Consider the following 55814-nt stretch of genomic DNA (forward strand, 5'->3'; position numbering starts at 1 on the left):
CTGGTCGTCGGGGCGTGGCTCGGTCGTGGAGTCGCGCAGCAGGGCGAGGAGTTCGTCGGCGACATCGAGCTGGGCGGGGGACGGGGAGCTCAAGGGCATGGGTGATCACCTGTGGGTTCGTCGTCAGTGGGCCGATACCGGTGCGCGGGCCGGTACCGCTTCGGTCAGCGGGCGAAGGAGTGGCGAGGGCGGGCGCGGTGGTGCTGAGGACGGTCGGGCCCGGGCCTCACACGACCCGGACCCGGGCCGTAGAGGTCCGCTCGGTAGAGCCCGTACGCGATCCGCCGCCGGGCGGCCGACTCCAGTACGTCCCGCAGCGCGCCGTTGCGCAGGGCGGCGCCGGGACCGAGCAGGCCCTCGACGACGGCCAGCGCGCCGGCGGTGTCGCCGTGGTCCAGGCGCTCGCGGACGCCGGTGAGGCAGTCCGGACGCCGGTGGGCCTCGTCGATGGCTTGCAGGCAGGGGAGGGGCGGCCCGCCCAGCGCGACCAGGAGCTCCTCCCGCCGGATCTCGGCGGGGGCGTGGTCGAGCGGGGCGAGTACGCCGTCGGAAAGACCGATCCGATGCCGGACTCCCCGGCAGTTCACCAGACGTGGTTGCCCAGGCGGGTCCGTGACCGGCGCCGGTCCGGCGGGCCGGTGGTCGGGTACGAGCGCCGAGGCGACCAGTGGATGCAGCCGTCCGGCCTCGATCAGCCCGGCGCGCAGCAACTCCAGGTCGGGCAGCACCCAGGTCGCGGCGTCGGGCAGCGTGGGCAGCGCCTGGGATGCCGACGCGGACAAGGCAGCGACGGCCGATGCCGATGGCGGTCCACCGCCCGTCGGCACGTCGAGAACCATCTGCTGCCGCGCTCCGAGCCGTACGCGGACCTGCCCGGAGTCCCGTCCCTCGGCCCGGAGCAGGATCGCGGCCTCCGCCGCCCAACGGTCGACGGCGCAACCGCGCAGCTCCTCGTTCGCCGACGGTGGATCCGCGTCGGCCCCGGAGCGGCTGCGCAGCTCGCCGCTGCGCTGCCCGTCCCAGAGGTGGCGGTGCAGATCCAGGCGGTACCGCCGGCTGGGGCGTGGATGCGGATGTCGGCGCTCACCGGCCGCGGAACGGGATCCGTCCCACAGGGCGAGGCTCATCCGCTGTCCGGAGTCCGCCCACGCGGGCGGGGTCCGCACCACGAGGTACACGGGGTGGGGGTCGTGGTCCCCCGAGAGGTCGTACCGCGCCAGGGGGACGGTCAGTCCCGGGCGCAGCACTCCGTCGGGGGCGATCCGCGGCATGTGCCAGCGCAGCAGGTCGGGAGCGAGGCGACGGAGGTCCGCCCGGACCAGGGCGGCGAGTTCCCGCCCGTACGAGTGGGTGGCGGAACGCAGGTCGAGATCGACGTCGACGCTCGCGGCAGCGCAGGCGCCCGACCAGTCGCCGACGGAGCGGCGGCGAGCAGCGGTCTCGATCATGGAGGGCGGCACGGCGAACTCGCGCACGCGCAGCCAGAGGGAAAGGCGGGATTCGCCGTTCGCGGTGGGAGTGAGCATCAGCACTCACCTTGCGCGGACGGGACCCCCGATCTGATAGCAGAGTAGGTCGTCATCACGATGATCGTATCGAGGCGTGTGCGGCGGGGCCAGCTGTTTTTCGCCGCAAGCGGCAGGCCCCGCGCGGACACTTCGTCGGCCGTTGCGGCTTCGCCGGACCGGCCGGCGAAGCCGCACCCCCTAGCCCGCGCTCATGGCGTCCGGACCGCTCCGCGCGATGATCGCCGCCGTGTCCACGCCCGCGGGGAGCGTGCCGAACGCGAGGCCGCGGTCGCCGTCGAGCCGCGACGCGCAGAACGCGTCCGCCACCGCCGGGTTCCCGTGCCGTACGAGCAGCGAGCCCTGCAGCACCAGAGCCAGCCGCTCCACGAGACGTCGCGCCCCGTACGCCGCCGCGTCGGGGTCGCCGAGCCCCGCCAGGTCCTTGCGGAGGCCGGCGACCGCCGTGTCCAGGCGCCGGTCGGCGCCCGCGCCCCGGTCGACCTCCGCGAAGAAGGCCTCCACCGCCTGTGGCTGACGGGTCATCGCCCGCAGGACGTCGAGCGCGGCGACGTTCCCCGAGCCCTCCCAGATCGACGGCAGCGGCGACTCGCGGTAGAGCCTCGGAAGGCCCGAGTCCTCCACGTAGCCGTTGCCGCCCAGACACTCCAGGGCCTCCGCGGCGTGCGCGGGTGCCCGCTTGCACACCCAGTACTTGGTGACCGCGAGGCCGAGCCGCCGCAGCTGCTCCTCCTCCGCGTCGCCGCGTGTCGCCCGGTCGACCGCGCCTGCCAGGCGCAGCGCCGCGAGCGTGGCCGCTTCCGCCTCCACCGCCAGGTCGGCCAGGACGTTCCGCATCAGCGGCTGGTCGACGAGCCGCGCCCCGAACGCCTCGCGGTGCGTGGCGTGGTGCACGGCCTGGACGAGCCCGAGGCGCATCCCGGACGCCGAACTGATGGCGCAGTCGAGCCGCGTCATGTTCACCATCCGGATGATGGTGGCCACCCCGCGCCCCTCCTCGCCGACCAGCCGGCCGAGGGCGCCCTCGTACTCGATCTCGGAGGAGGCGTTGGACCGGTTGCCCAGCTTGTCCTTGAGGCGCTGGAGGCGGATCGCGTTGCGGCTGCCGTCCGGCAGGACGCGCGGCACCAGGAAGCAGGAGAGACCGCCCGGCGCCTGCGCGAGGGTGAGGAAGACGTCCGACATGGGCGCCGAGGTGAACCACTTGTGGCCGGTCAGCGCGTACAGGCCGGGCTCGCCCGCCGGGACCGCCCGCGTCGTGTTCGCCCGGACGTCGGAGCCGCCCTGCTTCTCGGTCATCGACATTCCGGCGATGATCCCGCGCTTCTCCGTGGGCACCCGGAGCCCGAAGTCGTACGACGAGGAGGCCAGCAGCGGCTCGTACACCTCGGCCAGCTCCGGCTGGGCGCGCAGCGCCGGGACCGCCGCGTACGTCATGGAGACCGGGCAGAGGTGCCCGGCGTCGGCCTGCCCCCACACGAACACCTTCGCCGCGCGGGCCACGTGCGCGCCCGGCCGCTCGTCGCGCCAGGGGGCGCCGTGCAGCCCGTGCCGGACGGCCACGTCCATCAGGTGGTGCCAGTGCGGGTGGAACTCGACCTCGTCGATCCGGTGGCCGTACCGGTCGTGGGTGTGGAGCACGGGGGAGTGGCGCTCGGCGAGCCGCCCCCATTCCTGGGCCTCCTCGCCGCCGGCCCGCGCGCCGAGCTCGCGGACCTCGGCCTCGGCCCAGCCGGCGCCCTCCCGGCGCAGCGCCTCCAGGAGCGCGGGGTCGGCGGAGACGTCGTAACCGGTCAGGGGCGGTACCTGGTTGGTGACCTCATGCGTGGTCGGCATCGGGAACTCCCAGTGCTCGCAGGGTGAAGGTGACGAGTGCGGGTACGGTGCCGGGCCCGACGGACCCCTCCGCCAGCGGGCCGACGAGCGCTTCCGCGCCCGCCCCGACCAGTGCCGAGGCCGTCAGGACCGGGTCCTGGGGCGGCAGCTCGCCCGAGCGCACGCCCTCCTCGACGCGCGCGGCGAACACGTCCCGGAACGCGCGCCGGAAGACCAGCCGCTCGGCGTCCACGGCGGGGTCGACCGGTTCGGCGAGCAGCGCGTAGGCGAGGCGCGGCGACTTCAGGGCGCGCAGGGCGAAGGTCTCGATGACGGCGACGACCCGCTCGGCGGCCGAACGGTGCCCGGGGTGCCCGGCCGCCTCGGAGACGGCCGCGACCTCCCGGCTCACCACGGTCCGGAAGAGCTCCACGGAGAGCTCGGCCTTGCTGGGGAAGTGGCGGTACACGCTGCCCGTGGCGATTCCGGCGCGGGCGGCGACGGCCGCCATCGTGCATCCCGCGTATCCCTGCTCGGCGAGCAGTTCCCGGGCGGCGTCGACGACGGAGGTGCGCTGGGCGTCGAGCCGGGCCTGGACGGCGGGGGTGCGTCGGTAGGGCATGGAAGAAGTGAAGCAGTGATTCATTGCTTCATCAAGGGTCGGGACGCGCCGGTGCGGGAGCGGGCGCGGGAACGGGCGCGGGAACGGCGAACGCCCCCACCCTGTGGGGGTGGGGGCGTTCGCCGTGCGTTCGGGTGGCCGGTGTCAGCCGGTGAACACCTCGGTCAGGGACCAGATCGCGAGGCCCGCCATGCAGATACCGCCGATGCGCTGCACGGTCTTGAGCGGAACACGCTTCGCGATGAACCGGCCCGCGACCAGGGCGAGCGCGGAGACGCTCATCAGGGCGGCGAGGGAGCCGATCGCCGTCGACCAGGTGCCGTTCGTGGCGGCCAGGTTGGCGGTGGTGATCTGGGTGAGGTCGCCCCACTCGCTGATGAACACGGCCATGAAGGCCGTCGAGAAGACGGGCAGGAAGCCGGTGACGGTCTTGCCGCCCTCGTCGGCCTCGTCGTCGCCCCCGCCGCGCAGCAGCATGAACGCGCCGAAACCGAACAGCAGGGCGGAGACGAGCTTCACCGACCAGCCCGGGAGCAGCCCGAGCAGGCTGCCGGCGCCGACCGCGATGGCGACATGCGCGAGGAAGGCGGTCGAGGTGCCGATCCATACGTAGAGAGGACGCATCCGCGTGCCCATGGCGAGGGACGCGAACATCGTCTTGTCGGGAAGCTCGGCGAGGAAGATCAGCCCGAAGGCGGTGAGGATCGCCAAGGGGTCGAGGTGCATACCGGGGCTCTCTGCTCGGTCCGGGCCTGTGGGCTCGGCACGACACCTCGGTGGGCGACGGGAGGACCACTCGGCCCGGCATGACGGACCACGCCCACGGAAACGCGGACGCGGTTGATGCCTGGCCGAAGGTCTCGCCCGTCCGCGTCGAACGCGGACCCGGTCACCGGGAACCCGAGGGCTCCAGTATGTCGACGACCGATTTGCAGGGCTACTCCCCTTCGCTGTCCCCGAGTGTAGCGGACCGGGGCGCGAGGGTGAGTGGACAGGGTCTGCGCGTGAGCGAGTGGACACTGTCTACTCGTTCTTGGTAGACAGTGTCTATGCATGACGAAACCGAAGATCACCAGGTTCCCGCGAGCGATGGCGGCGACCGGAGCGACGGCGGGCTGCGCGAGCGGCTCGTCCGCGTCGGCGTCGAGCTCGTGAACGCCGAAGGCGCCCAGGCCCTCTCGCTGCGCGAGATCGCCCGTCGCGCCGGCGTCTCCCACGGCGCCCCCCGCCGCTACTTCCCGACCCACCTCGAACTCCTGTCGGCCATCGCCCGCCAGGGCTTCACCGAACTGGCCGCCCGCGTCGCCGCCGAGGACCGGGAGACGGCCGCGCCGCGCGAACGGATCGAGCTCCTCGCCCGCGTCTACCTCGACTACGCCGGCACCCGACGCGGCATGTACGAGCTGATGTTCCGGCACGACCTGCTGGAGAGCGGCAGCCTCGGACTCCGGGAGACGAGCCTGCCCCTCTTCGCCCGCCTCACCGAACTCGTCGCCCGCGTCCGCCCCGGCGCCGCCGAGCCCGCCGTCCTCGCCGGCGCGCTCTGGGCCAACCTCCACGGCATCGCCCAGCTCTGGCACTGGGGCAGCCTCCGGCTCGCGACCGGCGGCGACGACCCCGCCCCGCTCCTCGCGGCCGCCCTCGACGCGCACCTCGGTCCCGCAGGGCAGGCCCCGTGACCGCGCGCCGCGCCCCCGTCCTCGCGTGCAGCGTCGTCGGCGCCGCCGTCGTCGCCCTCGACGGCACCGTCCTCACCGTCGCCCAGCCCGCCCTCCAGCGCGATCTGCACGCCGACGTCGGCCAGGTCCAGTGGACCAGCACCGGATACCTCGTCGCCGTCGCGAGCCTCCTGGTCTTCGCCGGACGGCTCGGCGACCGCTACGGCCACCGCCGGGTCTTCGCCGTAGGCGCCCTCGGCTTTGCCGCCGCCTCCACCGGAATCGCCCTGGCCCCCGGCATCGGCTCCGTGATCGTGCTCCGGGTGCTCCAGGGAGTGTTCGGGGCGCTCCTCCAACCCGCCACGCTCGGCATGCTCCGGACCGCCTTCCCGCCGGAGCGGCTCGGCACCCCCATCGCCCTGCGCACCGCCGCCATCGGCCTCGCGGCCGCGGCGGGCCCGCTCGTCGGAGGCGCACTGGTCTCCGCGTACGGCTGGCGCTCGGTCTTCCTCCTCGGCGTCCCCCCGACCCTCGCGATCGGCCTGCTCGCCCTGGCCACCCGCGAACGACCCACCGAGCCGAGCCCTTCCCGCGGAACGGGCCCCGCCCCGCGGCCCGCCGCGACCGGCCTCTCCGTGCTCGACCCCGTCGGCGCCCTGTTGCTCGCCGTGACGCTCGGGTCGCTCGTCCACGGGCTCGTCGAGGCAGCCCGGCCCGGTGGCGCCGCGACCGGCCTGCTCGCCTGCGCCGGGGCCGTCGCCGCCGGGTTCGCCTTCGCCCGCCACGAGCGTCGCGTCGCGCGCCCGCTCCTGCCCCCGGAGCTGCTCCGGAGCGTGCCCGTCGTCGCCGGCCTCGCCGTCCTGCTCGCCGCCTCCGCCGCGCTCTTCGGCTCGCTCTTCGTGGCCACCTACTTCCTCCAGGACGTCCAGGGACTCGACCCCCTCGACTGCGCCCTGCGCGTCCTCCCGCTCGCCGTCCTCATGGTGCTCGGCGCACCGCTCTGCCCACCGCTCCAGCGCCGGTTCGGCCCCCGGCGCACGGCGACCGCCGGCGCCGTCCTGCTCACCCTCGGCGTGCTGCTCCTCTCCCGGCTCGACACGACGGCCGGAGGCGCCGCCGTCGGGATCAGCGCCGCACTCCTGGGCGCCGGGTTCGTCACCCTGATGGTCACCGCGACCTCGGTCGTCGTGCACCGCGCCCCCGAGGCCCACGCGGGGGTCGCCGGCGGTCTCCAGCAGACCGCGATGAACATCGGCCCCGCGCTCGGTGTCGCCGCCGCGACCCTTCTGCTCGCCCTCGTCCCGCACGGCGGCTTCGTACCGGTCCGCGGTGCCGCCCTCCCGGCCCTCGCCGTGATCGCCGCTCTCGCCGTCCCGGCCGCGCTCGCCCTGCCCGGCGGCACGGACCGGCCGCGGACACGCCGAGGGCCGACGTCACCCCGGACCGGACGCGGAGCGTGCGTACGATCATGAAATGCCAGCAGGTCAGCGGGGCCGTCCCGACGCACCGGCGCGCACCCAGATCAACCTCGGTCGCGCGCTGCCGTTCCTGGTCCTGGCCCTGACGTTCGTCGCCGATCTGCTCACCCCCGACCGGGAACGCTTCGACCGGCTCCTCGTCGCCGCGCCCGCGCTCGCCGCCGTCACCTGGAGCGTGCCCGCGACGATCGGCATCGGGCTGCTCGCCATCGGCGCACGGGTGCTGCTCAGCGTCATCAGGGGTGAGTTCCTCGCGACACCCGAACTCGTCGCGAACCTGACCGTGATCGCCGGCGTCACCGCCGCCGCTGCCTGGGTCAGCCACGTCCGCACCCGCTACGAGCAGGACATGCAGGAACTCACCGCCGTCGCCGAGGTGGTCCAGAGGGTCGTGCTGCGCCCCCTCCCCGACTCCCTCGGCCGCTACGACCTCCATCTGCTGTACGTGGCCGCCGCCGCGAAGGCCAGGATCGGCGGCGACTTCTACGAGGCCGTACGGGTCCCCGGCGCCGTGCGGATCATGCTCGGCGACGTCCAGGGCAAGGGCCTCGGCGCCGTCGAGACCGCCTCCGTGCTGCTCGGCTCCTTCCGCGCCGCCGTCAACGACGCTCCCGACCTGGCCGTCCTCGCCGACCGGCTCGACGAGGGCCTCGCCCGCTACGGAGCCTGGGACCCCGACTCCGACGCCGCCGAACGCTTCGCCACCGTCGTCCTGGTGGAACTCCCCGACGGCGAGGACATCGCACGGCTCCTCAGCTGCGGCCACCCCGCCCCGCTGCTCCAGCGCGGCAGCGAGGTCGAGTCCGTGCACTTCGCCGACCCCTCACTGCCCGTCAACCTCGCGGGCCTGGCCGACTCCCGCCACCGCATCGAGGAGGTGGCGTTCGTCCCCGGGGACCGGCTGCTCCTCTACACCGACGGCGTCAGCGAGACCCGCGACAGGACCGGCACCTTCTACCCGCTCGAACTGCGCCTGCGCGGCTGGGCACGGGAACCGGCCAAGGAGCTGCCGGCACTCCTCCACAAGGACCTCGCCCACTACGGTGCCGACGGCCTCGACGACGACGTCGCCGCCCTGCTCGTGGTGTTTCCTCCCGAAGCACGCTGAACCGGAACCCTCCCCGTCGTCCCCAAACATCGAGTTCGGGGCGGCTTGTGTCGTTCCCGTCCGGTTGTGTGACGCATGCGCCGTTCGTGCGCTCTGGTCGCTCCATCCCGCATGGGTGAGGCTGGTGACCGTCCGCATGCGGACAGTCACCAGCCCAGTCGAGAGGAACGGGTGCACGTGCCCCAGGAGAACCCCTTCACCACCGGCTCGTCCGAACACTTCCCCGGCTTCCCGGACGTCACGGCGGCCCTGACCGCCGCCGAGACCTCCCAGATCACCGGACGCGGCCTCTGGGCCGCGGACGGAACGGTGGACCCAGGCGCCGTCCGGCTCGGCCAGACCCTCGCCAACGCACTCCTGAGGGAGACGACCGACAGTCCGGACGGCACCGACGGCGCCGAGGCGCCGCTCCCCGCCGAACTCGCAGCGGTCGTCGAGGAGGTGCGCGGCCTGGCGCTGCCCGCGTACCACCGCATCGAAGGGGCCGCGGAGAGCGAGGGGTCCACGGAGCACGTCCGCCTCTCCGCCTTCAGCCTCCGGCAGCTCGGCCCCGGCCCGCACCCGCTCGTCGTCGTCCCGGCCGGCTGGACCCCCTTCGGCTGGCCGCTGTTCCTCTGGTCGTACCTCGTCCTCGCCCGCAAGGGCTACCACGTCCTCGCCTACACCCCCCGAGGGCTCGGCATCCCCGGCCTGCCCTCCACCTCCAGCGGCCTCATCGACGTCGCCGGACCCCACGACTGGGCCGACGGATCCGCCGTCATCGACTTCGCCGTCGACCACTTCGCCCCGAGCGTCGTCGGCTTCATGGGCGAGTCCTACGGCTCCGGCATCAGTCAGCTCGTCGCCGCCCACGACGACCGGGTCGCCGCCGTCGTCGCCCTCAGCACCTGGGGCAATCTCGCGACCAGCCTGTACGACAACAAGACGCGCCACCTTGCGGCGGTGAAGGCCCTCCTGGCCCTCACCGGCGGGCTGCCGGAGAACAAGTTCGACGAGGAGAACCAGCGGATCCTCGCCGACTTCCAGGCCGACCGGAACCTGGAACCCGACGTCGTCGACTGGGGCCGGCTGCGCGCCCCCGAGTCGTACCTCACGCTCACCAACGACAACGGCACGCCCACCTTCTTCTCCAACACCTGGCACGAGAGCCTCTTCGCGGTCAACCAGACCCTGGAGACCTTCAACGGCCTCGACGTGCCCAAGCGGCTCAACATGTGGATCGGCGACCACGCCGCCCCCGAGGGCTCCGCTCTCCTCGGCCCGCCCACCACCCCGGGTGAGGTCAACCTCCCCATGGCGGAGGCGTACGCCTGGCTCGACCACCACCTCAAGGGCGAACGCAACGGGGTGGAGGACTGGCCCGAGGTCTGCAACCAGGTGATGTTCACGTACGTCACGGAACCGGTCCTGGACCCGGACACCGGCGAACCGACCGGCGACAACAGGATCGTGACGCCCGCCCGCCGCGAGACCAGCCCCGGCTGGAGCGAGGTCACCCGCGGCACCGAGGTGTTCGGTCTCACCGGCGACGGCGCGGCCGGCACCGACGGCAGGCTCGTCCCCGTCGGAGGCGACGATCCCGGAGTGGAGGAGACCGGCTGGCGGCGCGCCTTCCTCGCGGGCGTCGACACCGAGGCCACCGCCATGGACACGATCATGCAGACGGGGCGGAAGGAATGGGCCGGCAACCCCAAGATCTACGACACCCGCAAGATCGACCGCCGTCACGCGGTCGCCTGGACGACCGAACCGCTCGCCTCGCCCGAAGGGGAGGCGGGGACCGGCCGCCGAGTCCGGGGAATTCCGCGGCTGCGCCTCACGGTCCGCTCCACCGCGACCTCCGCGAGCCTCTACGCCCACCTCCTGGACGTCGCCGAGGACGACACGGCCCGGATCATCAGCCATGAGCCGCTCAACGTGTACGGCCTGACGCCCGACCAGGACACCACCGTCACCTGGAACCTCCAGGCCGCCGCGTACGACATCGCCTCCGGGCACCGGCTGATGCTGGTCGTCGACAGCAAGGACCCGCTGTACGGCGACGCCTCCGTCACCTGGACGCAGACCGTCATCGGCTCTCCGGAGGACGAACCGTCCCGCCTGGAACTGCCGCTCGGCTGACCGCCGGAGGCCGTACGGCGGACGGGCACGCGGCTCCACGCGCGCGTGCCCGCCCGTCGTGGGGGTCACACCACCGGGGCGAGCCCCAGATGCTCCCGGAGCGTCGTGCCCGAGTACGCCGACCGGTACACGCCCCGCTCCTGGAGCTCCGGCACCAGCAGCTCGACGATGTCGTCGAGACCGTCCGGAACGAGATACGGCGAGACGTTGAAGCCGTCGACGGCCCCGTGCCGGACGAACCGGGCGAACTTCTCGGCGAGCCCGGTCGGGGTACCGACATGACCGTGCTGTGGACCGAGCTCGATGACCGTCTCGCGCAGCGACCAGCCGTTGGCCCCGGCCTTCGTCCGCCACTCGGCCACCACCGCCCGGGGATCGTCCACCCAGCGCGTCCCGAAGGTCCCCGTGTTTCGGGCGACCACGGGCTCCTCGGCGGGCAGCGGCCCGTCGGCGTCCCGGCCCGACAGGTCGAAGCCCCACAGGCGGCTCGCGATGCCGAGGGCCACCGCCGGAGTGACCTGTTCGAGGCGGACCCAGCGGGCCTTCTCCTCCGCCTCCTTCTCGGTGGCCCCGATGACGATCTCGGTACCCGGCAGGATCCTCAGCGCGTCCTCGGGCCTGCCTGCCGCCCGCAGTCTGCCCCGGATGTCCTCGGCGAAGGCGAGCGCGTCGTCGAAGTCCGTGCCGTGCGCCGAGAACACCACGTCCGCGTGACGGGCCGCGAAGTCCCGGCCCTCCCCGGAGTCCCCCGCCTGGAAGATCACCGGATGGCCCTGGGCGCTGCGCGGCAGCGTCGGGGCAAGGTCGACGTCGAACTGGACCCCCTTGGACCGTACGCGTCCCACCGCGTCCGGCACCGACCAGGAACGCGCGTCGACCGACCCGGCCACCGCGCCCTCCGCCCAGCCGTTCCACACGGCACGCGCCACGGCCAGGAACTCCTCGGCGCGCCGGTAGCGGTCGGCGTGGTCGAGGAAGCCGCCGCGCCGGAAGTTCTCCCCGGTCCAGGCGTTGTGCGTGGTCACCACGTTCCAGCCGGCCCGGCCGCCGGAGAGCAGATCGAGACCGGCGAGCCGACGGGCGAGATCGCCCGGCTCGTTGAAGGTGGTGTTGGAGGTCGAGACGAGCCCGATCCGCTCGGTCGCGGCGGCGAGCGCCGACAGCTGGGTGATCGAGTCGGGTCGGCCGGCGACGTCCAGCTCGTGGATGCCGCCCTCCGACTCGCGCAGCCGCAGGCCGTCCCCGAGGAAGAAGGCGTCGAAGAGCCCGCGTTCGGCGGTCCGCGCCACCCGGAGGAAGGAGGCCGGGTCGATCTGCGAACCGCTCGACGGGTCCGACCAGATCGTCCAGTGGTTGACGCCCTGGAAGAACACCCCGAGGTGCAGCCGCGCGTCCGGGCGGGGGACATCGGTGGGATCGGTGCGGGTCATCGGGTCTCCTCCCGTACGGGCGCGGTGGTGATGTCCGTGGTGAAGCGGCTGAGGGGCCGGGTGAGGCCCAGGGAGGCACGCAGGGTGGTGCCCGGCAGTGGCCGGGACGCGATCCGCCGGACGAAGAGCTCGGGCAGCACGAGCCGGGAGAGCACGGCGAGGTCCTCGTCGAGGGCGAGGGGACGCAGCCGCACCCCGTCGACGCGGCCGCTCAACTCGGCGAGCAGGGACACCAGTCCCGACGCGGGACCGGTGTAGCGCAGCCGGTCCGGGCGGGCCGTCCACGGGGAGTACCGCTCCAGGTCGGCGATCCGCTCCCGCGCCGTCCCGCCCGGGGTGTCGAGGGCCACCTCGATCTCGGCGAAGGCGAGCGGCGGCCCGCTGTCGGACCTCGCGGCAGCGGCGGCGTCGCCGGCCTCGGTGGCGGTGGTACCGCCGACCAGCGCCACATCGGTCAGTTCGGCCGGTACGGTCCCGTGGCGGGCGAGCACCACGGGCCGCCCCTGCGGCGGGCGCGGCACGATCGACGGGCCCCTCACGGAGTACGTCTCCCCGGTGAAGTCGATGGAATGGAGCCGCGACCGGTCCAGATAGCGGCTGGTCGCCACCGACCGGATCACCGCGTCGTCCTCCCAGGAGTCCCACAGGTCCCGTACGACCCGGAGACCGTCGCGGGCCTCGCGGGCCCGCGCGTCGGCTCCTTCGACGGGTGACCGCCCCCACGCGCGGGCGGCGGCGGGGTCCTCCTCGACTCCCACCACCCAGCCGGCCCGGCCGGCCGAGACATGGTCGAGCGTGGCGAGCTGCGAGGAGACGTGGAACGGCTCGGCGTAGGTGGTCGCCAGGACGGGCGCCACCCCGAGGACGCTCGTCGACGCGGCCACGAACGCGGCCCGTTCCACCGCGCCGATCCGTCCCACCGGATCGGCACCGGAACCCGGCGGCAGGATCGAGTCCTCCAGGGTGACCAGGGTGAACCCGGCGTTCTCGGCGACGGCCGCCACCCGGGCCGACCGACGCGGGGTCAGTAGCTCGCCGGGGGAGTGCGCGGCACGGCGCCACGCGGCCGGATGGGCGCCGTCACCGTCGATCTCGACGGCCAGGCGCAGGGCAGGGCGGGGCATGGGAAGTCCTTCCGGGAGACGGGAGCACGCGGCGGCGCCCACGGCGCGCGCGGGCGCGCCGACGTGGGGCCGGGCGGCGGGACGTCAGAGGACGCGCGGACCCACGCGGGGCGGGGTCAGGCGCGGAAGGAAGGACAGATGGCCGAGGCGGTACGACAGAAGTCGACGTGCCGTCGGCAGACGAGCCGCGCCCCCGACCGGCCGGAGGCGTGTGACGCCGCGATCGATGCGCGCACGTCCGCCTCCCCGCAGGTCCGGGCCCCGGGCCCATGTCCCGTCCACGTCCGGAAGGGAACGCCTCAGCTTAGGCAGGCCGCCTTCCGCGCTGTCAAGGCCGTCCCGGGAGCCGGGCGGGTGGACGGACGCGGACGGCGCGGGAGTTCGCCCGGGGCGCCGACAAGCGGGCCGGGCTCGGGGCCACGTCCCCCGGGCCGGGTGCATCCGACCCTGGTACGACGGCACATGGGCCCGGAGTCGGACGCGCCGCGGCCGCCGGGACATCTAGCGTTCCCCTCATGATCCGAATCACCAGGGCGGCCGTCGCCGCTCTCCTCGTCTGCTCCGTCGCCTTACCTGCCGGTGTCGCCACCGCGGCCACCCCTGATGCCCCGCCGCCGCTGTCGGCCGCCCAGCCGGCGAGGGCCGCCGCGCTGCCCGCGCCCACCGGTCCGTACTCCGTCGGAAGCACCGTCCTGCCGCTCGTCGACCGCTCCCGCACCGACCCGTGGGTTCCCACCGCCGACGGACGCGCGCTCATGGTCACCCTCCACTACCCGGCGGCACGCACCGGCGGTGGCCGCCCCGCCCCGTACGCCACCCGGGAGGAGGCGCGACTGCTCGCCAAGCAGCTCGGGTCCGGTGTCTCCGGCGACCTGCTCGCCCGGACGCGCACCCACGGCAGGACCGACGCGTGGCCCGCCCCGGGCCGTCGCCCCCTGGTGCTGCTCTCACCGGGCTTCGGCGTCTCCCGCTGGACCCTCACCGGTCTCGCCGAGGACCTCGCCTCCCGCGGCTACGTCGTCGCCTCCGTCGACCACGCCTACGAGTCCTTCGGGATCAGCCTCCCCGGCGGCCGCACCCTCACCTGCGTCGCCTGCACGGCGCTCGACGAGGGCGGCGTGCACGGCAGCGTGGTCACCTCGACCCGCGCCGCCGACATGCGCTACGTCTTGGACCGCCTCACCGGGCCCCGGCCCGTCTGGAAGCACGCCGACGTGATCGACGACCGTCGGGTCGGCATGGCGGGCCACTCCATCGGCGGGGCGAGCGCGGCCTCGGCCATGGTGGCCGACCGGCGCATCGACGCCGGGATCAACATGGACGGGGCCTTCTGGGAGGACCTGCCGGCGGAGAGCCTGCGAGGCCGGCCGTTCATGATGCTCGGCACCCACGACGCCATGCACCTGCCCGGCGGCACGGACACCACCTGGGACGGGACGTGGACCGCCCTCGACGGGTGGAAGCGCTGGGTCACCGTGGCCGGCTCCGACCACTTCACCTTCTCCGACGGCCCCGTGATCTCCCGCCACTTCGGCCTGCCGCAGCCCGAGCTGCCCACCGACCGCGCCATCGACATCACCCGGACGTACGTCGCCGCCTTCTTCGACCAGCACCTGCGCGGACTCTCCCGCCCGCTGCTCGACGGTCCGTCACCGGCGAACCCGGAGGTCCACTTCCAGCACCGCTGACCCGACCGGGTCCGCTGTGTTCACAGCAGCGGCCACGGGTGTTCAGGAGCGGCACGGAATGCTCAGGCGCGGTACGGGGTGTTCGCCTCCGCCCAGTCGGCAAGAGCCCGCGCGCACTCGGCGACCGATTCGCGCCAGGTGCGCGCGGCGCCGTCACCGGCCTCGTCGCTGACGTGCTTCACGATGCGCAGCGGCACCCCGGCCAGCTCCGCGGCCGCCGCGAGCGCGTACCCCTCCATGTCGACCAGCGGCGCCCGCTCCGCGAGCCGGGCACGGGCGGCCTCGTCGGAGATGAACGTGTCCCCGGTGGCCAGGACCACCTCGCCGCCGTCCGGCAGCGCCAGCGGCGCGCCGTACGTCTCGCCGGTGAGGGTGGCGAGCAGCCGGCTGTCGAGGTCGTGCTGCAGGACCGTGCCGACGACATGCGTCCCGGTCCAGCCCGGGCGCAGCGCCCCGGCCGTTCCCAGGTTCACGATCCCGGACGGCCGGGGGCCCCGGCCGAGGACGGTCGCGAGCGCGGTCGCCGCGTTCACCTTGCCCATGCCGGTCAGCAGCACGGGCAGTGCCGTGTCCAGGAACTGCGCCTCCTCCTTGACGGCGAGGACGAGCAGGGGACGGTCGGCGGTGATCTCTCCCAAGAGTTCCATGGAGGTCACGCTAGTTCGATGGCCCGCTTGTCGTACAACCGAGACCCGAATCCGGTACGCCCGGCGCTCACCCCAGCGACAGGCCGCGCTCCGCGAGCACCTCGCCGAGCACGCGCAGCGCCTTCGGTCCCACGCCGTGCAGGGCGGCGAGCTCGGCAGCGGGGACGCCCGCGAGCTGGTCGAGCCGGGTGTACCCGGCCGCGGCGAGCGCGCGGGTGGCGGGTGCGCCGATGGCGCGGGGGAATTCCGTCTCGGGACGGTCGGATCCGGTGGCCATGAACCGATCGTGCCACGCGGGGGAGCGTTCGCCCCGCTCCCCGTCGTCGAGCCACGCGTGGTCACACGGGCAGCGCAGGCGGCACACGCACGGTCACACCGGCAGCAGGCGGCCGATCAGCGCCCCCAGCTGGCGGGCGTTCCGGCACGGGCGCATGTCGACGAGACCGGCGTAGGCCGGGGCCACCGAGTCGCCCGTGCCCCACAGTGAGGGCTGCTCGGGGTTGAGCCAGTGGACCCGGCGCGCCCGGTCCCCGATCCGCTTCAGCGCCGCGAGGTTCGGATCGGAGCCGTTGGTGCGGGCGTCCCCGAGGACGAAGACCACCGTGCGCGGGCCCAGCGCCTCCACATACCGGTCGGCGAACTCGCCGAGCGCCGTCCCGTAGTCACTCTGCCCGTGCCACCCGGTCAGCTCCGCCTCCGCCAGGATGCGGTCACCGAGCCCCGCCGGGTCGGCCGAGCCCCGGGCGATCAGCCCCGTCACCTCGTCCACCCGGTTGACGAAGGCGAAGACGCGTACCCGGCTGAACTGGTCGTGCAAGGCCTGCACCAGCAACATCGTGAACTGCGCGAAACCGGCCACCGACCCCGATACGTCGCACAACAGGACCAGCTCGGGCCGTCGGGGAGGGCGCCGCCGCAGCACCGGCCGCACCGGCACGCCCCCGGTCGACAGCGAACTGCGCAGCGTGCGCCGCAGATCGATCTCCCCACGCGACGCCCGGCAGCGCCGGGCCGCGAGCCGGGTGGCCAGCTTCCGCGCCAGCGGCCGTACCGTACGCCGCAACTCGTCCAGCTGCGCCCGCCCGGCCAGCAGGAAGTCCACGGAGTCCGCCGTCCCCGCGACCGCGCGGCGCGCGACCAGGTCCCGGCCCTGCCGTTCACTGACGCGCCGCCGGGCCTCGGTCCGCACCCGCTCGCGGAAGGCCTCGATACGGCGCCGGATCTCGTCGTCGAGGAGCCGCTCGGTGAACTCGGGGTCCTCCTGTCCGGGAGCCGCCCTCAGCCGCTCTCGTACGCGGGCGAGCAGCGTCTCGGGGCGCAGCCGGGAGAGGGTCTGATAGGAGGACCACCCGTCCGACTCGGGGCCGGAACCGAAGCCGCCGAAACCGCCCACCGCCTCGGCGGCCAGCCGGTCGAGGGCATTGCCGTCTCCGGCCGTGAGGGCCTCGGCGAGCCGGTCGCGCAGCGTTGCGAGATCGGCCGCGGTGTCCTCGTACGTCTCCGTCGCGGTGGTCCGGCCGAGAGGGAAGTACAGGTCGAAGACGCGATCGAACACCGGGCGCTGGCCCTCGCCGTGGAGCAGGGTCGCCGCGAGAGCCTCCCGGACCCGTTCCCGGTCCGTGAACCCGACCGCTTCGAGGGCGTGCCCGGCGTCCACGGTCTCGCCGGTTCCTATGCCGAAGCCGTGGGCGCGCAGCGCCGTCACGAGACCGGTGAGCCGCGCGGCGGTGGCTGCCGGTGCCGATGCCGGGGCCGTGGAGGCGTCCGTGGCGCTCACACCGCGTCCAGATCGAGCTTGGCCGCGGCCTTCACGATGTCGTCCTGGTGCTTCAGCAGGACGCCCAGGGTCTCTCGTACGACCTGCTCGTCCAGCCGGTCCGCGCCGAGCGCCAGCAGGGTACGGGCCCAGTCGATCGTCTCCGAGACGGACGGCACCTTCCGCAGGTCCATCGCCCGCAGGGCTCCGACGACCCGCACCACGGACGTGGCGAGCGCGGCATCGAGCCCGGGGACCTTGAGGGTGACGATCCGCCGCTCCAGCTCCTCCTCGGGGAAGCCGATGTGCAGGAAGAGGCAGCGCCGGCGCAGCGCCTCGGACAGCTCGCGGCTCGCGTTCGAGGTGAGCACGGTGAAGGGGCGCCGGGTCGCCGTGATCGTGCCGAGTTCGGGAACGGTGATCTGGAAATCGCTCAGGACCTCCAGGAGCAGGCCCTCCACCTCGACGTCGGCCTTGTCGGTCTCGTCGATCAGGAGCACGGTCGGCTGCTCGGAGCGGATCGCGGTGAGCAGCGGCCGGGGGAGCAGGAACTCCTCGCCGAAGATGTCCGTCCGCGTCTCGTCCCAGGACTCGCCCCGCCCGGCCGTGATCCGCAGCAGCTGCTTGGCGTGGTTCCACTCGTACAGCGCGCGGGATTCGTCGACGCCCTCGTAGCACTGCAGCCGGACCAGTCGCGCGCCCGTGACCTCGGTGACGGCCTTGGCGAGCTCCGTCTTGCCGACGCCCGCCGGGCCCTCGACGAGGAGCGGCTTGCCGAGGCGGTCGGCGAGGAAGACGGTGGTGGCGACGGCGGGTGACGCGAGGTAGCCGGTCGTGGCGAGCCGTTCGGCGACGTCGTCGACGGAGCTGAAGAAACCGGTCGTCATGGCTGTCCCCCCGGGGAGCGGAATATCGTACTGGCCAGTAGCCTCTGCTTGTACTTGATCAGATCGCGCACCGCCGCACAACCGCCCGGCGCCAGGTCCGTGCCGCGCGCGGGGCGCCGACCGCTGGTGCAATGGGGGGACCGGGTGGACCGCACGGCCGTGGAGGTGTCGTGGCGGAACGGGACGCGGAGCGGGAAGAGGCCCTCCTGACCAGGGTGCGGGCCATGGAGCAGGCGATCGGCGAGATCGGCACGACGCTCGACGAGACGACCACCTGCCGCGAACTGGCGACCTTCGCCGCCCGACACCTGCGCTCCTCGGCGACGATCGATCTCCGGACGGAACCGGGCGCCCCCGCTCGACGCGCGGCCAGGGCGGACCCCGCCTCCGTGCCGGGTGAGCGCGCCGCGGGCATTCCCGTCACGCCGATCGCCCTCGGTGCCCCCGGCCCGTCCGGCCCCATCCCCGGCGGATCCGCCCCCACCCCTGGCGATCCCGCCGCCGGAGTCACCCACCAGCTCGTCCTCCCCCTCTCCGTCCACGACGAGGAACCGCTCGGGACGGTCACGCTCACCCGTGTCGGCGGTGCGCCCTTCTCCGGCGGCGACGCGGACCTTCTCCGGCATGCCGCCCGTCTCGCGGCCCGGCACCTCGGGCATGCGCGTCGTCTCGCCGCCACCGAGGACACCGCGCTCCACCTCCAGCGCGCCCTCGTCGCCGAGCCGGGCCGGCCGCACCCCAACCTGGAGATCGCGGGCGGATACCTTCCCGCCGGGCCGCGCGCGCTCGTGGGCGGTGACTGGTTCGAGACCGTGCGGCTCCACTTCGGCCGCAGCCTCCTCGTCGTCGGCGACGTCATGGGCCACGGCCTCGACGCCGCCGTCGACATGAACGCCTACCGCACCGCACTGCGCGAGGTCGCCGCGACCGACCTGCCCCCGCACCGGGTCCTGCGGCACCTCGACTCCGTGGTCGCCGAGGACGACGCCCGTCGCCCCGCCACCGTTCTGCTCGTCCGGGTCGATCCGGCCCGGGGCACCGCGACCTTCGCCGGCGCCGGGCACCTGCCGCCCGTGGTGTTCGCCGCGGACGGCTCGGCGGAGCTGGTCGACCTCCTCGTCGGCCCACCCCTCGGCACCGGCGTCGGAGGCTATGAACCGCCCACCCGCCCACTCCGCCCCGGCGACACCCTGCTGCTCTTCACCGACGGACTCGTCGAACGGCGCGGCGAGGACATCGACGTCTCCCTCGCCCGGCTCGCAGCCCTCCGGCTCCCTCCGGACTCCGGTCCCGATCAGGTCGTCGACGAGGTGCTCCGCCGGCTCGGCGCGCACGGCGCGGAGGACGACGTGGCCGTCCTCGCGGCCCGCATCCGTGTGCGCCCACCGCAGTGACACGGGGTCACCTCCTCCCGGCACAGCGTCGTGACGGACGGTCACACCACGCCCGTCTCCGACCTGTTTCGGCCCTGAGCGGGATTCTTCCGGCCGGACGCTTGTGCACGGCCCCCGGGCCCGTCACGCTCCTCGTATGAACACGGCCAGGCATGCCAGTGAACGTCTGATGAGCTGGCCCTCGCTGACCCCCGGCCGCGCCCATTGCGGCGCCGCGCTCGGACTGGGCACCGAGACGCAGGAAATCGTGCATTTCCACGGTGAACACGAAGCCGACGTCCACCTCACCCGCGCCATGATCGCGAAACTGCGCCCGGCCCTCCTCGGGTCGAGCGCCGTCCGCCTCCGCGCCGGATCGGGGTGGGTGACGGTCCGTCTCGACATGGGCTCGGACATCGACCTGCTCGCCACCCTGGTGAGCGCGGCCCTCCAGGCCAACGGCGTCCCCGATGTGGCCCCGGACGGCTGCACCCGCACCCGCCCGGTCACCGGGATCCGCTGAACCGGGCCCACACGGAATCCGGTGCTACGCGCGCGTGCCCCCCGAACCCTCCGCCGGGACCGGGAACAGCATGCACGTGCTGGTCGCGTGGGCGAGCAGTCGGTCCTCCGCGTCGTACAGGCCCGCCTCCGCGAGCGCGGTCCGGCGCCCGCGCGAGATCACCGTGCCGATCGCCCGGATCTTGCCCGTGCCGGTCGTGATCGGCCGGAGGAAGCGGGTCGACAGGTCGAGCGAGGTGTACGCCGTGCCCAGCGGGAGCGTCGAGTGGACCGCGCAGCCGGCCGCCGAGTCGAGGAGGGTCGCGTACACCCCGCCGTGCACACTGCCGATGGGGTTGTAGTGCTCCTCGCCCGGCTCGAAGGCGAACACGGCCCGCCCGTCCTCGACCTCCTCGAGACCGAAGCCGAGGAGCGCCGCGATCGGGGGTCCGGGGAGTCGTCCCGCCACCATCTCCCGCAGGAAGTCGAGGCCCGCCATCGTTCCGGCGGCCCGCGCGGTGGCCCCGGGGTCCTCCCACTCGACCGTGCGCGACCGCCCCATGACCACTCTCCGCCCGACGTGGCCGGCTGACTACCAGCTGGCTCTGTACGGCGAAGCTAGCTGTCCTGAAAGCTGACTGTCAACGGCACAGTCAGGTGGCTACAGTGTGACGATGAAGTGGCTGGAGACGGACACGGAGAACTGCTCGGTCCGCCGCACCCTGGACCTCGTGGGCGAGAAGTGGACCCTGCTGATCCTGCGGGACGCGTTCAACGGCGTCCGCCGCTACGACGACTTCCGCCAGCACCTCGGGCTCTCGGAGGCCGTCCTCGCCGACCGCCTCCGCAAACTGGTCTCGGCCGGCGTGCTGCGGGCGGAGCCGTACCGAGAGCCCGGTGCACGGACCCGGTACGAGTACCGGCTCACCCCCAAGGGTGTCGACCTCTGGCCCGTACTTCTCGCCCTGAAGCAGTGGGGCGACGTCCATGCCGCAGACCCCGAGGGCTCGGCCCTCGACATCCGCCACTCCGGGTGCGGGGCCCCCGTACGCGTCGTCGTCCAGTGCGAGGGCGAGGAACGGGCCACCCTCGGCGCCCGAGACGTCACTGTCCGCCCCGGTCCCGGAGCGCGCCCGCTCCACCCGTGACCTGGATACGTCCGCGGTCGCGGATGCGTTTCCGGCTGCGGATGCGTGACCGGGTAGGGGATGCGTGACCTGATACGGATGTTTGTCCGCCCGGCACCCGTTCGGCCGCACCCCTGCGATGGGCCGCCGCCCGGCGGGTACCGAACGAGGCATGCCCTCCACACCCGGTCCGCCGCGCGACGGTGCCCCCACCGAACACGGCGCCGAACACGGCCACTGGTTCCATCGACTCCACGTCCGCGTCCTCACCTCGCCCGTCGGGATCGCCTGGAACCGCGGCCGCGCCATGGAACTCATGCACCGCGCCATGGGCTTCGCGGCGCTCAGTCTGCTCACCCTCGTGCCGCTGCTCATCGTCGTCGCCGCCGCCGACCTCGCCAGCGGCCAGGGCTTCGCCCGCTGGCTCGTGCAGGGGCTGGGCGTCTCCGAGGTCTCCCAGGAGGAGGTCGAGCGGCTCTTCGGTCAGCCGGGACAAGCGCTGCAGCGCACCACCGCCTTCGGTCTCGCCGCCCTCGCCGCCTTCGGCGTCACCTTCGGATCCGCCGTACAGACCGGGTACGAGCGCGCATGGGACCTCCCCACGGCCCGCTGGCACACCATGTGGCGGCACGTCGTCTGGCTCGCCGTCCTGGTCGCCTGCCTCCTGCTCTTCGTCGCCAACCCCGCACCGGCCGACTCCCCGGCCGCGCTCACCGCTCTCGTCGCCCTCACCGATGTCCTCGGCACGTTCTTCTTCTTCTGGTGGTCGCAGCGCTTCCTGCTCTGCGGACGCATCCGCTGGCGTGCCCTCGCCCCCGGAGCCGTACTGACCGCGCTCGGCCTGCTCGGGCTGCGGATCTTCTCCCAGCTCGTGTTCTCCCCGCTGATCGCCTCGAACGCGGTGACGTACGGCCAGTTCGGCACCGTCCTCGTCCTCCAGTCGTGGCTGGTCGGCGTCGGCTTCGTCGTCTACGGAGGCGCCCTCGTCGGCCGCCTGGTCCACGAGGACCTCGTCCGCCGCCGTCTGTACCGCGACCGAGCGACGGCCGCAGGGCCTCACTGACCGCACGCCCTCGGGCGCCGGCGGGCCGGCGGCACCCGGCCCGGCGCGGCGGGAAAGTGATCACACGATCCGGTGATCCGCCCGTGAGCGGCCCGGTGCCGTCCCCCGGACCGCTTGGATGAAGGTGATCCCATCGGCCCGTCGAAAGAGAGCCGCCCATGGCGAACATCTGGCTGCCGCCCGTCGAGTACGTCGCGACCCTGCCGAGAGCGACGGCGTACGCCTGCCTCTACTTCACCGACACCCGTGGCCGCCCCTTCCAGCTGCGCGCCAGCTACCGCACCGAGCTGTGGCAGTGGCCCGGCGGGAACATGGACCCGGGGGAGACCCCCTGGGAGACGGCCGTCCGCGAGTGTCACGAGGAGACCGGGATCACCTACACCGGCGAACCCCGGCTCCTCGGCACCCACTTCGTCACCGACCGGGGCGATGACTGGCCCGCCAACCACATCGGTTTCGTGTTCGACGGCGGCGAGCTGACGGACGAGCAGATCGCCGGCGTCGTCCTCGACCCGGAGGAGCACAGCGAGTACAGCCTGCGCACGCTCGACGAGTGGGAGCGGGAGATGGAGCCGCGCGAGTTCGCCCGCCTCGCCGAGACCGACCGGGCCCGCAGGACGGGCATCCCGCTGTACCTGGAGACCGGCCCCGAGGGTGACCGGATGTAGCGGTACCGGGGGTGGGGGCCGTCCCTCCGGACGGCCCCCACCCCCGGTTCGGCCCTTCAGGCCCGGCAGCCCACGGGGTGGGCGATGTCGACCACGAAGCGCTCGGGGGAGTGCAACCGGAAGGTCTTGTACGCGGGCTTGGTGTCGAAGGCGGCTCCGATGGAGACCACGCCCTCGAAGTCGCCGGTGAGCGCGACCCCCTTGAGCGTGGGCAGAGAGATCTTCAGCAGCCGGGGTCCCTGGTAGACGGACTTTCCGGCGTCGTCGTGGGCGGCCGCGGGCGAGAGGCGGATCTCCAGGAAGTACTTCCCCGCCAGTGGGACCTTCTGTCCCGAGCCGTCGTAGTACAGCGCGCCGGCCTGGTGCACGGTGACCGGGGGCACGGCACCCCGTATGTCGATCACGAGCCGGTCGAAGGTCGCGTGGCCGCCCCAGCGGGCGTTGACGACCAAGGCCGTGGACGGGGTCGCGGAACTCGTGGACGGGGCGTTCGCGGTGCCTGCCGGGGCTGTGGCGCCGGCCGGGATCGTGGCGCCGATTCCGGCGGTCAACAGGATTCCCGCGGCGACGGCCGCGAGGGTGTGACGGTGATGCATGACGTCCCCCATTTCTCCTGCTCCGGGGACAGTGGTGTCACTGACAGAGACATCCACCACAACCATACGGTTCCACCCGATATGGGGTAAAAGTTCCGCCGTCCCTGTGGGCGCCGGTCGGACTCCTCGCCGCCGTCGCCTCCCTGCTGCCGCTCGCCTGGATCCGGATACGGCCGTAACTCCTCGGCCGCTCAGTAGTTGACCCGGTCATGAAGAAGCGCAGCATGCTCGCCATCGCCTCCCTCGCCGCAGGCGTCGTCACCGCCCTCATCACCCCTCCGCCGCAGGCCAGCGCCGCGGAGAGCCCGCTGGGCGGCGCGACCGGCCTCCTCCAGGAGGACCAGGGCGTCGAGACCGTCCTCCATGACACCGTCCAGGGCGCCGAAGGCACGCTCCCGGCCCCCGGGACCGGTGGACTGCTCTGATCCGTGCCGTTCACGGCGACCGGTGCCCCGCGCCCCCGACGGGCCGCGGGGCACCGGCACGCCGTGACCCGGGAGGAGGCGGCCCGTGCGCGCGCCGTGCGTGAGTAATGACAGGATGTCCCCATGAGCGACAACGTTTACTTCGACATCACCATCAACGACGAGCCCGCGGGCCGGATCACCTTCCAGCTGTTCGACGAGGTCGTCCCGAAGACGGCGCAGAACTTCCGCGAGCTCTGCACCGGCGAGCACGGCTTCGGTTACGCCGGCTCCCCGTTCCACCGCGTCATCCCGCAGTTCATGCTGCAGGGCGGCGACTTCACCCGTGGCAACGGCACCGGCGGCAAGAGCATCTACGGCGAGAAGTTCGCCGACGAGAACTTCAAGCTGAAGCACGACCGCCCGTTCCTGCTCTCGATGGCCAACGCCGGCCCGAACAGCAACGGCTCGCAGTTCTTCATCACCACGATCGTCACCGACTGGCTCGACGGCAAGCACGTCGTCTTCGGTGAGGTCGTCGAGGGCCAGGACCTGGTCAAGAAGATCGAGGGCCTCGGCTCCCGCTCCGGCGCCACCAGCGCCACCATCAAGGTCTCCGAGTCCGGCATCGTGAAGGCCTGATCGCCTTCCCGAGCTGAGCCGAGGGCGCCGAGCGCCCTCGCTCGACCCACCCGGCCGGGGCGGGGGACGCCGTCCGAGCGACGCGCGTCCCCGCCCTCGCCGAGGTGTCCCGTGGCCGGCGAAGACCTCCTTCACGAGGCTCGCTCCCGGGACCCGTACCTCATGTGAAAGCGGGCGCGTTCCGCTCCGCCCACGCAGCGAAGGGGTGCGGCGCCCGGCCGAGGACACGCTCCACATCGGGACTCACCCGCTGCTCCTCCGCACTGGGCTCGCCCATGACCGCCAGCATCCCGTCGACGGCGGCCTCCGGCAGGAACCGCACCAGCTGGGACCGGGCCTCGGCCGCGCTCAGCGCCACGAACGAGACCGGGTCGCCCACGACTCCGGCCAGGGCCCGCACCTGTTCGCGCGGTGACACCGCCACCGGTCCGGTCAGGACGTACGTCCGCCCCGCGTGCGCCGGGTCGCGCAGCGCCTCCGCCGCGACCCCAGCGATGTCCAGCGGGTCCACCACCGGCAGCGCCACATCGGCGAACGGGGCCGACACCGTACGCGCGGAACGCACCTGCTCGGCCCAGAGGAAGGCGTTGGAGGCGAAACCGCCCGGGCGCAGGACGGTCCAGTCCAGCCCCGACTCGCGCACCGCCGCCTCGAATGTACGCAGAAGGTCGTGCGACACCGAATCGGTCCGGGTCCCCACCAACTGCGAGGACTGGAACACGATCCGCCGCACCCCGGCGGCGGCCGCCGCCGCCACGATGTCCCGCGGACTCAGCTCGTCCCCGAGACCCGCGACGAGCAGATACACCGCCTCGGCACCCTCGAACAGGCCCTTGAGGCCGTCCACATCGGCGAGATCCCCCTGCCGGTGCGTCACCCCGGCGGGCAGTCCGCCGGCCGGCCTACGGCTCACCGCCGTCACCTGCTCACCGGCCGCGGCCAGCAGCTCCACCAGCGGTCGTCCGACGTTTCCGGTCGCTCCGGTCACCACGATCACAGCTGTTCCCCTCCAGGGAGTCCCTGGCGGAGCGTGACCCGCTCCGCCGTCTTCGTGACCTCATCCTGGAAGGCGAACTGGCCACCTTCTGGCCAGTTTCACGGGCGAGATCCGAAACTTTCCGCGAGGCGAGGGCGGGCGGGCGGCGGGAGAGGTCGGCGTGAGGGCTCAGGTCTCCTCGCCGAAGCGCCGCTCGAACTTGGCGATCCGGCCCTCGGAGTCCACCGTCCGTGCCGTGCCCGTGTAGAAGGGGTGGCTCTCGGAGGAGATCTCGACGTCGATCACGGGGTACGTGTTGCCGTCGTCCCACTCGATGGTCCGGTCGCTGGTCGCGGTGGACCGGGTCAGAAAGGCGTACCCGGCCGTGCGGTCGCGGAAGACCACCGGGCCGTACTCGGGCTGCTTGTCCTGCTGCACGTGTCCTCCTCGGGCTCACGCCCTGACTCGTCCGGCCTGGTCGGCACGGCACCCCCAGCCTCCCCGCGCCCACGGCGGCCGACCAGCGCCGCGGGCCCGACCGGGTGACTCCCGGGGGTGTCTCGCTGATCAGGCCGGGCTCGCGGCGCGCCCTTCCGGGCGGGCGGTCGTGTCCGGAGAGTCCCGCCCGGCCCGCGGCGCGTGGCACGCACGATCTAGCTGCCTTCCGGCCAGCGCGCCGCGAGCAGCAGCGCGATGTCGTCCGGGCGGGACGTGACCTGCCGGGCGTCCCGGATCACCCGGTCGGCCGCCTCCGCGAGCGGCAGCGAACCCGTCGAGGCGAGCGCCCGGCGCAGCAGTTCGATCCCCTCGTCGATGTCCTGACCGGGCTTCTCCACGAGCCCGTCCGTGAACAGCGCGAGCACCGCACCGGGAGCCAGCCGCAGCCGCGTCACCGGATACGAGGCGCGGACGTCGATCCCCAGCACCATCCCGCCCGCCAGCTCCACCCGCTCCGTCGTCCCGTCCGGGTGCATCAGCAGCGGCGGAGGATGACCGGCCCGTACCGCCCGCAGTTCCCCCGAGTCCGGGTCGAGGAGTACGTAGCAACAGCTCGCGAACTGCCCCGGATCCAGGTCGATGAGGAGCCGGTTGGTGCCCCGCATCACGTCCTGCGGCCGATGACCGGCCAGCGCGAAGGCCCGTACCGCACTGCGCAGCTGACCCATCGTGGCCGCGGCCGCCACCCCGTGGCCCTGGACGTCACCGATCACGAGCGCGAGGCGTCCATGCCCTGTCTCGATGACGTCGTACCAGTCCCCGCCGACGTCCATCCCCTGCGTGCCCGGAAGGTAGCGACCCACCGTGTCCACCCCCTCCCACACCGGCAGCCGGTGCGGGAGCAGCGCGTCCTGGAGGCCGCGCGCGACCGCCGACTCCGTGTCGTACCGCTGCGCCCGCTCCAGGGCCTGCGCGATGAGGCCCGCGAGCGCCGTGAGGACGGTCCGCTCCTCCGAACTGAACCCGCGCGGCCGGTCGAAGCCGAGGATGCAGGAGCCGACCGGCCGGCCCGAGGCGATCAGCGGCAGGAACGCCCGCGCCCCCGAATGCGCGTCCAGCGGAAGCTCCGGATACGTGCGGCTCAGCTGCTCCATCGACTCGAAGAACAGCGGCCTGCCCGTGGTGAGCGTCTCCACCCCCGGCACCCGCGCGTCCAGGGCGACACCGTCGAAGGGTTCGAGGAAGCCCGGCGGGAAACCGGTCTCCCAGGCCAGATACAGCCTCCGGTCACTGAGCAGGTAGATGGCCAGTTGACGCCCGCCGAACGCCGGAAGCAGCTCCTCCGTCACCACGGCCGACACCTGGCGGGCCGTCACCGCCTCGGACAGCGCGATCGCGAGGGCCACCGGCCGGTACAGGGCCGAGACCTGGTCGTCGGGCAGGGAGAGGCTGTCCTGCGTCCCCTCGCCGTTTTTGGCGGCCGGTGTGACGTGGGCGATCGCATCGTCCTGCGGGACCAGCACCATCGTCACGCCGTCCCGCCCCGGATGGAGGGAGACGGACAGCCATCGGCTCCGCTCCGGGCGGGCGAGGAAGCGCACCGGTTCACCCGAGAGCATGGCGGCGCGCAGCTGCTCCTGGTGGAAGGGCAGGTCGAACCAGGGCAGCGCCTCCCACAGCGGTCTGCCCGCCAGGTCGCCACGGGGGCGGCCGAGCAGCCGCTCGGTGCGCTCGTTGACGTAGGTGATGCGGCCCAGGCGGTCGATGGCCAGGATCGCCCGCGGCAGCCGGTCCGTGGCGTCGGAACCGATCAGGCCCGTGCCGAGGTCGACGAGGGTGCAGGTGAGCCGCAGGCCGAGGCCTGCGCCGTCGGTGCCGGCACCCGCCCCGCTTCCGGCTGCCGTCCAGGTCTCCGCGTCCGGTGAGGTCGTACGCGCCCGCGTGGAGACCTCCAGCAGGTGGAGCCCTCCGTCCGGCCCCTTCAGCCGGATCCGACGCACCGCCGGACGTCCGTCCGGCCCCGTCGCCTGCCGGGCGGCCGCCCACAACGCGTACCCGTCCTCCGGCTCCAGGAGCGACGTGAGCACGCCGATCGAGCACGGCGAGGTCACCTCGGCGCCGAGGATCCCGAGGAGTCCGGCGTCCATCGTGACCATGTCGGTGTCCAGGTCCCAGTCGAACGAACCGAAACGGACCGGCGGCGCCCCCGCGGTGGACAACTGCACACACACCGGGTCGCCGGGCCACTCGACCGTCGTCCCCTGACGTTCCAGATCGGCCAGGGCCTCGCCGAGGCGGAGCGCGCCCGACGTCATTCGCTTCCGGTCCCGGGCCTCCACCGGGACACCGGGAGTCGGCGCCCGCAGTGCCACCAGCACCCCGAAACGCTCACGACCCGCGACGACCGGCGCGTACAGCGAGGCGAAGGGGAAGGGCAGACTCGCCACCAGCTGAGGAAACCGCCGCATGGCTTCCTCGACGTCGTGGAGATGGACGGCCTGTCCGGAGCGATGTACCTCGGCCACCGGAAACGGCCGGTTCGTGTGCATGCGCGTCCACGGACGGAACAACGGCCCCGGGAGTCCCACCAGGACCCCCATGCGCAACAGCCCGTGGGTTCCGGAGCGGAGGTACACCCCGCCCGCGTACCCGCCGACGTCTTCGACGGCCCGCAGTGCCGCCTCCGCGAGCGTCCAGGTCAGGGCGCCCGAAACGGGCCCGTCGACAGCTCCGATCCGGGACGGACGCCCGGTGCCGCCCGCCGGGCCTGGGCCGGACGTGCCGTGCGAGGTCACACAGCCAGGATGCCCCCCACGGGAAAGGCACCGCATCCCGGACCCGGGCCGCGCCCCGCACCGACGACCGCCACTGTTGACCGCACGCGTCCGCACCGTCACACTCGGTCGTCGAACGGCGCCGTGGGCGCGCGAAGCACCACCTCAAGAGCAGGGGACACGATGACGGGCCAGGTTCTTCCGTACGACGTTCAGGGCGACGGCCCCCGGCGGGCACTCGTGCTCCACAACTGGTTCGGCGACCGCACCAGCTTCGCCCCGCTCCGCGCCCATCTGAACGACGCCGACGGCTCGTACGCCTTCGTCGACTGCCGCGGTTACGGCGAGGCCCTCGACCACCCGGGCGAGTACACGATGGAGGAGGTCGCGGCCGACGCGCTCGCGGTCGCCGACGACCTCGGGTGGGACTCCTTCTCCGTCATCGGCCACTCGATGGGAGGCAAGGCCGCCCAGCTGATGCTCCTCGAAGCCCCCGACCGAATCCGCTCGATCGTCGGCATCTCGCCCGTCTCGGCGGCCGGATTCCCCCTCGACGGGGAGACCTGGGAGCTCTTCGCCGGCGCCGCCGCGGAAGCGGCCAACCGGCGCGCGATCATCGACAACACCACCGGCGGCCGGTACGACGACGCCTGGCTGAGCACCCTCGTGGAGCGCTCCGTCGGGCGCTCCTCGGCTACGGCCTTCCGCGCCTACCTGGACTCCTGGTCGCGTACCGACTTCCACGAGCGGGTCCGCGACAACCCCGTCCCCGTGCTGCTCGTCGTCGGCGCCCACGACCCGGCGCTCGGCGCCGAAGCGATGGAGGCGACCTGGCTGCGCTGGTACCCCAACGCGCGCCTCGCCGTCCTCAAGGACGCCGGCCACTACGCGCCCGAGGAGACCCCGGAAGCCCTCGCAGAGGCCATCGAGGCCTTCCTCGCCGCCTGACGGGACCTCGGCGAGTCGCACGGTCAGGTGGAGGGTCGGCCTCACCCTGAGGGTGAGGGTGAGGGTGAGGGTGAGGGTGAGGGTGAGGGCGTGCGCGTGAGGCTCAGGGCGGGCGGCGGTCGGGACGATCTCATCCGAACGTCGAGGGAAGCGACGACTTTCGAGGACAGCGGTACGCCCCCTCGGCGCCGGATCATCGTGCTCACGACCTCACGGGCGGTCCTCCACCCACCGCCCACGACCAGCAGGAGCACGTTCGATGGGCCTCGCGCAGACGCAGCACCGCTTCCTCGTCCGGCAGAAGGTGACGCTCATGGCCAACCGCTACCTGGTGCACACCATGGGAGCGGACGGTGAAGAGGGCGAACTCGTCGCTTTCGCCCACCAGAAGCGCATGGCGTTGAAGGAGCACGTCACCTTCTACACCGACGAGTCGCAGCGCCAGGTCCTCTTCACCTTCAAGGCCCGCCAGGTGCTCGACCTCGGTGCGACCTACGACGTGCACGGAGCGTCCGGCACCCGGCTGGGCGGCTTCCGCAAGAACTTCGGCGCCTCCCTGCTGCGCAGCACCTGGCATCTGAGCCGGGAGGGCGGCGAGGGGGAGATGACCGGGCAGGAGCGGAGCGAGGCCCTGGCGCTGCTGCGGCGTGCCTGGGAGTTCCTGCCCTTCACCGACCTGCTGCCCTTCGTCGTGCCGTACCACTTCGACTTCACCGAGTCGGGGCGGTCCGTGATGTCCGTCGACAAGCTCCTGGGCCTGCGCGACCGGTACGTGCTCGACATAGCGGACCCGGAACTCGACCGGCGACTCGCGATAGCCCAGGCCGTGGCCCTCGACGCCCTGCAGTCCCGCTGACCGGCGCCCACCGCCCCTCGCGGCCGGCCGTCCACCCGCCTGCAGCCGAAGGGTCGTCTTACCCTGGAGGGACGGGCAGGGGACGGGACACCCCGTTCCTCCCCGAGCCCGGAGCCGTGGAGGCGGAAGGGTGGCGGGCCCATGTACTTCAGTGATCGCACCGACGCGGGCCGGCAGCTCGCCGCCCGACTCGACCACCTCAAGGGCCATGACGTGGTGGTGCTCGGTCTGCCGCGTGGCGGAGTGCCGGTGGCGGCCGAGGTGGCCGACGCTCTCGACGCTCCGCTCGACATCTGTCTCGTACGAAAGCTGGGCGTGCCCACGCAGCCGGAGCTCGCGATGGGCGCGCTCGGCGAGGGTGGGGTACGGGTGGTGAACGAGCGGGTGCTCCAGCAGGCCGGGGTGGGCGCGCGGGATCTGGCCGCGGTCGAGGAGCGCGAGCACGCCGAGCTGGAGCAGCGGGCGCGCCGCTACCGGGGCAGCAGGCAGTCCGTGCCCCTCGAAGGGCGGACGGTCCTCGTCGTCGACGACGGTCTTGCCACGGGTGCGACGGCTCTGGCGGCCTGCCGGGTGGTACGCGCCAGGGGCGCCGCCCGGATCATCCTCGCGGTGCCGGTGGCGCCGAAGGGCTGGACGGCCCGGCTCGGCGGCGAGGCCGACGAGACCGTGAGTGTCCACGCGCCGGAGCTGTTCTACGCGATCGGACAGTTCTACCGGGACTTCGAGCAGACCCCGGACGCCGAGGTCCTCGCCTGCCTGGACCGGAGCCGCGCCGCGCACGGCCCGGTCGTCCAGGACGCGGACGTACGGATCCCCGTCGCCGACGGAGTCACGCTCGCCGGGCGGCTCGCGGTGCCCGAGGGCGCCATCGGCATCGTCCTGTTCGCCCACGGCAGCGGCAGCAGCCGGCACAGCCCCCGGAACCGGGCGGTCGCGACGGCGCTCAACGGGGCGGGGCTCGGAACGCTGCTGTTCGACCTGCTCACCGAGGTCGAGGCGGTCGACCGGGCGCATGTCTTCGACACCCCGCTGCTCGCCGGCAGGCTCGCCCGTGCCACGGAGTGGCTCGCCGAGCGGCCCGAGAGCGACGGCCTCCCGCTCGGCTACTTCGGCGCCAGTACGGGAGCGGCCGCCGCGCTGTGGGCCGCGGGCGACCCCGGGTCCACCGTGGCCGCAGTGGTCTCACGCGGTGGCCGACCGGACCTCGCGGCCGACCACCTGGCCCGGGTCAAGGCCCCGACGCTTCTCGTGGTCGGAGGCAGGGACGCGCTGGTCCTGGACCTCAACCGGCGGGCCGAGTCGCTGCTGCGCTGCGAGAGCCGGCTGGAGGTCGTGGAGGGCGCCACGCACCTCTTCGAGGAGCCGGGCGCCCTGGAGGAGGTGGCGGAGCTCGCCACCTCCTGGTTCACCGGACACTTCCGGGGTCAGTAGGCCCCGTTGACGTTGTCGATGGAGCCGTAGCGGTCGGCCGCGTAGTTGCAGGCGGCGGTGATGTTGGCGACCGGGTCGAACAGGTCCATCGACGTGCCGGGCACGTGATAGGCGAGGAAGGTCGGCTCGATGACCTGGAGCAGCCCCTTCGAGGGGGTGCCGGCCACGGCGTTGGAGTCCCAGAGGTTGATGGCCTGGGGGTTGCCGGAGGACTCGCGCATGATGTTGCGGTGGATCCCCTCGTATGAACCGGGGATGCCGCGCAGGGCCATGATGTCCAGCGACTGCCGGATCCAGCCGTCGAGGTTGTTCGCGTACTGGGTGGCGGCGACGGGAGCGGCCTTGACCGGCGCGGCGGCTGCGGGAGCGGCGGCGGAGGCACCCGTGCCGGTGGCGACGGCCGGGGCGGCCGTACGGCGCTCGGAGCGGCTCGCCCGTTCGGTCGTGGAAGCCTTCTTCGCCTGTGCCGGGGCGGCCTTCACGGAATCCCGACGAAGCGTCAGTTCAAGGCCCGGGTGAATGAGTGACGGATTGTCACCCACGGCGCTCTTGTTGGCCCGGTAAAGGCCCTTCCAGCCGCCCTGAATTCCCTTCTTGTGGGCGATCAGGGAAAGCGAGTCGCCACTGACGACCGTGTAGGTGCGCGCGGCGGCCGGGGCGGCGGGAGCCTTGGTGAGGGCAGTTGCGGCGACCGGGGCGGCGGGGGCGGTGACGGCCTTGACGGCGATTTCCGGGGCTCCGGAAACGGGCGCGGCACCGGCCACGGCGGGGGCGATCAGCGGGAGGGCAAGGGCGGCTCCGCCCGTACCGACCAGCGCGAGTCCGCGGGAGACGGAGCGGCGACGGGGGCGGCGGTGCTTACCGTGAGCAGGCATGACGGATTCCTCTCCGGCGCCTTCGGGGTGAGCTGTCGGGTTCGGACTGGAGATGTCCGGCCGCGCGCACGCGGCTTCACCCCGAGCCGTCCCGGATTCCGGGTCGGCGTATTCGTGGGTCCCCCGCTCCTGCCGTCGGGTGAAAGGGAGGTATTTCGAGCGGTGGCAGGATTCGGCGATCCACTCGAATGGAGGTGACCGTAGGCCAGTAATGCGACGGAGAACAAGAGGATCTGAGTCCAGGGGTCGGTGAAAGGATCACCGAATTCATGCAATTCAAGATCGACCGCGACTCCGGCGCATCGAACTTCCTTGTCCCGCACGGCATGCACGGATTCTGATCACCGGGGAGTTTCCGGGAAAGTGAGTCGCATCACCAGGTACTCAATGTCCGAATATGCACGGTAATTCTGTTAATGGGGGAGTGGGCGATAAAGCCCCGTTCGGCCCAACGGGCACGCAAGGGCATAACTCGCAAAACCGACATTCGTCCTGAAGGATGGAGTGACCACGACAGAGGAGCCGCCCGGATGTCGCCCCCCACCTCCCTGCTCAACCCCGACACCCTCGACCGTGAGGCCGCCGCCCTCTATGAGAGCGCCACCTGGCAGCGGATCGTCACGGACTGGACCGAGCCGCCCGCGCCCGCCGCGGAGGGCTGGCGGGACCTGCTCTCCGTGCCGGTGGACCGGCTCGTCGCCGAGGCGCTCGGAGCCCTGCCACCGCCCCTCCCCGCCGAGCGTCGGCTGCCCGGCAGGATCGGCGCCGTCCTGCCCGACCGGCTGCACGCCTGGCGTCGCATCGGCCGGCCCGAGCTGCGCCCCTCCGTCCACCTCGGCCATGCGCGCCTCGTGCTGACGGAGTGGGGCTGGCAGAACGCCCCGTACAAGCTGCGCGACGCTCGCGGGGCCCGGTGCGTCTGCGGTGCGCTCCTCGCCGCGCACCGCCTCGGCTACGGCAGCGCGACGACGATGAACGAGGCGGCCGCCTGGATCATGACCGAACTCAGGTCGCGGGGGTGGAACGAGCTGATCGGGCCCTGGAACCGGGCCCCGGGCCGGACGGCCGCCGACGCGGTGGCCCTCCTCGACGCCACGATCCACCGGGCGGCGAACGCCGGCCGATGAGGCCCTCCCCGGGGTGCGGGCGGCGGACGGCCGTCCCGCACCCCGGCGCCGGGCTCAGCCGGTGATGCTGGGGGCCCCGGTCTCGATGTGGCCGGTGTACCGGCGCGACCAGGTCCCGTCGATGTCGGCGAGGATCGTGAAGTCGTACCAGCCGTTGTTGTAGGCCACCGCGTTGAAGAAGTCCTCCCGCGTGGACCCGGCCGGAACCGTGTAGGTCCAGGGTCCGTCCGTGCGGTAGGCGTTCGAGCGGATCGTGAAGGTGACCGGTCCGGCCGACGTGTTGGCCAGCTTGAACCACAGGGCCGTCCGGCCCGTCCCCGGCTCGGTCGCGAACCGTGACGTCACCTCGATGGCCTTGCCGGCCTTGGAGGTGTCCCCGATGAACCGCCGCAGGAACCGGTTGGGGCCCATCATCGAGATGTCGTACTTCCCGGACCCCGACCCCAGGCCGATGTTGAAGTAGTCGGTGGCCGTGCCGCCCGGGTCCACCGTGTACTGCCAGGCGGCCGTGTCGCGGTGCTGGTGAGGGTGGATCGAGAAGTGCGCCGCCCGCTTGGCCTCGGTTCCCTGGTTCGTCATCGAGAACCAGGCGAGGATCTTGCCCGCGGCCCCGAACTCGAAGCGGTCGAGGTTGCCGTTGACCTGGTACGGCAGGGCGCGGGCCGGACGGGTGCCGGGCTCCTGCCCGGGCTGGGCGTTGTTCTGGGGGGCCGGGTTCGGAAGGGGCCCGCAGGTCGCCTGGCCGATGACCTTCGCCGTGGAGGGGAGGCCGGCCGGCACGCCGTACACGGGGCGGGCGAAGTCGAAGACGCCGGTCAGATCGCCCGTCACCTTCCGCCGCCAGGCGCTGATGTTGGGGCAGGCGGCCGGTGTGCCGAGGGCCGTCGTCCAGCTCTCCATGAAGCGCAGGACGGAGGTGTGGTCGAAGACCTCCGAGCTCACCCAGCCGCCCCTGGTCCACGGGGACATGACAATCATCGGGACGCGGAAGCCCAGGCCGATCGGGGCGCCGTCGAGGTACTCGCCCGGGGTTCCCGGGGGAGCGACCGGCGGCGGCACATGGTCGAAGAAGCCGTCGTTCTCGTCGTAGTTGAGGAACAGCACGGTCGAGTCGAACACCTCGGCGTCCGCGGCGAGCGCCCGGTAGACGAGGTCGACGAAGTGCGCGCCGTCCCCGGGCGGCGCGTAGGGGTGCTCCGAGAACGCCTCGCTCGCGACCACCCAGGACACCTGGGGCAGGGTGCCCGCGAGGACGTCGGCGCGGATCGCCGCGGCGATGTCGTCGGGGGTCGAGCCGGTCACCTTGGGGACCGAGCCCATGCCGCGGTCGTACAGCGGGTCGCCGGGCCGCGCGTCGGTGAACTTCTTGAAGTACGCGAGGCCGTTGTCGCCGTAGTTGTCCTGGGCGTTCTGGTAGACCTTCCAGGTCACCCCGGCCCGCTGGAGCGCCTCCGCGTACGTCTCCCAGGTGAGGCCCGACTCGTCGCCGCCGTCCTTGCTGGAGCCGTCGATCTTCCCGCTCCACAGGAAGGTGCGGTTGGGGCCGGTGGCGCTCAGCGTCGAGCAGAAGTACGCGTCGCAGATCGTGTAGTGGTCGGCGAGCGCGTGGTGGAAGGGGATGTCCTCGCGGTCGAGGTGGCCGAGCGTCCGGGTGTTGCCGACGCCGGTGACCCAGTTGTCGAGGCGGCCCTTGTTCCAGGCGGCGTGCTGCGAGGTCCAGCTGTGCGGGAGGTCGCCGTTGCACTGGGCGAGGGTCTCGCCGTCCACCCCGCCGGCCGGCGGGGTGTCGCTGAGCTTCCACGGGTACTGGCGGCCACCCCAGTTGGGCTGGTTGAACATGCCCCAGCCGCCGGGCAGATTGCCCGCGGCGCGGTCGGCGAAGCCGCGTACCCCGCGCAGGGTGCCGAAGTAGTGGTCGAAGCTGCGGTTCTCCTGCATGAGGATCACCACGTGCCGGACGTCGGTGAGGCTGCCGCTGGCCGCCCTCGCGGCGGCGGAGGCCGGGGCCGTCGGCAGCGCCGCGCCCGCCACGAGCCCCGCGCCGATACCGACGAATCCTCTGCGGCTGATGGGAATCATGCTCCGCCTCTCCTGCCACGACGTGCCCGTGCGGCACGTCGGAGACATGATGAAGGAGGGGAGCTTAAAGGTATACAGCCGTGCGGTAATAACTGGACCAACATCCCGGAGACAGCTAATTCCCGGCTCCGGATTGGTCCAGCTGCATACCAATGAATGAGTAGAGGCTCAGACGGTGAGGACCTTCACCCCGGCCTCGGTGAGCTGGGCGACCGCCTCCGGAGCGATGCCGGTGTCGGTCACGAGCAGGTCGATCCGGTCCAGACCGCAGATCCGGGCGAACGCGCGGTGCCCCATCTTCGACGAGTCGGTCACCACGATCACTCGGCTCGCCCGCTCCGCGAAGAGCCGGCTGATGCTCGCCTCGTCCTCCTGGTGTGCCATGACGCCGAGACCGGCGTCGACCCCGTCCACCCCCAGCACCACCACGTCGAGCACGACCTCGTTGAGCACGCCGACCGTCAGGGGGCCCACCAGCTCGTACGTCTGGGGGCGGGCGACCCCGCCGGTGGTCACGATCTTGATCTGCGGGCGCACCGCCAGCTCGCCCGCGATGTTCAGCGCGTTGGTGACCACGGTCAGCGCGGGCCCGGAGGTCGCCGGGCCCGCGGTCCCCGCCGTGTCCGCGCGGCCGCTCGCGAACCGCAGGGCGAGGGCGCGCGCCACTTCGGTCGTCGTCGTGCCCCCGTTGAGCCCCACGACCTCGCCGGGTGCGATCAGGTCGGCGGTGGCCTCGGCGATCCGCCGCTTCTCGGCGGCGTGCCGGGTGGACTTGTAGCGCAGGGGCAGCTCGTACGAGACGCCGTGCGCGACCGCCCCGCCCCGGGTCCGTATCAACAGCTGCTGTTCGGCGAGCTCGTCGAGGTCCCGGCGGATCGTGGCGGCGGAGACGTCGAGCGCGGTCGCCGCCTCCTCGACCTCCAGCTTCCCCGAGGCCGCCAGTAGTTCAAGGAGCGTGTTCCACCGCTCGTGCTTGGACATGGGTCCCTCCCTCGGGCTCGTGCGCGCGTCCGATTCTATCCGCCGACGCGCGGGGGATCTGGAAAGCAGATGCGTGTTTCTGCTTGAATAGCATCGACTTCAAGCATCTTCCATCATTCCAGTGCACTCTTCTTGCAAGGAGACCGGCCATGAGCACCACCCGCACCGCCGTGGAGATCGCATCCCAGCCGACGACCTGGCGTCAGGCTGCCCGCACGCTGCCCCAGCACACCTCCGCGCTGCCCCGGCGGGGCGAGCGGGTCGCGGTGATCGGCTGCGGCACCTCCTGGTTCATGGCCCTGGCCTACGCGGAACTGCGCGAGTCCGGCGGTCACGGCGAGACCGACGCCTTCGCGGCCTCGGAGTTCCCCTACGGGCGCCGCTACGACCGGGTCGTGGCCATCACCCGTTCGGGCACCACCAGCGAGGTCCTGGCCGTCCTGTCCCGGCTGCGCGGCACGATCCCCACCGGCGCGGTCACGGCCGACCCCACGACCCCGGTGATGGACCTCGCCGACGAGGTCGCCGTCCTCGACTTCGCGGACGAGGAGTCGGTGGTCCAGACCCGCTTCGCGACCACGGCGCTCGCCCTGTTCCGTGCGCACCTGGAGGCTGAGGACGCCCTGCCCGCGGGCGTGGCCACCGTCGAGGAGGCCGCGCGGGACGCCGAACTCGCCCTCACCTCCCCGCTCGACGAGAACGTCCTCACGGCGGAGCAGTTCACCTTCCTCGGCCTGGGCTGGACCTATGGACTCGCCCTGGAGGCCGGGCTGAAGATGCGCGAGGCCGCGGGCGCGTGGACGGAGGCGTACCCGGCGATGGAGTACCGCCACGGCCCGATCAGCATCACCGGCCCCGGCCGGGTCACCTGGGGCTTCGGCGCCCTGCCCGCGGGACTCGCCGACGAGGTGCGCAAGGTCGGCGGCACCCTCTCCGAGAGCGACCTGGACCCGCTCGCGGACCTGATCAGGGCCCAGCGCCTGGCCGTCGCCGTCGCCGAGGCCCAGGGCCTGAACCCGGACACCCCCCGGAACCTGACCCGTTCGGTCGTCCTCACCGACGTCCCCGCCTGACCGTCGCCCCGCACCGCCGTCGCTCCGAACCCGCCCCGCCACGCACCCGCTCAGACCCCCGGAGAAGGACCATGCCGTTGACGCCGACCGATGAGATCGTCCGCCGCGCCCGCGCGGCCGGCACCGGCGTGGGGGCGTTCAACGTCCTCCAGCTCGAACACGCCCAGGCCATCGTGGCCGGAGCCGAGAGCGCCGACCGACCCGTCGTCCTCCAGATCAGCGAGAACACCGTCCGCTACCACGGCGCCCTGGAACCGGTCGCCCTCGCCTCCCTCGCCATCGCCCGCGCCGCCAAGACCCCCGTCGCCGTCCACCTCGACCACGCCGAGAACCCCGACCTCGTCCGCGAGGCCGTGGGGCTCGGCCTGGGCTCGGTGATGTTCGACGCCTCGAAGCTCCCCTACGCCGAGAACGTGACCGCGACCCGCGAGGTCGTGGAGTACTGCCACCAGCACGGCGTCTGGGTCGAGGCCGAACTCGGCGAGGTCGGCGGCAAGGGCGGCGCCCACACCCCGGGCGTCCGGACGGACCCCGACGAGGCCCACGCCTTCGTCGAGGCCACCGGCGTAGACGCGCTCGCGGTCGCGGTCGGCAGCTCCCACCAGATGCTGACCCGGGACGCGGTGCTGGACTTCGCCCTCATCGCGCGGCTGCGTGCCGCCGTCGACACGCCCCTCGTGCTGCACGGCTCCTCGGGCGTGTCGGACGCGGACCTCACGGCAGCCATCGCGGCCGGCATGACCAAGGTGAACGTCTCCACCCATCTCAACAAGGCCTTCACCCAGGCCGTCCGCACCCACCTCACCGAGCACCCCACCGCGGTCGACCCGCGTCACTACCTGACCCCGGCACGGGCGGCCGTGGCCCGGGAGGTCGCCCGCCTCCTGACGGTCCTGTCCCCGGCCTGACCTCGCCCTGGGCCGTGTCCGGAGAGTCCCGCCCGGCCTGCGGGCAGACGGCGCTGCCTTCCGGACACGACCTGGGGGGTGTCTCGTCGATCAGGCGACAAGACACCCCCGAGGGGCTCACGCCTCCTGGAGCGCGGCGAGGAGGCCGCGTACCGCGGGCAGGGACAGCGAGGACTCCCGTACCGCCGCGTGGATCGAACGGACCGGCTCCGGGCCGCGGACCTTGCGGACGGCCACGTTCGGGTGGCGGCTGCCCAGGCCCATCAGCGGGATCAGGCTGACGCCGAGACCGGCCGCCACGAAGCCCTGTGCGGTGGCGTACTCCTCGCACTCCACCGCGACGTCAGGGGCGAACCCGGCCGCCGCGCACGCCTCAAGGACCGCGTCGAGGCAGGGGCCGGGCCGCTCGCTGCCGACCCACGGCTCGGCGGCGAGTTCGGCCAGATCGACGGCGGCACGGCGGTCGGCGAGCGGGTGGCCCTTGGGCAGCACGGCCCGGTAGGGGTCGTCGAGCAGATGGATCAGCCGGAGACCGTCGCCGGCCGAGTCCGGCCCGCCGCCCCGGGGCCGTACGACCAGGGTGAGGTCCGCCTCCTGGTCGGGAGCGCCGTCGGCGATCCTCAGATCGACACGTACGCCGGGGTGTTCGGTGCGGAACCGGGCCAGGGCGGGGGCGACGAGATCGGCGCCCGCGGTGGCGAAGTAGCGGACCGAGATCTGTCCGGTGCGGCCCGCCCGCAGATCGGCGAGGGCGGTCTCGGCCTCGGCGACCTGGCGGCCGATGACGGCGGCGTGCTCGGTGAGCAACCGTCCGGCGGCGGTCGGCCGCACGCCCCGGCCGAAACGTTCCAGCAGGGCGATGCCCGCCTCCTTCTCCAAGACGCCGATCTGCTGACTCACGGCGGAGGGGGTGTAGCCGAGGTTCGCGGCGGCGGCGGTGACGGAGCCACTGGCGACGACGGCCCGGAGCACCTGCATGCGTCTCACATCCAGCATGTAGCACAGCTTAACGCCGGATGCATGATTCATCGCTTGTCCTGTCGGGTGGGGCGCGGGACCGTGAGGACATGACATCGGCGATACGCATGGGAGTCCTGGCGCTGCTCTGGGGCTCGGGCTTCCTCTGGATCAAGATCTCCCTGAACGAGGGCCTCACCCCGGGGTGGATCACGTTCGTACGGTGCCTGCTCGGCTCGGCGGTGCTCCTCGCCCTCGCCGCCGGGGCGCGACAGCGGCTGCCGCGCGACCGGGCCACCTGGGGGCGGCTCGCCGTCGCCGCCTTCCTCTGCAACGCGCTGCCGTTCCTGCTCTTCTCGATCGGCGAGCAGACCGTGGACAGCGGAGTGGCGGGCGTGCTCAACGCCACCACCCCGCTCTGGTCCCTCCTCATCGGCCTGTCCCTGGGCGCGGAACGGCCCCTGCGCGCCACGCGTTCGGCCGGCCTCGTGCTCGGCTTCGCCGGAGTGCTGCTGATCTTCGCGCCCTGGAGCCACGGCTCCGGCCTGATGAGCTGGGGCGCCCTCGCCCTCCTCGGCGCCTCCGCGAGCTATGCCGTGGCCTTCGCCTACATGGCCCGTCACCTCGCCGGCCGGGGCACCGCGCCACTGGCCCTCTCCGCCGCGCAACTCCTCACGGCGACCGGCCTCAGCACGCCCGCTCTCGCCGTCGGCGGAACGGCGACGGTGACCTGGGCGGGGGTCGCCGCCGTCGCCGTCCTCGGCGTCTTCGCCACCGGGCTCACCTTCCACCTGAACTACCGGATGATCGCGGAGGAGGGCCCGACCGCCGCCGCCACGGTCGGCTATCTGCTCCCGGTCGTGTCCGTGACCCTGGGTGCGCTGGTTCTCGGCGAGCCGCTGACGGTACGGGTGGTGGCGGGGATGGCGGTGGTCCTGGTGGGGGTGGGGCTGACGAGGGCGCGTACGCGACCCCTCGGCGTCCCGGCCGGCGCCCACGCCGGCGCCGCGGCCGGCACGCCGGCCGACGCGCCGGTCGATACGCCGGTCGATACGCCGGACAGTCCCTACTCGACCCGCTCGACCACGAAGACGGGGATCTCCCGCTCGGTCTTCCGCCGGTAGTCCGCGTAGTCGGGGAAGGCCGCGACGGCCCGCTCCCACCACGCGTCGCGCTCCTGGCCGGTGACCAGACGGGCCTTCATGTCCCACACGTGCGTGCCGTCGCGTACTTCCACGAGCGGCGAGGCGACGAGGTTGTGGTACCAGACGGGGTGCTTCACCGCCCCGCCGTTCGACGCGACGAGTGCGTACGCCCCCTCGTGCTCGACCCGCATCAGCGGGGTCTTGCGGAGCTTGCCGCTCTTCACGCCGAGGTTCGTGACCAGGACGACGGGCATGCCCCGCATGGTCGTGCCCTGGGTGCCGCCGGACGACTCGTACAGCTCGACCTGGTTGCGCACCCATGTCGTCGGGCTGGGCTCGTACTCACCTTCGAGGGGCATGAGGGTCCTTTCGTATGGTCTCCGGCGCGGCCGGCCGTGCGTCTGTACCCCACCGACGCTATCGGACGCTCCGCCTCCGGGCGGACACTCCGGAGGGGTGCGCTGTCAGTGGCGACTCCTAGGGTGGCTCGTGACGGTTCGACAGTGGCGCGACACAGGGGAGTGGACGGCATGCGGGAGTTGTTCCTGGCGGATCAGCAGGCGTACATCCGGTGGATCGACCTGCCGGGCGACGGGCCCGTGCGGGTGTTCGTCCACGGCCTCGGGTGCACCTCGACCTCGGACTTCGCCCATATCGCGGCGCACCAGGCGCTGGAACGCGGTCGGGCGCTGCTCGTGGACCTGCTCGGGTACGGGCTGAGTGACCGACCCGCGGACTTCGACTACCGCATGGAGTCGCAGGCGGCGGTGGTGGCCGCCGTCCTCGACCACCTCGGTCTCGCGGGGGTGGACCTCGTCGGGCACTCCATGGGCGGTGCGGTGGCGATCCATCTGTCGGCGGCGCGGCCGGACCTCGTGGCGAGACTCGTGGTGGCGGAGCCGAACCTGTACGCGGGCGGGGGAGCCTTCAGTTCCCCGGTGGCCGCCCAGGACGAGGACGCGTTCGTGGCGTCGGGGTTCGCCCGGATGCTGGCCGTCACCGACCGCCCCGACTACGCGGCCCGGCTGCGCCTCGCCGACCCGAGGGCCCTCCACCGCAGCGCGGTCGCCCTCGTCGAGGGGAGCACGCCCGCGCCCGGTGACCTCCTCGCCGCGCTCGGGCTGCCCCGGACGTTCCTGGTGGGGGAGTGGAGCCTGCCGGACCCCGAGGTGGAGAAGGTGGCCGGGTTCGGCGTCCCGGTGATCGAGATCCCCCGTGCCGGACACAATCTGACGCTGGACAACCCGGACGGCTTCGCTACGGCCCTCGCTCGTGCTCTGTCGGCTGCCCAGGCCTCGCTTCCCGGCCACGGCGGCAGCTGATCCGGCCACTTCCCCGGGGTTCGACGGGGGTTCGATTGCAGGCGTATGGCGGATGCATGACAAGGCCTCAACTCCCTTGAGTCACGCCCCTGGAGCGGCCAGGCTGCTGATCACGCCGGGACCGGAACCACCGGTCCCGGCCGTGTACGTGGCCCCACGTGCACCCCCCACGGTCGCGCCGTCCCACCCTGCCGGGCGCGACGTCCATGAGGAGGAATCCCTCGTAATGGCACTCCCGAAGAACACCCGGACCCGCTTCGCCGTCACGGCCTCCGTCGCCTCCGTGGCCGCACTGCTCGGCACCTTCGCCGCCGTCCCCGCCCAGGCGGCCCCCGCCGAAGGAACCGTTCTCGCGGCGGGTTCGGCGGACGCGGTACCCGGGAGCTACATCGTCACCCTCAAGCAGGGCACGGGCTTCAAGGCCGCCTCCGCCAAGGGACGGAAGCTGATAGCCGGTTACGGCGGCACCGTCCGCAAGACCTTCGGCGCCGCCGTCAACGGCTACACCGCGACCCTCGGCGAGACGGCGGCCCGACGGCTCGCCGCCGACCCGGCCGTCGCCTCCGTCGAGCAGAACCAGGTCGTCCACGCCGACGCGACCCAGACCAACGCCCCCTGGGGCCTGGACCGCATCGACCAGGCGAACCTGCCGCTCTCCGGCACGTACACCTACCCCGACTCCGCCGGCAGCGGCGTCACGGCGTACGTGATCGACACCGGCGTCCGGATCAGCCACTCCCAGCTCGCCGGGCGAGCGGTGAACGGCTACGACGCCGTCGACGGCGACACCGTCGCCCAGGACGGCAACGGGCACGGCACCCACGTCGCCACGACGATCGCCGGAACCACCTACGGCGTGGCCAAGTCGGCGAAGATCGTGGCCGTCCGCGTGCTCGACAACAACGGCTCCGGCACCACGGCCGGCGTCATCGCGGGCATCGACTGGGTCACCGCCCACCACACCGCCGGTGCCCCTGCCGTCGCCAACCTCTCCCTCGGCGGCGGGGCGTCCACCGCCCTGGACAACGCGGTGAAGAACTCCATCGCCGACGGCGTCACCTACGCCGTCGCGGCGGGCAACTCCGGGGTCAACGCCTCCTCCTCGTCGCCCGCCCGGGTCGCGGAGGCCATCACGGTCGGCGCCACGAGCAACACCGACGCCAAGGCAAGCTGGTCCAACTACGGCTCGGTCCTCGACCTCTTCGCCCCCGGCGTGTCGATCACCGCGGGCTGGAACACCAGCGACACCGCCACCAACACCATCTCGGGCACCTCGATGGCCACCCCGCACGTCGCCGGTGCCGCCGCGATCTACCTCGCGGGCCACACCTCCGCGACGCCCGCCCAGGTCGCCTCCGCCCTCGTCAACGGCGCGACGACGGGCAAGGTGACCACCCCGGGCAGCGGCTCCCCGAACCGGCTCCTGAAGATCGTCCAGTAGCCCCGGTCCGACGACGCGACCACCCCGGAGGCAGCCGGCGCCTCCGGGGCGGTGTCACGCACCGGCCCCGCGGCGGGCGACCGCAGTCCTGAGAGGATCGACGACATGACCGTCCCGTTCCCCTCCGGCCCCCGACACCCCCACCCGCTCCAGGAGCCCCCGGTGCCCAGCCCCCTCGCGTACGCCGACATCAAGACCGCCGCCGACCGGATCGCCGGACACGTCCGCCCCGTCACGGTCGCCCACGCCGACCCCGGTGCCGAGCCGTACACGCTCCACCTCGCCCTGGAACTCATGCAGCACACCGGCTCCTTCAAGGCGCGCGGCGCGCAGAACTTCCTGCTCGCCCACCGCGAGGAAGGCACCCTCCCCGCCGCCGGGGTCACGATCGCCTCCGGCGGCAACGCGGGGCTCGCCTGCGCCTGGGCCGCACTCCGGCAGGGCGTCCGGGCCACCGTCTTCCTGCCGACCACCGCGCCGAAGGTGAAGGCGGACAAGCTCGTCGGCTACGGCGCCGACGTCCGGCTCGTCGGCACCGAGTACGCCGAAGCGCTCGCCGCCTGCGAGGCGTTCGCCGCCGAGACAGGGGCGCTCGCCTCCCACGCGTACGACCATCCCCTGATCGCCGCCGGGGCCGGCACCCTGCTCGACGAGATCCACGACAGGATCCCGGACCTCGACACCGTCGTCGTCTCGGTCGGCGGGGGCGGCCTCTTCGCCGGCGTCGCCACCGCCGCGCGGCACCACGGCATCCGGACCGTCGCCGTCGAGCCCGAGAACAGCCGCGCCCTCGACGCCGCGCTCCGGGCCGGACACCCCGTCGACGTGACCGTCGACTCCGTCGCCGCCGACTCGCTCGGCGCCCGCCGAGCCTCCGCCACCGCCCTCGTGGCCGCCCAGCAGGACGGCGTCCGTACCGTCCTCGTCACCGACGCCGAGATCAGCCGTGCCCGCCGGGCCCTGTGGGACGATCGCCGCCTCGCCGTCGAGCACGCGGCCGCCACCGCCCTGGCCGCCCTCACCGTCCCGGACGCGCAGGGCGCGACGGACCACGGCTACCGCCCGGCCCCGGGCGAGAAGGTCTGTGTCGTGCTCTGCGGTGCCAACACGGACCCCACCGATCTCGCGCACACCACAGAGACCGCGTAGCACGCTCATGGGCCGTTCCCACCCCGAAGGACCCCTCGTCCACCCCGACGACCCGGCGTTCCGGGCCTGGCTCCGGGCGCTCTCCCGCGCTCTCGACCGCGACTTCGAGGAGGACCTCGGCTCACCGGGCAGCCTCGGCTTCCTCCGGTCGGCCTTCACCCACAACGGTGCCGTCCCGGCGCCCTACTTCGCGCCCATCGTGGACGAGCACAGGCGGATCCACGCCGAGCGCATCGTGACCGTGCTGCTCGCACAGGCACTCACGGACACGGGCCGTGCCTTCGACGTACCGGTCCGCTACGAGTGGTCCGACGAGCGCGATGCGATCGGTCAGGTCACCGTCGGCCACGAGACCGTGTGGGGCCTCGACCCGGTCGACATCGCCGTCGAGGCGGCGGAGGGCGTGCAGTGCCACCTCGCCGACCGCGAGCTACTGGTCTGGCCGCTCTGCCCCGCCCACCGCACGGGACCCCACGCCACCCGCACCCCCACCGGCGCCGCCTGGGTCTGCTCGGTCGTCGCCCACGTGGTGGCACCGATCCCGGCCTGAGCCCCCGGAGCCGGTGGCGTGGAGCGCTCGCTCGGTACGTCAGGATGGGGGCATGACCGAAATTCGTACCCCCCGTCTCATCCTCCGGCGCTGGAGCGACGACGACCTTGTCCCGCTGGCCGAGATCAACGCCGACTCCGAGGTGATGCGCTGGATCGGAGACGGCTCGGTCCGGGATCTGGAGCAGACCGCCGAGGACATCGAGCGGTACGAGGAGGAGTGGGACGAGGAGGGCTTCGGGATCTTCGCCGTCGAGCTCATCGCCTCGGGCGAGCTGATCGGCTTCGCCGGACTGTCCCTGCCCGAGTTCCTCCCCGAGGTGATGCCGGACGTGGAGATCGGCTGGCGGCTCGGCAGGCAGTTCTGGGGACAGGGATACGCCTCCGAGGCCGCCCACGCGGTCCTGGAGTTCGCGCTCCAGGACCGCGGGCTCGACAAGGTCGTCGCCATCACCCACATCAGCAACCAGGCCTCCGAGAACGTCATCGGCAAGCTCGGCATGACCGAGGAGCGCGAGACGAACCATCCGGCCTTCGGCGTGCCCCTGCGGGTCTACGCGATCGACCTCACCGAGTACGAGGCCTGACCCCCGGGGCCGGATCCCCGGGGGCGAAGGGTCCCTCAGTGACGCTCGGGCAGGTCCCGCTCGGCCGGGAGCGAGGTGAGGTCACGGGCCGAGGGCGAGGCGGCGGCGCGCGAGGACGCCGCGGGCGCCGGCTTCTTGCCGCAGAACGCGGCCTCCAGCGTCCCGCCGAGCGCCGTGTTGGCGGCACCGTGGTTGGAGGTGTTCGCCATCGCCGAGAGGCTGCGCCGCCCGTCGCGGGTCGAGAAGGTGTACGTGTAGAAGCCCTGCACGGTGCCGGTGTGCCCGTAGATCTGCGTACCGCACGACAGGTTGTAGCGGCGCAGGCCGAGCCCGTAGAACCGGGTGTTGGTGGCGTCGGTCGGCGTGACCGTCGTCATGGCCTCCATCATCGCCGGGGACAGCAGCCGGCCGCGCATCAGCGCGCTGGTGAAGGTGTTCAGGTCGGCGGGGCTGGAGATGACGGCCCCGGCCGACTGGGCCCAGGACACGGTCTGCTCGGTGGAGTCCACGAGCGCGCCGCCGGCCTCGTCGGGGTGCAGGTAGCCGCGTACGTGGTTGCCCTTGATCCGGGTGTCGGGGTGCACGTACGAGGTCTTGCCGAGCTTCAGCGGCTTGAAGATGCGGCGCTCGTAGGCGTCGGCCACGGGCCCGCCCGTGAGCTTCTCGATCAGCATGCCGACGACCACGAAGTTGGCGTTCGAGTACTGGTAGGAGACGCCGGGCTCGGTGGTCCGCGGCTCGCTCAGCGAGAGGTCGACGAGCTCCTGGTAGCTGAACACCCGGTTCCGGACGGCCTCGAAGCCGGGCACCGTGTGCTCGAACATCGCGTTCGTGTAGTCGGCGAGACCGCTGCGGTGGGTCAGCAGATGACGGACCGTGATGCGGTCGTCGGGGAGCAGGCCGGGGAGGTACGTGTTCACCGGGACGTCCAGCTCCAGCTTGCCCTCCTCGACCAGCTGGAGGAGCACGACCGCGGAGAACGTCTTGCTGACGCTGCCGATCCGGAAGCGCGCATGGATGTCCATGGGGTTGCCCGAGACCCGGTCCTGGACACCGGCGGTGCGGATCCGGACGCCGTCGGGGCCGGTGAAGCGAGCCATCGCCCCCGGAGCCCCGTTGTTCATGGCCGAGTTCAACGCGGCGACCACGCCGTCCATGTCGGGTGCGGGGACGGCGGGTGTCTCGGTGGCGGCCGCGGGGACGGGAGTGGCGAACGCGCTGGTGGCGGGGACGACGCCCGCGGCGAGCGCGGCGATCAGGGTGGCGCTCACGGCCAGGCGTCGGTTCGACGACAGGGGCACGGTGATTCCTCGACTTCTTCCGAATCGTTCGGCACGGCGCACGGCAGCGGTGCGCCGAAGGGCACGGGAACACCTGACCGCGAGGCCTGGCTCCGATACCCATGGATCATGAGTGCCAACGTCCGAAAACGGTTCCTGACACGGGAAACGGGTTGTGGATCCAGTAACTCCGCATCCGTCGTCCGCCACCGCTGTCCGTCATGCGCCATCCGCCGTCCGGCATGCGCCGGGCCCGGCCGACTGTTGCGCGTCGGCCGGGCCCGGGGGCGGACAGGGATCAGACGAGGTCGAACCGGTCCAGGTTCATGACCCGGGTCCACGCGGAGACGAAGTCCGTCACGAACTTCTCCTTCGCGTCGTCGCTCGCGTAGACCTCGGCCAGCGCGCGCAGCTCGGAGTTCGATCCGAACACCAGGTCCGCGCGGGTGCCCGTCCACTTGACCTCGCCGGTGGCGGAGTCGCGGCCCTCGAACGTGGTCGCGTCCTCGGACGCCGCCGTCCAGGCCGTGCCCATGTCGAGCAGGTTGACGAAGAAGTCGTTCGTCAGGGAGCCCGGGGTGGTGGTGAGGACGCCGTGCGCGGACTGCTGGTGGTTCGCGCCCAGGACGCGGAGGCCGCCGACGAGGACCGTCAGCTCCGGCGCGCTCAGGGTCAGCAGGTTCGCGCGGTCGACCAGCAGGTACTCGGCCGGGAGGCGGTTGCCCTTGCCGAGGTAGTTGCGGAACCCGTCGGCCTGCGGCTCCAGCGCCGCGAAGGACTCGACGTCCGTCTGGTCCTGCGCCGCGTCGACGCGACCGGGCGTGAACGGCACCTCGACGTCGAAGCCGCCGTCCTTGGCCGCCTTCTCGACGGCCGCGGAGCCCGCGAGCACGACCAGGTCGGCGATCGAGACCTTCTTGGCGCCCGCGGCGTCGAAGGAGGCCTTGACGCCCTCGAGGGTACGCAGCACCTGCGCCAGCTCGTCCGGGCTGTTGACCTCCCAGTTGCGCTGCGGCTCCAGGCGGATGCGGCCACCGTTGGCGCCGCCGCGCTTGTCGCTGCCGCGGAAGGAGGAGGCCGAGGCCCACGCCGCGGAGACCAGCTGCGCGACGGTGAGGTCCGAGCCGAGGATCTGCTCCTTGAGGGAGGCGATGTCCGCGGCGTCGATCAGCTCGCCCTCGCGGGCCGGCAGCGGGTCCTGCCACAGGAGGACCTCGGAGGGGACCTCCGGGCCGAGGTAGCGGACGGCCGGACCCATGTCACGGTGCGTCAGCTTGTACCAGGCGCGGGCGAAGGCGTCCGCGAACTGCTCAGGGTGCTCGTAGAAGCGCCGCGAGATCTGCTCGTACGCCGGGTCGAAGCGCAGCGACAGGTCGGTGGTGAGCATCGTCGGAAGGTGCTTCTTCGACGCGTCGTGGGCGTCGGGGATGATCGCCTCGGCGTTCTTCGCCACCCACTGATTCGCACCGGCCGGGCTCTGGGTGAGCTCGTACTCGTACTCGAAGAGGTGCTTGAAGAAGTCGTTGCTCCACCGGGCCGGGGTCGTGGTCCAGGTGACCTCGAGACCGCTGGTGATCGCGTCGCCGCCCTTGCCGCTGCCGTACGAGTTCGCCCAGCCGAAGCCCTGCGCCTCAAGGGGCGCGGCCTCGGGGTCGGCGCCGACGTTGTCCGCCGGGCCGGCGCCGTGGGCCTTGCCGAAGGTGTGGCCGCCGGCGATGAGGGCGACGGTCTCCTCGTCGTTCATCGCCATGCGGCGGAACGTCTCGCGGATGTCGCGGGCCGCGGCGATCGGGTCCGGGTTGCCGTTGGGGCCCTCGGGGTTGACGTAGATGAGGCCCATCTGGACCGCGCCGAGCGGGCTCTCCAGCTCGCGGTCACTTGTGTAGCGCTCGTCGCCGAGCCAGGTGGTCTCGGGGCCCCAGTAGACGTCCTCGTCGGCCTCCCACACATCGGCGCGGCCACCGGCGAAGCCGAAGGTCTCGAAGCCCATCGTCTCCAGGGCGACGTTGCCGGTGAGGATCATGAGGTCGGCCCAGGAGATGTTCTGGCCGTACTTCTTCTTCACCGGCCAGAGCAGACGGCGGGCCTTGTCCAGGTTGCCGTTGTCCGGCCAGCTGTTCAGCGGCGCGAAGCGCTGCTGGCCGGCGCCGGCGCCGCCGCGGCCGTCGCTGATGCGGTACGTACCGGCGCTGTGCCAGGCCATGCGGATCATCAGCGGGCCGTAGTGGCCGAAGTCGGCGGGCCACCAGTCCTGCGAGGTGGTGAGCACCTCGGCGATGTCCCGCTTCACGGCGGCGAGGTCGAGGGAGCCGAAGGCCTCGGCGTAGTCGAAGTCCGCGCCGAGCGGGTTCCCCACGACGGGGTTGGTGGCGAGGATCTTCAGGTTGAGCCGCTCCGGCCACCACTGGCGGTTGCCGCCGCCCTGGGTCGGGTGCGCGGCACGGCCGTGCGCCACCGGGCAGCCGCCCGACTCCTGGGATGCGGCGTCGGTGACGGTGGCGTCGTGGTTCTCGGACATGGGAATCCTTCCGGACGGGGCGGATCGCGGTGCTCAGCCGGGGCGGGCACCAGCGGGGCCTTGCGCCCGACCGGAGCCATGATGTGCCTTGGCTATTGCCGGAACCGATCCTACGATGGACAGAGTCCAAGTCAAGAACCACGCGAACCATCCGAAGGGGTGAGCCGAAAATGAGCGACCTGCTGGAGCGCCTGCGTGCGCGCGGCTGGCGGATGACGTCCCAGCGGCGCGTCGTCGCGGAGGTCCTCGCCGGCGAGCACGTGCACCTCACGGCCGACGAGGTGCACGCCGGCGCCGCGGCGCGTCTGCCGGAGATCGCGCGGGCGACCGTCTACAACACCCTGGGCGAACTGGTCGCCCTCGGGGAGGTGGTGGAACTCTCCACCGACGGCCGGGCGAAGCGGTACGACCCGAACGCGCACCACCCGCACCAGCACCTGGTCTGCTCGAACTGCGGGATCATCCGCGACGTCCACCCGACGGGGGACCCGCTGACGGCCCTCCCGCCCGCGGAGCGGTTCGGCTTCACCGTGTCGAAGGCGGATGTGACGTACCGCGGGCTCTGCCCCGCCTGCGCCTGACCGGGCCGTGCCCGACCGGTTCTGAAAACGGCACCCGACCGGGCTCGCGAAACGGCACCCGACCGGGCCCTCGAAATGCAGGAGCCCCTCCACCGGGTCGGTGGAGGGGCTCCCGTGCGTCGCCGTGATCCGGCGGCGTTCCTACTTCAGGGCCGCGAGGGCGTCTTCGTAGCTGGGCTCCTCGGCGATCTCGCCCACGAGCTGCGCGTGCAGGACGGTGTCGTTCTCGTCGAGGACGACGACCGCGCGGGCGGTCAGGCCGGCCAGCGGGCCGTCTGCGATCTCCACGCCGTAGTTGGTGTGGAACTCACGGCCGCGGAGCGTCGAGAGGCTCTTGACGTTCTCCAGGCCCTCGGCGCCGCAGAAGCGCGCCTGGGCGAAGGGGAGGTCGGCGGAGATGCAGAGCACCACCGTGTTCTCCAGCTCGCCGACCTTCTCGTTGAAGGCGCGCACGGAGGACGCGCACGTCGGGGTGTCGACGCTCGGGAAGATGTTGAGGACCTTGCGCTGACCGGCGTAGTCCTTCAGCGACGTGTCCGCGAGGCCCGCGGCGACGAGCGTGAAGTCAGGAGCCTGGCTTCCCGGGGTCGGCAGGGTGCCGTTGACCTGCACCGGGCTGCCCTTCAGCGTGACCTGGGCCATGGGGGATCTCCTTCGGACGAGGTAGGTGACAACGGGGGAATCGTACGGCGTGCCGAGCCGCCCACCGGACATCGCCGTCCGGTCGCGCCCGGCGGTGCCGACGGTCTGTCATTCACACACATGAACGCATCGTGCGCCCTCGTGTCCGTCCGAGCTGGTGAAACCGTTCATCCGGCACTCATCTCGCCACCTTGACGCCACTGGTTCAGACCTTTAGGTTCCACCCTCGACAGTCACCAAGCGTTCACATATCTGAAGAAGGAGCAACCTCATGTTCATATGGCGTGATGGTTCCCATGCGAAGCGCAGGGGAAGGAGTGCGCTGCTCGCCGCCCCCGCGCTGGCCGCCACGCTCCTGGCCGCACTCGTCGCCGGCTCCGGGGGCGGCCGCGCCGAAGCGGCCCCCACCACGTTCGTCCACCCCGGCGTCCTGGTCTCCCGTGGCCAGCTCGACTTCACCCGGGAGCAGGTCAACGCCGGGGCACAGCCCTGGAAGGGCGCCTACGACCAGATGATGGGGAGCAAGTACGCCTCACTCTCCCGGGTTCCGAAGCCCCGCTCGGTCGTGGAGTGCGGCTCGTACTCGAACCCGAACAACGGTTGCACCGACGAGCGCGAGGACGCCATCGCCGCGTACACGCTCTCCCTCGCCTGGTACGTCACGCGGGACAGCCGGTACGCCCAGAAGGCCATCGAGATCATGGACGCCTGGTCCGGAGTGATCACGGACCACACCAACTCCAACGCGCCCCTGCAGACGGGCTGGGCCGGATCCTCCTGGCCGCGGGCCGCCGAGATCCTCCGCTACACCTACACCGGCTGGCCCCAGGTCCGTGTCGACCGCTTCAAGACCATGCTGCGCACCGTCTACCTCCCCGAGGTCACCAACGGCTCCCAGTCCAACGGCAACTGGGAGCTGAGCATGACCGAGGCCGCCATCGGCATCGCCGTCTTCCTGGAGGACCGAGCCGCCTACGACAAGGCCGTGGGCAAGTTCCGCGGCCGCGTCCCCGCGTACATCTACCTGGCGAGCGACGGCGCCCTGCCGAAGGCCGCGCCGGGCAGCGGCCTCGACACGCGCGATGAGATCGTCCGGTACTGGCAGGGCCAGACCACCTTCGTCGACGGCCTCACCCAGGAGACCTGCCGCGACCTCACCCACACCGGCTACGGCCTGTCCGCCATCTCGCACATCGCCGAGACCAGCCGCATCCAGGGCCAGGACCTCTACCCCGAGGTCGCCGACCGGCTCCGGCACGCCCTCGGCCTCCAGGCCAAGTACGAGCTGGGCACGGCGGTCCCGAGCTGGCTCTGCGGCGGCACGCTCAAGGATCACCTGGGGCCGGTCACCGAGGTGGGATTCAACGCGCTCCACCACCGCATGGGGTACGGGATGACGAACACCCAGAACCTCACCGAGTCCCGGCGTCCGGCGGGTACCAACAACCTCTTCGTCGCCTGGGAGACCCTCACCCACGCCGGCAACTCCCGCTGAGCCGAGGGCGTGAGGGAGGTCCGTACCTCTTGACGCCCCCTTACTTCACTTCTTAAATCATGGGGTCTGTCAAGGCTCTTGCCGTGTCATGTGCATGGTAAGAGCCATGTCCCCCACACCCGACGGAAGTGAGAGTACGGAAGTGAGAGTCATGCCCTCCTCCCGATCGTCACGGCGCCCGCTGCTGACCGCCGTGACGGCCCTCGCCCTCGCCCTGGCCACCGCGGCCCTGGGCCCCACCGGTCTCACCGGCCCCACTGAGCGCGCCGCCCTCCAACCCGCGGCCGAGGCCGCCGCCGTCACCTTCTCCGACGACTTCGACGGCGCCGCGGGACTCCCCGCGGACGGCTCGCGGTGGCAGATCGAGACCGGCGACAACGTCAGCAACCACGAACGGCAGTACTACACGGCCGGCAACCGCAACGCCGCCCTCGACGGCCAGGGCCACCTGGTGATCACCGCCCGCAAGGAGAACCCCGGCAACTACCAGTGCTGGTACGGCCGGTGCGAGTACACCTCGGCACGACTCAACACCGCCGGGAAGTTCACCGCGCAGTACGGCCACGTCGAGGCCCGGATGAAGGTGCCGCGCGGACAGGGCATGTGGCCCGCCTTCTGGATGCTCGGCAACGACCTCGGCCAGGTCGGCTGGCCCGCCTCCGGCGAGATCGACATCATGGAGAACGTCGGCTTCGAGCCGTCCACCGTGCACGGCACCCTGCACGGCCCCGGCTACTCCGGCTCCGGCGGCATCGGAGCCGGCTACACCCTGCCCGGCGGCCAGGCCTTCGCCGACGCCTTCCACACCTTCGCCGTCGACTGGTCGCCCGGCAGGATCACCTGGTCCGTGGACGGAACCGTCTACCAGACGCGTACGCCCGCCGACCTCGGCGGCCGCGCCTGGGTCTTCGACAAGCCGTTCTTCCTCATCCTCAACCTCGCGGTCGGCGGCTACTGGCCCGGCGACCCGGACGGCTCGACCACCTTCCCGCAGCAGCTCGTCGTCGACCACGTCCGCGTCACCACCGCGGACGGCCCCGCCGGCGGGGGACCGATCACCGGAATCGGCGGCAAGTGCGTCGACGTGGCCGCGGCGAACAGCGCGAACGGCACCGCCGTCCAGCTCTACGACTGCAACGGCACCGGCGCCCAGCGGTGGACCGTGGGGACCGACGGCACGATCCGGGCTCTGGGCAAGTGCCTCGACGTCACCTCCGCCGGTACGGCCGACGGCACGCCCGTCCAGCTGTGGGACTGCAACGGCAGCGGCGCTCAGCAGTGGACCGCCAACGGCGCCCGGGACATCGTCAACCTCGGATCCGGCAAGTGCCTGGACGCCACCGGCAACAGCTCCGCCAACGGCACCCGGCTGCAGATCTGGTCGTGCGGCGGCGGCGCGAACCAGAAGTGGACGGTGACGCGCTGACCTGCTGAGCCGTCTGCCGGCGGCGCGGGCCGCCCGCCTACGCTGGTACCCGTGCCGCCTACCCCTCGCCTCCACCGCGTCGCCGTCCTCGTACTCGAAGGGGCGAAGCCGCTCGACGTCGGCATCCCCGCGCAGGTCTTCACGACCCGCGCGAGCATGCCCTACGAGGTGAGGGTGTGCGGCGCGGAACCCGGTCTGGTGACCGGGGGCGACGGCCTCTCCTACGCCGTCGCCCACGGCCTCGACGCCCTCGCCTGGGCCGACATCGTCTTCGTCCCCGGCTACCGCTTTCCCGACCGCGAGGACCCGCCGCAGGCCGTCGTCGAAGCGCTGATCGCGGCCCACGACCGCGGCGCCCGCCTCGCCGCGATCTCCACGGGCGCCTTCGCGCTCGCCGCGACCGGCCTGCTCGACGGCAAACGCGCCACCACCCACTGGCACTACACCCAGGCACTGGCGGTGAAACGCCCCCTCGTCCACGTCGACGAGAACGTCCTCTTCGTCGACGAGGGGAGCGTGCTCACCTCCGCGGGCGCCGCCTCGGGCATCGACCTGTGCCTGCACATCCTCCGCGGCGACCTCGGCGTGGCCGCCGCGAACCATGCCGCCCGACGGCTGGTCGCCGCCCCCTACCGCAGCGGCGGCCAGGCACAGTACGTACCGCGCAGCCTCCCCGAGCCGCTCGGCGAACGGTTCGCCGCCACCCGCGAATGGGCCCTGCACCGGCTCGGCGAGCCGCTCACCCTCGACGTCCTCGCCCACCACGCGGCGGTCTCGGCGCGCACCTTCTCCCGCCGCTTCGTCGAGGACACCGGGTACACGCCCATGCAGTGGGTGATGCGCGCCCGTGTCGACCTCGCACGCGAACTCCTGGAGCGCTCGGAGCGGAGCGTCGAGCAGATCGCCGCCGACGTCGGTCTCGGCACCGGCGCGAATCTGCGCATGCACTTCCAGCGCATCCTCGGCACCACACCGAGCGAGTACCGGCGCACCTTCACCAAGGGCGAGTAGCCCCTCGCCGAGGTCTTGGCGCGATCCTTGCGGACCGTGGCGATCCCGCCTCTGTCAGGACCGTTCCCGCCGAGCGAACCTGGTGGCGACGCAGAAGTTGAAGGGACACCATTCATGACTCGCATCGCCATCAACGGATTCGGCCGCATCGGACGCAACGTGCTCCGCGCCCTGCTGGAGCGCGACACCGACCTCGAGGTCGTGGCCGTGAACGACCTGACGGAGCCGAAGGCCCTCGCGCGACTGCTCGCCTTCGACTCGACCTCGGGCCGCCTCGGCCGGCCGGTGAGCGTCGACGGGGACACCCTCGTCGTCGACGGCCGCCGCATCAAGGTCCTCGCCGAGCGCGAGCCGGCGCAGCTTCCCTGGGCCGAGCTCGGCGTCGAGATCGTCCTTGAGGCGACCGGCCGCTTCACCAACGCCAAGGCCGCCCGTGCCCACATCGACGCCGGTGCCAAGCGCGTGCTCGTCAGCGCTCCCGCCGACGGTGCCGATGTCACGCTCGCCTACGGCGTCAACACCGACGCGTACGACGCCGAGCTGCACACCGTCGTCTCGAACGCCTCGTGCACGACCAACGCCCTCGCGCCCCTCGCCAAGGTCCTCGACGACCTGGCCGGCATCGAGCACGGCTTCATGACGACGGTGCACGCCTACACGCAGGAGCAGAACCTGCAGGACGGCCCGCACCGCGACCCGCGCCGCGCCCGCGCCGCCGGCGTCAACATCGTCCCGACCTCGACGGGCGCCGCCAAGGCGATCGGCCACGTGCTGCCGAACCTCGACGGCAAGCTGTCGGGCGACTCGATCCGCGTGCCGGTCCCGGTCGGCTCGATCGTCGAGCTCAACACCACCGTCGCCCGAGACGTGACGCGCGAGGACGTCCTGGAGGCGTACCGCGCCGCCGCGGCCGGCCCGCTCGCCGGTGTTCTGGAGTACTCGGAGGACGCGCTCGTCTCCTCCGACATCACCGGCAACCCGGCCTCGTCGATCTTCGACTCGGAGCTCACC

Annotated in this window: 53 protein-coding genes and 1 riboswitch (2 of these 54 cut by a window edge); of the genes, 29 read left to right on the top strand and 24 right to left on the bottom strand. The window is 72.5% G+C overall.

Annotated elements, in window-relative coordinates; translation table 11 throughout:
* From OG514_RS31060 to OG514_RS31080, 5 genes are all read right to left on the bottom strand, one after another.
* Nucleotides 1-99, bottom strand: the beginning of a protein-coding gene (locus OG514_RS31060) for a MoxR family ATPase (protein ID WP_266900398.1). 1128 nt of this gene lie to the left of the window's left edge; only the first 99 of its 1227 coding nucleotides appear in the window; its start codon is at nt 97-99; its stop codon lies beyond the left edge, outside the window.
* A gap of 65 nt (nt 100-164) precedes the next feature.
* A complete protein-coding gene (locus OG514_RS31065; RefSeq protein WP_266900400.1) occupies nt 165-1526 on the bottom strand; it encodes a hypothetical protein in 1362 nt (453 codons plus the stop codon).
* 180 nt (nt 1527-1706) lie between these two features.
* The gene (locus OG514_RS31070) at nt 1707-3362 is read right to left on the bottom strand and encodes an acyl-CoA dehydrogenase family protein (RefSeq protein ID WP_266900402.1); all 1656 of its coding nucleotides are present in this window, start codon (nt 3360-3362) and stop codon (nt 1707-1709) included.
* Entirely contained in the window at nt 3346-3963 is a 618-nt protein-coding gene (locus OG514_RS31075; RefSeq protein WP_266900404.1) for a TetR/AcrR family transcriptional regulator, read from the bottom strand. Before OG514_RS31075 ends, OG514_RS31070 begins: the two co-directional genes overlap by 17 nt.
* Nucleotides 3964-4107: 144 nt before the next feature.
* On the bottom strand, nt 4108-4689 hold the full coding sequence (locus OG514_RS31080) for a TMEM165/GDT1 family protein (RefSeq protein WP_266900406.1): 582 nt from the start codon (nt 4687-4689) through the stop codon (nt 4108-4110).
* Nucleotides 4690-5012: 323 nt separating this feature from the next.
* On the opposite strand from OG514_RS31080, the gene OG514_RS31085 reads away from it, so the two are divergent.
* From OG514_RS31085 to OG514_RS31100, 4 genes are all read left to right on the top strand, one after another.
* Nucleotides 5013-5642: a TetR/AcrR family transcriptional regulator gene (locus OG514_RS31085; RefSeq protein WP_266900408.1), complete on the top strand. Its 630-nt coding sequence runs from the start codon at nt 5013-5015 to the stop codon at nt 5640-5642.
* Nucleotides 5639-7093 carry an MFS transporter gene (locus tag OG514_RS31090; protein ID WP_266900410.1) on the top strand — a complete coding sequence of 485 codons (1455 nt, stop codon included), beginning with the start codon at nt 5639-5641 and terminating at the stop codon, nt 7091-7093. Before OG514_RS31085 ends, OG514_RS31090 begins: the two co-directional genes overlap by 4 nt.
* Nucleotide 7094: 1 nt before the next feature.
* The gene (locus tag OG514_RS31095; RefSeq protein ID WP_266900412.1) at nt 7095-8207 is read left to right on the top strand and encodes a PP2C family protein-serine/threonine phosphatase; all 1113 of its coding nucleotides are present in this window, start codon (nt 7095-7097) and stop codon (nt 8205-8207) included.
* A gap of 177 nt (nt 8208-8384) precedes the next feature.
* A complete protein-coding gene (locus OG514_RS31100; protein WP_266900414.1) occupies nt 8385-10328 on the top strand; it encodes a CocE/NonD family hydrolase C-terminal non-catalytic domain-containing protein in 1944 nt (647 codons plus the stop codon).
* 65 nt (nt 10329-10393) lie between these two features.
* Here the strand turns inward: OG514_RS31100 and OG514_RS31105 are convergent, their stop codons facing one another.
* Nucleotides 10394-11758 (bottom strand): NtaA/DmoA family FMN-dependent monooxygenase, encoded by a 1365-nt coding sequence (locus OG514_RS31105; RefSeq protein ID WP_266900416.1) that lies wholly within the window; start codon nt 11756-11758, stop codon nt 10394-10396.
* Nucleotides 11755-12882: an LLM class flavin-dependent oxidoreductase gene (locus OG514_RS31110; RefSeq protein WP_266900418.1), complete on the bottom strand. Its 1128-nt coding sequence runs from the start codon at nt 12880-12882 to the stop codon at nt 11755-11757. The genes OG514_RS31105 and OG514_RS31110 overlap by 4 nt, the downstream gene beginning before the upstream one ends.
* 515 nt (nt 12883-13397) lie before the next feature.
* On the opposite strand from OG514_RS31110, the gene OG514_RS31115 reads away from it, so the two are divergent.
* Nucleotides 13398-14570 (top strand): alpha/beta hydrolase, encoded by a 1173-nt coding sequence (locus OG514_RS31115; protein WP_266900420.1) that lies wholly within the window; start codon nt 13398-13400, stop codon nt 14568-14570.
* Nucleotides 14571-14632: 62 nt separating this feature from the next.
* Here the strand turns inward: OG514_RS31115 and OG514_RS31120 are convergent, their stop codons facing one another.
* The 4 genes from OG514_RS31120 to OG514_RS31135 all read right to left on the bottom strand — a co-directional run bounded on the left by OG514_RS31120 (nt 14633) and on the right by OG514_RS31135 (nt 17860).
* Entirely contained in the window at nt 14633-15217 is a 585-nt protein-coding gene (locus OG514_RS31120) for a nucleosidase (RefSeq protein ID WP_266900422.1), read from the bottom strand.
* A 67-nt stretch (nt 15218-15284) separates the two neighbouring features.
* A complete protein-coding gene (locus tag OG514_RS31125) occupies nt 15285-15494 on the bottom strand; it encodes a DNA-binding protein (protein WP_266900423.1) in 210 nt (69 codons plus the stop codon).
* Between the two features lie 93 nt (nt 15495-15587).
* On the bottom strand, nt 15588-16994 hold the full coding sequence (locus OG514_RS31130; protein WP_266900424.1) for a VWA domain-containing protein: 1407 nt from the start codon (nt 16992-16994) through the stop codon (nt 15588-15590).
* Complete coding sequence (locus OG514_RS31135; protein ID WP_266900426.1) at nt 16991-17860, bottom strand: MoxR family ATPase; 870 nt, start codon at nt 17858-17860, stop codon at nt 16991-16993. Before OG514_RS31135 ends, OG514_RS31130 begins: the two co-directional genes overlap by 4 nt.
* A 170-nt stretch (nt 17861-18030) precedes the next feature.
* Between OG514_RS31135 and OG514_RS31140 the strand changes: the two genes are divergently transcribed.
* Nucleotides 18031-19254, top strand: coding sequence for a PP2C family protein-serine/threonine phosphatase (locus tag OG514_RS31140; protein WP_266900428.1), 1224 nt, complete (start codon nt 18031-18033; stop codon nt 19252-19254).
* A 136-nt stretch (nt 19255-19390) separates the two neighbouring features.
* A complete protein-coding gene (locus OG514_RS31145; protein WP_266900430.1) occupies nt 19391-19756 on the top strand; it encodes a luciferase family protein in 366 nt (121 codons plus the stop codon).
* Nucleotides 19757-19780: 24 nt separating this feature from the next.
* On the opposite strand, the gene OG514_RS31150 is transcribed toward OG514_RS31145, so the two are convergent.
* Nucleotides 19781-20296, bottom strand: coding sequence for a PaaI family thioesterase (locus OG514_RS31150; RefSeq protein ID WP_266900432.1), 516 nt, complete (start codon nt 20294-20296; stop codon nt 19781-19783).
* Between the two features lie 112 nt (nt 20297-20408).
* On the opposite strand from OG514_RS31150, the gene OG514_RS31155 reads away from it, so the two are divergent.
* From OG514_RS31155 to OG514_RS31165, 3 genes are all read left to right on the top strand, one after another.
* The gene (locus OG514_RS31155) at nt 20409-20882 is read left to right on the top strand and encodes a helix-turn-helix domain-containing protein (RefSeq protein ID WP_266900434.1); all 474 of its coding nucleotides are present in this window, start codon (nt 20409-20411) and stop codon (nt 20880-20882) included.
* Between the two features lie 151 nt (nt 20883-21033).
* Nucleotides 21034-21924 (top strand): YhjD/YihY/BrkB family envelope integrity protein, encoded by an 891-nt coding sequence (locus OG514_RS31160; RefSeq protein ID WP_266900436.1) that lies wholly within the window; start codon nt 21034-21036, stop codon nt 21922-21924.
* Nucleotides 21925-22082: 158 nt separating this feature from the next.
* Nucleotides 22083-22592, top strand: coding sequence for an NUDIX domain-containing protein (locus OG514_RS31165; RefSeq protein WP_266900438.1), 510 nt, complete (start codon nt 22083-22085; stop codon nt 22590-22592).
* Nucleotides 22593-22648: 56 nt separating this feature from the next.
* Here OG514_RS31165 and OG514_RS31170 read toward each other — a convergent pair whose 3' ends face one another.
* Nucleotides 22649-23188 carry a hypothetical protein gene (locus OG514_RS31170; protein WP_266900440.1) on the bottom strand — a complete coding sequence of 180 codons (540 nt, stop codon included), beginning with the start codon at nt 23186-23188 and terminating at the stop codon, nt 22649-22651.
* A 209-nt stretch (nt 23189-23397) separates the two neighbouring features.
* Between OG514_RS31170 and OG514_RS31175 the strand changes: the two genes are divergently transcribed.
* Together OG514_RS31175 and OG514_RS31180 are read left to right on the top strand one after the other, a co-directional pair.
* Nucleotides 23398-23613: a hypothetical protein gene (locus tag OG514_RS31175; protein ID WP_266900442.1), complete on the top strand. Its 216-nt coding sequence runs from the start codon at nt 23398-23400 to the stop codon at nt 23611-23613.
* Between the two features lie 123 nt (nt 23614-23736).
* Nucleotides 23737-24234, top strand: a complete 498-nt coding sequence (locus OG514_RS31180) for a peptidylprolyl isomerase (RefSeq protein WP_266900444.1) — start codon at nt 23737-23739, stop codon at nt 24232-24234.
* Nucleotides 24235-24394: 160 nt separating this feature from the next.
* Here the strand turns inward: OG514_RS31180 and OG514_RS31185 are convergent, their stop codons facing one another.
* From OG514_RS31185 to OG514_RS31195, 3 genes are all read right to left on the bottom strand, one after another.
* Complete coding sequence (locus OG514_RS31185; protein WP_266900446.1) at nt 24395-25231, bottom strand: SDR family oxidoreductase; 837 nt, start codon at nt 25229-25231, stop codon at nt 24395-24397.
* Between the two features lie 168 nt (nt 25232-25399).
* Entirely contained in the window at nt 25400-25648 is a 249-nt protein-coding gene (locus OG514_RS31190; RefSeq protein WP_266900448.1) for a type B 50S ribosomal protein L31, read from the bottom strand.
* Nucleotides 25649-25863: 215 nt separating this feature from the next.
* On the bottom strand, nt 25864-28443 hold the full coding sequence (locus OG514_RS31195) for a SpoIIE family protein phosphatase (RefSeq protein WP_266900450.1): 2580 nt from the start codon (nt 28441-28443) through the stop codon (nt 25864-25866).
* 162 nt (nt 28444-28605) lie between these two features.
* Between OG514_RS31195 and OG514_RS31200 the strand changes: the two genes are divergently transcribed.
* From OG514_RS31200 to OG514_RS31210, 3 genes are all read left to right on the top strand, one after another.
* A complete protein-coding gene (locus tag OG514_RS31200) occupies nt 28606-29370 on the top strand; it encodes an alpha/beta fold hydrolase (protein WP_266900452.1) in 765 nt (254 codons plus the stop codon).
* Nucleotides 29371-29629: 259 nt separating this feature from the next.
* A complete protein-coding gene (locus OG514_RS31205; RefSeq protein WP_266900454.1) occupies nt 29630-30226 on the top strand; it encodes a hypothetical protein in 597 nt (198 codons plus the stop codon).
* Nucleotides 30227-30367: 141 nt separating this feature from the next.
* Complete coding sequence (locus OG514_RS31210; RefSeq protein ID WP_266900456.1) at nt 30368-31657, top strand: alpha/beta family hydrolase; 1290 nt, start codon at nt 30368-30370, stop codon at nt 31655-31657.
* On the opposite strand, the gene OG514_RS31215 is transcribed toward OG514_RS31210, so the two are convergent.
* Entirely contained in the window at nt 31651-32532 is an 882-nt protein-coding gene (locus OG514_RS31215) for a LysM peptidoglycan-binding domain-containing protein (RefSeq protein ID WP_266900458.1), read from the bottom strand. The two genes, OG514_RS31210 and OG514_RS31215, sit on opposite strands and share 7 nt — an antisense overlap.
* A gap of 4 nt (nt 32533-32536) precedes the next feature.
* Nucleotides 32537-32720: riboswitch (cyclic di-AMP (ydaO/yuaA leader) on the bottom strand.
* A 342-nt stretch (nt 32721-33062) separates the two neighbouring features.
* Here OG514_RS31215 and OG514_RS31220 point away from each other — a divergent pair.
* Complete coding sequence (locus OG514_RS31220) at nt 33063-33659, top strand: hypothetical protein (RefSeq protein ID WP_266900460.1); 597 nt, start codon at nt 33063-33065, stop codon at nt 33657-33659.
* 54 nt (nt 33660-33713) lie between these two features.
* On the opposite strand, the gene OG514_RS31225 is transcribed toward OG514_RS31220, so the two are convergent.
* Nucleotides 33714-35738 (bottom strand): phosphocholine-specific phospholipase C, encoded by a 2025-nt coding sequence (locus OG514_RS31225; RefSeq protein ID WP_266900462.1) that lies wholly within the window; start codon nt 35736-35738, stop codon nt 33714-33716.
* A gap of 168 nt (nt 35739-35906) precedes the next feature.
* Entirely contained in the window at nt 35907-36719 is an 813-nt protein-coding gene (locus OG514_RS31230; RefSeq protein WP_266900464.1) for a DeoR/GlpR family DNA-binding transcription regulator, read from the bottom strand.
* A 149-nt stretch (nt 36720-36868) separates the two neighbouring features.
* On the opposite strand from OG514_RS31230, the gene OG514_RS31235 reads away from it, so the two are divergent.
* The gene (locus OG514_RS31235) at nt 36869-37792 is read left to right on the top strand and encodes an SIS domain-containing protein (protein ID WP_266900466.1); all 924 of its coding nucleotides are present in this window, start codon (nt 36869-36871) and stop codon (nt 37790-37792) included.
* Nucleotides 37793-37863: 71 nt separating this feature from the next.
* Nucleotides 37864-38700 (top strand): class II fructose-bisphosphate aldolase, encoded by an 837-nt coding sequence (locus OG514_RS31240; RefSeq protein WP_266900468.1) that lies wholly within the window; start codon nt 37864-37866, stop codon nt 38698-38700.
* A 117-nt stretch (nt 38701-38817) separates the two neighbouring features.
* On the opposite strand, the gene OG514_RS31245 is transcribed toward OG514_RS31240, so the two are convergent.
* The gene (locus OG514_RS31245) at nt 38818-39696 is read right to left on the bottom strand and encodes a LysR family transcriptional regulator (protein WP_266900470.1); all 879 of its coding nucleotides are present in this window, start codon (nt 39694-39696) and stop codon (nt 38818-38820) included.
* A 71-nt stretch (nt 39697-39767) separates the two neighbouring features.
* Here OG514_RS31245 and OG514_RS31250 point away from each other — a divergent pair, with 71 nt between their 5' ends.
* Entirely contained in the window at nt 39768-40781 is a 1014-nt protein-coding gene (locus OG514_RS31250; RefSeq protein WP_266900472.1) for a DMT family transporter, read from the top strand.
* On the opposite strand, the gene OG514_RS31255 is transcribed toward OG514_RS31250, so the two are convergent.
* On the bottom strand, nt 40724-41161 hold the full coding sequence (locus OG514_RS31255) for a nitroreductase family deazaflavin-dependent oxidoreductase (RefSeq protein ID WP_266900474.1): 438 nt from the start codon (nt 41159-41161) through the stop codon (nt 40724-40726). The two genes, OG514_RS31250 and OG514_RS31255, sit on opposite strands and share 58 nt — an antisense overlap.
* 171 nt (nt 41162-41332) lie before the next feature.
* Here OG514_RS31255 and OG514_RS31260 point away from each other — a divergent pair, with 171 nt between their 5' ends.
* The 5 genes from OG514_RS31260 (at nt 41333) to OG514_RS31280 (ending at nt 45850) form a co-directional block, all read left to right on the top strand.
* The gene (locus tag OG514_RS31260) at nt 41333-42124 is read left to right on the top strand and encodes an alpha/beta fold hydrolase (protein WP_266900476.1); all 792 of its coding nucleotides are present in this window, start codon (nt 41333-41335) and stop codon (nt 42122-42124) included.
* A gap of 226 nt (nt 42125-42350) precedes the next feature.
* Nucleotides 42351-43565, top strand: coding sequence for a S8 family peptidase (locus tag OG514_RS31265; RefSeq protein ID WP_266900478.1), 1215 nt, complete (start codon nt 42351-42353; stop codon nt 43563-43565).
* A gap of 162 nt (nt 43566-43727) precedes the next feature.
* A complete protein-coding gene (locus OG514_RS31270) occupies nt 43728-44714 on the top strand; it encodes a serine/threonine dehydratase (protein ID WP_266901023.1) in 987 nt (328 codons plus the stop codon).
* 7 nt (nt 44715-44721) lie between these two features.
* Nucleotides 44722-45264, top strand: a complete 543-nt coding sequence (locus tag OG514_RS31275; protein ID WP_266900480.1) for a hypothetical protein — start codon at nt 44722-44724, stop codon at nt 45262-45264.
* 52 nt (nt 45265-45316) lie between these two features.
* Nucleotides 45317-45850 (top strand): GNAT family N-acetyltransferase, encoded by a 534-nt coding sequence (locus OG514_RS31280; protein ID WP_266900482.1) that lies wholly within the window; start codon nt 45317-45319, stop codon nt 45848-45850.
* 35 nt (nt 45851-45885) lie between these two features.
* On the opposite strand, the gene OG514_RS31285 is transcribed toward OG514_RS31280, so the two are convergent.
* Nucleotides 45886-47151 carry a serine hydrolase gene (locus OG514_RS31285; RefSeq protein WP_266900484.1) on the bottom strand — a complete coding sequence of 422 codons (1266 nt, stop codon included), beginning with the start codon at nt 47149-47151 and terminating at the stop codon, nt 45886-45888.
* Nucleotides 47152-47428: 277 nt separating this feature from the next.
* The gene (gene katG / locus OG514_RS31290; RefSeq protein ID WP_266900486.1) at nt 47429-49648 is read right to left on the bottom strand and encodes a catalase/peroxidase HPI; all 2220 of its coding nucleotides are present in this window, start codon (nt 49646-49648) and stop codon (nt 47429-47431) included.
* A gap of 170 nt (nt 49649-49818) precedes the next feature.
* Between katG and OG514_RS31295 the strand changes: the two genes are divergently transcribed.
* Nucleotides 49819-50229 carry a Fur family transcriptional regulator gene (locus OG514_RS31295; RefSeq protein WP_266900488.1) on the top strand — a complete coding sequence of 137 codons (411 nt, stop codon included), beginning with the start codon at nt 49819-49821 and terminating at the stop codon, nt 50227-50229.
* Nucleotides 50230-50370: 141 nt separating this feature from the next.
* Here OG514_RS31295 and tpx read toward each other — a convergent pair whose 3' ends face one another.
* On the bottom strand, nt 50371-50871 hold the full coding sequence (tpx, locus tag OG514_RS31300; protein WP_266900490.1) for a thiol peroxidase: 501 nt from the start codon (nt 50869-50871) through the stop codon (nt 50371-50373).
* Between the two features lie 271 nt (nt 50872-51142).
* Here tpx and OG514_RS31305 point away from each other — a divergent pair, with 271 nt between their 5' ends.
* The 4 genes from OG514_RS31305 to gap all read left to right on the top strand — a co-directional run.
* Complete coding sequence (locus tag OG514_RS31305; protein WP_266900492.1) at nt 51143-52366, top strand: alginate lyase family protein; 1224 nt, start codon at nt 51143-51145, stop codon at nt 52364-52366.
* A gap of 151 nt (nt 52367-52517) precedes the next feature.
* A complete protein-coding gene (locus OG514_RS31310) occupies nt 52518-53792 on the top strand; it encodes a family 16 glycosylhydrolase (RefSeq protein ID WP_266900494.1) in 1275 nt (424 codons plus the stop codon).
* Between the two features lie 51 nt (nt 53793-53843).
* Nucleotides 53844-54803: a GlxA family transcriptional regulator gene (locus OG514_RS31315; protein ID WP_266900496.1), complete on the top strand. Its 960-nt coding sequence runs from the start codon at nt 53844-53846 to the stop codon at nt 54801-54803.
* Between the two features lie 114 nt (nt 54804-54917).
* Nucleotides 54918-55814: the 5' portion of a type I glyceraldehyde-3-phosphate dehydrogenase gene (gene gap / locus OG514_RS31320; RefSeq protein WP_266900498.1), read on the top strand. Its footprint extends 99 nt past the window's final position; 897 of the gene's 996 nt are visible here — the first part of the coding sequence; its start codon is at nt 54918-54920; its stop codon lies off the right edge, out of view.

This window comes from Streptomyces sp. NBC_00572, assembly GCF_026341815.1.
Taxonomy (GTDB): Bacteria; Actinomycetota; Actinomycetes; order Streptomycetales; family Streptomycetaceae; genus Streptomyces.

Coding starts and splice junctions, on each gene's coding strand:
- OG514_RS31065 (WP_266900400.1), bottom strand. CDS start 1,526: ATGCTCACTCCCACCGCGAACGGCGAATCCCGCCTTTCCCTCTGGCTG.
- OG514_RS31070 (WP_266900402.1), bottom strand. CDS start 3,362: ATGCCGACCACGCATGAGGTCACCAACCAGGTACCGCCCCTGACCGGT.
- OG514_RS31075 (WP_266900404.1), bottom strand. CDS start 3,963: ATGCCCTACCGACGCACCCCCGCCGTCCAGGCCCGGCTCGACGCCCAG.
- OG514_RS31080 (WP_266900406.1), bottom strand. CDS start 4,689: ATGCACCTCGACCCCTTGGCGATCCTCACCGCCTTCGGGCTGATCTTC.
- OG514_RS31085 (WP_266900408.1), top strand. CDS start 5,013: ATGCATGACGAAACCGAAGATCACCAGGTTCCCGCGAGCGATGGCGGC.
- OG514_RS31095 (WP_266900412.1), top strand. CDS start 7,095: ATGCCAGCAGGTCAGCGGGGCCGTCCCGACGCACCGGCGCGCACCCAG.
- OG514_RS31105 (WP_266900416.1), bottom strand. CDS start 11,758: ATGACCCGCACCGATCCCACCGATGTCCCCCGCCCGGACGCGCGGCTG.
- OG514_RS31110 (WP_266900418.1), bottom strand. CDS start 12,882: ATGCCCCGCCCTGCCCTGCGCCTGGCCGTCGAGATCGACGGTGACGGC.
- OG514_RS31115 (WP_266900420.1), top strand. CDS start 13,398: ATGATCCGAATCACCAGGGCGGCCGTCGCCGCTCTCCTCGTCTGCTCC.
- OG514_RS31120 (WP_266900422.1), bottom strand. CDS start 15,217: ATGGAACTCTTGGGAGAGATCACCGCCGACCGTCCCCTGCTCGTCCTC.
- OG514_RS31125 (WP_266900423.1), bottom strand. CDS start 15,494: ATGGCCACCGGATCCGACCGTCCCGAGACGGAATTCCCCCGCGCCATC.
- OG514_RS31135 (WP_266900426.1), bottom strand. CDS start 17,860: ATGACGACCGGTTTCTTCAGCTCCGTCGACGACGTCGCCGAACGGCTC.
- OG514_RS31145 (WP_266900430.1), top strand. CDS start 19,391: ATGAACACGGCCAGGCATGCCAGTGAACGTCTGATGAGCTGGCCCTCG.
- OG514_RS31150 (WP_266900432.1), bottom strand. CDS start 20,296: ATGGGGCGGTCGCGCACGGTCGAGTGGGAGGACCCCGGGGCCACCGCG.
- OG514_RS31155 (WP_266900434.1), top strand. CDS start 20,409: ATGAAGTGGCTGGAGACGGACACGGAGAACTGCTCGGTCCGCCGCACC.
- OG514_RS31160 (WP_266900436.1), top strand. CDS start 21,034: ATGCCCTCCACACCCGGTCCGCCGCGCGACGGTGCCCCCACCGAACAC.
- OG514_RS31165 (WP_266900438.1), top strand. CDS start 22,083: ATGGCGAACATCTGGCTGCCGCCCGTCGAGTACGTCGCGACCCTGCCG.
- OG514_RS31170 (WP_266900440.1), bottom strand. CDS start 23,188: ATGCATCACCGTCACACCCTCGCGGCCGTCGCCGCGGGAATCCTGTTG.
- OG514_RS31175 (WP_266900442.1), top strand. CDS start 23,398: ATGAAGAAGCGCAGCATGCTCGCCATCGCCTCCCTCGCCGCAGGCGTC.
- OG514_RS31180 (WP_266900444.1), top strand. CDS start 23,737: ATGAGCGACAACGTTTACTTCGACATCACCATCAACGACGAGCCCGCG.
- OG514_RS31200 (WP_266900452.1), top strand. CDS start 28,606: ATGACGGGCCAGGTTCTTCCGTACGACGTTCAGGGCGACGGCCCCCGG.
- OG514_RS31205 (WP_266900454.1), top strand. CDS start 29,630: ATGGGCCTCGCGCAGACGCAGCACCGCTTCCTCGTCCGGCAGAAGGTG.
- OG514_RS31210 (WP_266900456.1), top strand. CDS start 30,368: ATGTACTTCAGTGATCGCACCGACGCGGGCCGGCAGCTCGCCGCCCGA.
- OG514_RS31215 (WP_266900458.1), bottom strand. CDS start 32,532: ATGCCTGCTCACGGTAAGCACCGCCGCCCCCGTCGCCGCTCCGTCTCC.
- OG514_RS31220 (WP_266900460.1), top strand. CDS start 33,063: ATGTCGCCCCCCACCTCCCTGCTCAACCCCGACACCCTCGACCGTGAG.
- OG514_RS31225 (WP_266900462.1), bottom strand. CDS start 35,738: ATGATTCCCATCAGCCGCAGAGGATTCGTCGGTATCGGCGCGGGGCTC.
- OG514_RS31230 (WP_266900464.1), bottom strand. CDS start 36,719: ATGTCCAAGCACGAGCGGTGGAACACGCTCCTTGAACTACTGGCGGCC.
- OG514_RS31235 (WP_266900466.1), top strand. CDS start 36,869: ATGAGCACCACCCGCACCGCCGTGGAGATCGCATCCCAGCCGACGACC.
- OG514_RS31240 (WP_266900468.1), top strand. CDS start 37,864: ATGCCGTTGACGCCGACCGATGAGATCGTCCGCCGCGCCCGCGCGGCC.
- OG514_RS31245 (WP_266900470.1), bottom strand. CDS start 39,696: ATGCTGGATGTGAGACGCATGCAGGTGCTCCGGGCCGTCGTCGCCAGT.
- OG514_RS31250 (WP_266900472.1), top strand. CDS start 39,768: ATGACATCGGCGATACGCATGGGAGTCCTGGCGCTGCTCTGGGGCTCG.
- OG514_RS31255 (WP_266900474.1), bottom strand. CDS start 41,161: ATGCCCCTCGAAGGTGAGTACGAGCCCAGCCCGACGACATGGGTGCGC.
- OG514_RS31260 (WP_266900476.1), top strand. CDS start 41,333: ATGCGGGAGTTGTTCCTGGCGGATCAGCAGGCGTACATCCGGTGGATC.
- OG514_RS31265 (WP_266900478.1), top strand. CDS start 42,351: ATGGCACTCCCGAAGAACACCCGGACCCGCTTCGCCGTCACGGCCTCC.
- OG514_RS31275 (WP_266900480.1), top strand. CDS start 44,722: ATGGGCCGTTCCCACCCCGAAGGACCCCTCGTCCACCCCGACGACCCG.
- OG514_RS31280 (WP_266900482.1), top strand. CDS start 45,317: ATGACCGAAATTCGTACCCCCCGTCTCATCCTCCGGCGCTGGAGCGAC.
- katG (WP_266900486.1), bottom strand. CDS start 49,648: ATGTCCGAGAACCACGACGCCACCGTCACCGACGCCGCATCCCAGGAG.
- OG514_RS31295 (WP_266900488.1), top strand. CDS start 49,819: ATGAGCGACCTGCTGGAGCGCCTGCGTGCGCGCGGCTGGCGGATGACG.
- tpx (WP_266900490.1), bottom strand. CDS start 50,871: ATGGCCCAGGTCACGCTGAAGGGCAGCCCGGTGCAGGTCAACGGCACC.
- OG514_RS31305 (WP_266900492.1), top strand. CDS start 51,143: ATGTTCATATGGCGTGATGGTTCCCATGCGAAGCGCAGGGGAAGGAGT.
- OG514_RS31310 (WP_266900494.1), top strand. CDS start 52,518: ATGCCCTCCTCCCGATCGTCACGGCGCCCGCTGCTGACCGCCGTGACG.